Consider the following 46,605-nt stretch of genomic DNA (forward strand, 5'->3'; position numbering starts at 1 on the left):
TGTTATTTGGGCCTCCCTTGTAGCAGCAGTTTTACCATTGATTCTAAGAAAATTAAAACTAGATCCTGCAGTTGTTTCGGGTCCATTTATTACAACATTTGTTGACGGAACAGGATTAGTAATTTACTTCATGGTTGCAAAAACGTTATTAAATTTGTAAATATACAGTGAAGTAAAAGCGAAATGCGTAATAAATATTTTGCCTTGATTGCTAAAATCTAGTGGAGAATTCAAGAATGAGGAAATCAAATACTTATGTCTTGAGATAAATAATATTTTAATGGATTTATTGAATGTAATGAATGCTGGAGGATAAAACTATGAAACATCTAAGAAAAATCTTCAAACGAATTTTGCTACTGTTGTCTATTTTCATGCTTATTGGCATAGGAATATTATTTGGTACTAGCTATGGCCGAGAGCTTCGTATAACAATGGCTGGGAGTATACTGACTTCTCAGCATCCACAATATGCGAAATATACATTCCTATCCCAAAAGGAACTAGATAAATTGCAAGATAGAATTAATCATCCGAAATGGTCAAACAGTGATGAGCATATTTATAAAAAAATAGCAGGCAAAAGATTAGAAGAATTTAAAAATCAGCCATTAGAAATTGATGTAGAAACGATTAAAAGTAACAAAGATAGTCGCTTTCTTTTTGAAGGGAAATTAGTTACTATTAGCAATCCCTTCAATGTTAAACTTGTTAGCCATCAAGGAACACAGGGCGCTAACAGAGGAGAAAAAATTAGCGTAATGGCAAAACGTAATCATGCACTTGTTGCTGTGAATGCAAGTGGATTTGCTGATGAAACAGGAAGGGGTGGAGGAAATGTTGCAACTGGAATAGTAATAGAAAATGGAAAAGCTATTGATACGAATATGGATAGAAGTACCCCCACAATTATTACGGGTTTAACAAAGTTCGGGCAAATGATAACAGGAAATTATTCTACCCAACAACTTTTGGATAAACAAGTCGTTTCAGCAGCAGGATTTATGCCACAGTTAATTGTAAATGGAGAAAAAATGATTACAGAAGGAGACGGTGGTTGGGGCTCTGCTCCGCGAAGTATTATGGCCCAAAAAGAAGATGGTACAATTATGTTTCTAGTCATTGACGGTAGACAGACGCATAGTATAGGGGCTACGTTAAAAGAGTGTCAAGATATTCTATATGAAAAAGGTGCTATAAATGCAATGGCTATGGATGGGGGTTCTTCTGCTACCCTATATTTAGGGGGGAAAGTTATAAATTCGCCTTCCACATTATCTCATGAAGATCGTTATTTACCAAATGCTTGGGTGGTAACAGCAAATTCGAAGCAAAAACTACAGATGACAATAGATGGGGAAAAGATAAATCCCAAAACATTAGATAAAATTGGTACAAATATATAAAATAATTTATGGATTTCCTATATAAAGGAATATTTTCACTTTAAAATAAACAACTAATAATTGCACCTAAAGTAAAATCAACGTGAAACTATATTAAATGCGATTATATTGACGAAAATTAAGCTTCAAAACCGTAGAACGTATGGATTTATAAAATTTACGAAATGATGTCAGTACACAAAACAGAGAAAGCGAAATGGAAATAACACTAATCTATTTGATAAAATTCATAAATAGATTAGTGTTATTTTTAATACAGTTACATTTTCAGGTTCTATTAACCTATAAGGCCATCTAATTTTAACCATTGAGATTTTAAAGATCTTTTATTAACTTGCTTCCATCAGGCCTGCCTAATCCTGTACATGCATCTCACCTGGAAGATGTTTTTTTCTTTATAAATAGAAAAACTCTTGATGTGATTTAAGTTACATGAAAAGTTATATATTCAAAATTGGAGGGGTAATACCGTTAAGGAGATCCCAAGAACTTAATCCAAAAGAATATTCGAAATGCGGATAATCAACTATGGTAGTAAAGCGTCCACCCCAAGTTAAACCAAGTTTCTCTCCTATATACCCCATTTGCTTGAATTTTTTGATGTCACCCCAGGGTATAGAGTTATTTTCGTAAGGTGCAGCATCAAAGGCTAATCCCCAATTGTGATATGATTCTCCGCCTCGAGCGTTTGTAACTTTTTTACCTGGTTTCCATCTTCCTAAAGAAAATAATTGGTCTTGTTCACTCCAGCTCCTAAACACTGCATATATTCGAACATCTAAGCCATTAGCTTTTGTTAATTGAAGAAACTCTTTAGCCAACATTTCCACATATGGGTGTAAGGAGTGTAAATGATTAGAGCTAGTATAAAATTCAGATTGAGAAATAGGATTAAATAATTTGTGGCGTGTTCTAGGTGTAATATTTCCAGAAGGGTATAAATTTTGCCGTATTTGGTATTCTTGTGTGGCTTCGATAGTTGATACACCGAATATTCCATCAAGTTGTCCAAAATAAATTCCTATAGATTGTAACTTCTTTTGTATTAATATTACGTTCTCAAACAATGATTTCCAAGTGTTAACTTCTACTATTCCATTAGGTTTTAATTTAGTTTTTTCTTGGAAAATTTTCGTATATTTATTTGTTTTTTCATCAAAAAAACCGGTAATAGTAAGTTTCTCGTAGTTCACTCCCAAACCAATCAAATTTAATTGGAGGACTGTTACGTAATAACCTGTAGAGCCTAATTTAAGAGTGGGTAAATTCTCCATATTTCACCCCTTGATTTTAGAATACTGTTACTTATTATAGTTAGATTGAACTTTAATATGACAGGTACTAATCCTAAAAGAATAAAATTAATTTTATTAAATTTACTATATTCGAATGTTTGTAAGAAGTTTTTTCTCCTCATAAAATATAGATTTTAAAAGAGTAATTCAAAAAATTCCGTTATGGATCAACTGAAATCTTCAATTCATAACTTTTTTGTAATAGACAAATATAATTTTGAATTACATAAAATTACCTTTATAAATAAGGTTATTTGACTTTTATAGTATGTAACAAAAGTGTAACTAGATTAACCTTTTGGATTGAAGGAGTTTTTCGGGTAGATTAGCAGGAAGTGGTCAAGTATTAATAGAGTAGTCCATACTCATTTTTAAAAAAATTTATAGAATCTTTAAAGAAAATAGGCAATTATATGATTTCAAAAAAATAGAGTTGAGCATAATATCATGGATAAAGGGCCTTTTTATTTTGTTTATATACGAGAGTTTTAATATAAATAGGATTTGATGAGAGGAGAGATGAATTTGTATAATTATCCACCACATTCTATAGCAGGAGTGAGTGATGAAGGTCAGGAAGCTTTTTATCGGCAACCAAGTGGAAAGATATTTGCAAAAATATTTGAAAAAGACACAGAAAGACCGATTAAGGGTGTCAAAGTATCAATTTATAAAATGACAAATGAAGGGCGTATTTTAGCTTCCCGACAAAGTGAGGTTATTACTTTATATACGAATGAATTCGGTGAAACAAATACAGTTGCCTTGCCTACGCCCCCTAAAGAGAATGCGAGCGATCCTTTAGGATCTAAACCTTATTCAGAATATGCAATTTCCATTGAAGCTGCAGGTTATGCACCTGTAGTACTGCGCGGTACACAAATTTTTGAAGACGTTACTGCTGTTCAGAAAATGGAACTTATACCCATTAGTGGAACGGATGGACGGGATTCTGTTGAAATAATTGATATTCCGGAACATACATTAATCGGACAATATCCCCAGCAGGAATCCCAACAGGAACTACAAAAAGAACTCGAGACACAACAAGAGATAAGAGTAGATAGCGATAAGGATAGGGATAGGGATATTGTAATACCTGAATTTATTATCGTTCACGATGGTCATCCAAATACACCTGCACGAAATTACAAAATGAGATTTAAAGATTATATAAAAAATGTGATCGCTTCTGAGGTTTATCCGGGTTGGAAAAAAGATGCATTGTTAGCTAATGCTCTTTGCATAATGACTTTTACATTAAATCGTCTTTATGTAAACCCTTTTAAAGGAAAAGGATTCGACATCACAAGTACTACACAGTTTGATCAAAAGTATACTCATGGGAGAAACACCTATGAATCTACTGATGATGCAGTGGATGAGGTATTTAAGCAATATCTTGCAAAGCATGGAGAAAACACACCGTTTTTTACACAATATCGTGATGGGAAAAAGCAAACATGCCTATATGCTAAAAGACCAGGAATGCTATATCAATGGGGAACATTCTGTCTAGCAGAAAAAGGAATGAACTATTTGGATATTTTAAAATATTACTATAAAGATATTGAAATCCGTTTAGCGGAATTTATACAAGTCGTCAAATCTTTCCCAGGGAAAATTTTAAAGGAAGGAGATCAAAATCTTGCTGTTGAAACCATTCAAAAGTATTTATTCCATATAAGAAAAAGATATACAGATATTCCTGAAGTGAGAGTAAACGGTACGTTCAATTCAAGTACTGCAAATGCAGTTAGGGCTTTTCAAAGACAGTTTCAACTTTCTGAAAATGGGGCTGTAGATGAAATAACTTGGAATAAAATGAATGATATTTATGTGTATGTTACAAATCTCCCTGGCATGTATCCTATTATGCAGAATGGTAGCCAAGGAGAACTTGTAAGGAGATTACAAAATTTATTGAAGGATTATGGTTTTTACGAAGGGCAATTAGATGGTTTTTTTGGACTTGGAACTGAAGTATCAGTGAAAGAGTTTCAGAAGATAAAAAGTTTTACTGTTACAGGAGTAGTGCGTAAGGAACTATGGATGGTCCTTGAAGAGATAGAATATACTATGGGAACTTCCCGAAGGTCTTTAACAAGTAATTCAATTCCACAGCAAACAAATAGAGGATTAAATCTTAAAACACAAGCGCCTTCTCAAAATCAAAACCCAGTTTCTATTTATCCCCCTTCTATGACAAATGTGTCCAATTATCAGCAGACACAATCATTCTACAATAATAATAATAGATATTATCCCTTTTCTTAATTAGTGATGTATGTGAAAGAAACAAGTAGTAATTAAATGAACTGACATAGAAGGAGGACGAATAGATTTGAATGAAAATTATTCTTATCCATTGGATTTAGGACAGCAATTTTATTATCAACCGCATCCATTTTCAAATGAAAATCAAATTTATTATGATACACGGCATTCTTATCGGGCATCAACTGGTAAATTAATTGTATCTGTTTATGAAATGAATACAGATAAACCTATTAAGGGTGCAAAGGTTTTCATTCGTAAGCAAGATGATAGCAGTCAAGTTATTGCTACACTCCAAACAAATGACATTGGTTTCACAAGTCCCATTTCTCTATCAGCGCCTCCTAAAGAGTATTCTTATAATCCTTCAGGACCTAAACCTTATACAGAATATGTCCTTACAATCGAAGCACCTAACTATGGTGTTAAAATAATTAGAGGTGTACAAATCTTTGCGGAAACTACAGCGAAACAAAGAGTGGAAATGCTTCCTGTTAATCGAACAGGAGAACGCCAATTAATTGAAACAATTAATATTCCTCAACATGCATTAACTGAATATTATTTAGAGAGACAACTTCGATCAAACTATCCCCGGTTTTCTCACTTTCCTCAATATGCAAATATCTTAAACATCCCTCAATACATTATCGTTCATGATGGAAATCCTAATGAATTAGCTCCAAGATATAAAGTGGAATTTAAGGAATATGTAAAAAACGTAGCTGCTTCAGAACTTTATCCAACATGGCCTAAAGAAGCAATTAAGGCTAATATAATTTGTATAACATCTTTTGTATTAAATCGTATATATAATGAGCATTATTTGGAAAGAGGGTTTACTATTAGTAGCACTCCTTTGTTTGATCAATCTTATAATTATGGTAGAAGTACTTTTTCTGAAATTGATGAGATAGTTGACGAGATATTTAATCAATATATTACAAGAACATATAGTATTGAACCACTACTAATTTATTACTGTAGCGGCATAAGAGATGATACAAATGAATATTTCTGTAGATGGGGAAGTATATACCTTGCTGATCAGGGGAGAGATTATGTTAGTATAATTCGTGCCTTTTATCCACTATCAGAGATTAACTTTTTATAATTAACAAGTTAACAATGGAAATATAGAAAGAAAACCGAACATTGTTATTGTTAGAAATATTATAAGATATGAAATACTTCCTGAAAACGTTAAGGTTTTTATGGGATACTCAAAAAATAAATATAAATATAAAACCATAGAAATAATTAGGTTCTATGGTTTTTTTGTATATAGTTATTAAAAAGTATATATTAGGTTTATTTTGTTAAAATAAAGAAAACTCCCACCTTAAAAAGGTAAGGGAGTAAGTATTAAGCTTTTTAACTTATATTTATTAAATTTGTGAAAAAAACTCAAGAAGAACTCAATGAAAAATTAATGTTACGACCATATTCGGGAAAATCGATAAGGGGATTTCTATTCCCTTGAGTGTCTTGAATACTTTGATTTCGATGCTTTTCATAAATGCTTACTGGATATTGTTCGTGCCATTTAAGTAATAATTCAATGTCTATGTTTTTTTCTTTTTCATTTGTAATTTTATCTGGATATCTTAGTAAAAAGTATAAAGTGGCTCGTGCTACTATACCTTTAGCGTATTCAGGTTCGAATAAACTTTCTTCTAATTTCCCACACTTCGGTCTAATTGATTCCAGCTCAATCCCCCCTTCATAATCTGGGAAATCATGATAAGGATAGTTACTTCTCATCGAGTTACATACTGGATCACATGCAAATAAATGATGTAAATCACCTCTCATTGGCTCCTGTTTATGAAACCACGATTGTGGTACTACATGTTCACAGTTCAATTTATGATTTTCTTCAATTCGCTTTTTGTGAGTTTCTAACTCATTTTCAGTTAATGAGTGATTAGTAAGAAGTGAATCTAATTCATTTTTTCGTTTTGTGATCATTTCAATGTCTTCAGCAATAACTTCTTCTGGGTTTCTTATGTTTCCAGAGTAAATACTTTTTAAATTTCCGTCTTCTTGTAAATCTACCCAATTATATAAATATTGTATGGGATTATATTTGACGGGTTTATGTGTACTTTCTATTAAGGAATGCAAAGCCTTAAATGATTCATTTGGTTTTAATTGATTGAAATTAATTGTTTTATAATAAGATGCTATAATGTTTTTCGCCGCATCTTCATCAAAGTATTTTTTCGAATCATTTTCAATAATACCTTTATTTTTATTAAGTTTATTAAGAATTTCAATTTGTTCATTTTCACTCATTACTAAGGTTGAAAATTCATTTTCTGGAATACTTGAATTATTTTTTGTCATAAGAAATAGCCCTTTCTTCATAAATGCATTCTTATATTTATATAATTTATTGATTAATTTTATATAGTTATTTAAGAATACCCTTGATTTTAGTGGAGGGACGGAAATATTAATATTTTTTTGTTCATTAATACTAAAGTGAATTTTACTTTTAATAGTAAGAACCTTGGTAACTAAAAGTTTTGGTACTTATAATCGAGAAAATATAATATTAATTGTATATTCTTTTATTATATTATTAATAATTTAATAATATAATTTAAACATTTAAACTATAGATAAAATAGATTCCTGCCAAATCATCTTGATGCAAGGTAATCGATATGTTTTCAATACTCATGAACCCGAATGTCATGTTTCATCTGAATAGCAGATACATAACGAAAATCCAATTTATTTGGATTTTAGAAAAGAGACAGTATAAGTTTACACCCCCTTTAATCTAAAATATTTATATAATACTTTTTCATTATTCTCGAGATAAACATTTTTACTTATAAAACTCCATTACTAACAATCACTTTTGTAATTACATTCTTCAACAGGTTTAATTGCATGTCCTGAGTCATCCGTACACCATGATTGTGACTGGAATGCTAAAAAGACAGCTTCCCATTTATCAGTGTCTTTATAATGGAAAAGTACTCCACCATCTTGCCAAATACCATCATCTTTTCTGAAATTCCCCACATTTCCTTGGTTCATGTGGACATCATGAATTCCAGGAGGGATTTTTTCACCATATGCATAAATATCGACTTTTGGATTATTTTCAGATGTTTTCATGTAATTCAAAAATTTATCTTGTAAATCGTTATCCTCTCCAGGTGCAGTTACTGGAAGTGGGACTAATTTACAGCGGTCAAGTAAGTTACCTCGAATATAATCTAGTGCAATTTTTTTATTATTACTAGTAATGTTTGTGAAGCCGTAATTTAAGTTAGGTAGGTTTGTAATTTGCTCAGAATGAAAATCTTTACCCGCATAATACAATAATTCAGATGGACTTTTTTTTGATTTGACATTAATAATAATTTCGTATTCACGGTTATTATTATCTGAGATATTTACTGTAAAATGAGGTGTGCTATCCTTATCGTCAGGAGGGGTATATCCTACTACTTGACCTTTTAAAACCCCATAATTTTTTACCGGCATTACTATCAGCTCCTAAAAATTTATTTAAACAGAATATAGTATTATCTGTATTTTATTTTTTATTCTAAAGTTATGTTAGTAAAAATGTGAGAAAAAATATTTTTTCTATTAAAAATTTATAATCAAAAAGTTTATGAATAATAGTTGATAAATACAATATATTATTTTATGTATATATTAATAAAAATGTATGGAAGCTATGAAGAGCGTTTATAACAGTGAAATTAGCTTTTATTTAACAATATTAAATAAATTACGGAGAGTTATTCGGTTTATCCTTTAAATATCTCTCTTCGAGAAAATATTTAAAGGATCTAGAATTACTGATTTCACAGTGGTTTATCGGTGGTTTTTATATATAGTTGCATATAGATTTTTTATCAAATAAAGGGACACAAAGTTAAACTATAAACTAAGAGAATGTCTTTTAAATACTATCGCTTTGAAGATTTGTAGAGCAATCTGTATATGAGTTGCATATTTAGTGAGATATATGTAGAGAATAGATTTTGATTGTTTAAAAGCAATCAAAATCTATTATATGAGGTGAAGATATGAGTCAAAATAATTCAAATGATGTAAAGAGTAACGAAGTAGGGTTAATACCTTTTGAAGTGTTGGAAGTTGTTAGTGAAGTCAGTGAAATACCTGAAGGCGTCAAATTTATAAATGCTCCGGCAGTATGGGAAAAAAGTGAAAAAGGAAAAGACATTGTGGTTGCAGTCCTAGATACTGGATGTCAAACTGATCATGTGGATTTAAAGGATCGTATTATTGGAGGGAAAAACTTTACTACTGATAATAATAGTGATCCTAATAATTATTCTGATTTAAATGGTCATGGAACGCATGTGGCGGGAACGATTGCTGCTACAGAAAATAATCAAGGTGTTTTAGGAGTAGCCCCACAAGCTAAGCTACTTATTCTAAAAATTTTAGCGGGAAATGGTAAAGGATCCTATGAGTGGATAATAAATGGGATTAATTACGCAGTAAACTGGAGAGGCCCTAATGGAGAAAAAGTAAGAGTTATTTCTATGTCTTTAGGCGGACCTCAAGATGTACCAGAACTACATCAAGCTGTAAAAAATGCAGTGAATAACGATATATTAGTTGTTTGTGCAGCTGGTAATAGGGGGCATCAAACTGATATGCTTAGCTACCCTGGTTCATATCAGGAGGTTGTAGAAGTTGGTGCTGTTGATTTAAATAAAAAAATAGCTATTTTCAGTGAATCAAACAAAAATGTAGATTTAGTTGGGCCTGGAGTAGGGATTTTATCAACTTACAAAGGTGGAGGCTATGCAAGATTAAGTGGGACGTCAATGGCAACTCCACATATTTCAGGTGGTTCAGCATTAATTATTAAACTTTGTGAAAGTAAACAGGAATTCGATAGAACGTTATCTGAGGATGAAATTTATGCACAATTGATTAAAAGAACAACACCCCTTGCTGAGTCTAAGCGTTTAGTAGGTAATGGTTTGTTAGATTTGGCAAAAGAATAAAATAGAAGTTATAGGGTTACTAGTATTAACATCAGTATACAGTATTATTCCAGTAAAATTCCTAAAAGATAATTTGAAATTTCATTTAGTATTTGGTGTCATACGCATTTAAGGATAGAGTGTGTTTCAAATAAGATAAATTTATAAAGTTTATTATCGGGACTAACAAACGTTACATCATAATGTTAAATTTAAATAATGTAAAATAGAATGACTATAGCTGTTAATTTAAATAAATTCTAGAATTAGTTTCTTTAAATAAGAAAGAAGGATTAGGAAAATGGATAATACAGAACTGTGAAACACAGAGACATTAGATTTTTCATTATTAAAAGCCATTAAAGCTGGCGGATATAATCTATATCTAAGGCATGGGGAAAAGGAAAGAGAACCAGGAGGAGTACTAAATCTGAAAGATTGCAAAACACAAAGCAATTTAACCGATAATGGAAAAAAACAATCTGAAAAATTAGGAGAAATCTTTAGAAAACAAAAAGTACCCGTTCAATACCCCGTATTTACAAGCCCTTATTGTCGAACTAAAGACACAGGCAAATTGGCTTTTGGGGAACAAAATATAGAAGTGATGGATGAATTAGCTGAGATTAACAACTTAAATATTGATAGTCCAAATAAACAACAGAGACTAGTAAAAGAAAAGCTAATTAGAATATTTGAAACAGAACCTAACTCGCAGGTAAATAGGGTATTCATCGCTCATGATTATTCTTTTGATAACTCTATTCAATCGTTTGTTTTTTTAGATACAGTTATTTTAAAACCAAAAGGATTAGGATTTGGGTATGAATTTGTTGGTTTAATAAGTTTAGACCAATTTATAAAGTAGACAAATGAAAATCCATCTGATTAAAAGTGAAAATTAGTTGGTTAAAATCCACAAAAAGATTAGTGTCATTAAAAAAACGTTATACTTTCAAATTATTAACAGATGTAAGTAGAATTAAGAAATGGAGATGACAACTATGAGTGAACATTTACAACAACATCCACATTTTGGTAATACGTTAGCGGATCATTTTATGGAGCATCATCGAAATCCACTTTCATTTCATGCTCCAATTGTGCATGTAAAAGCAACAATAAAATTAGTTGAAGAAGATGATTCTAATTCAGAAGGCGGAACACATCAGCATTTTTTAATTAATAATATAAAAGTTATTGATATAAAAGGTGCAAAAAAATCTTTAGTAGAAAACGAAGCCTTCTGTGCAATTCGTTTTGGAGATAAATTAGGGTTGAAAAATCCAATTCCAGGCTTAAAAGAAGGTGCAGAAATCGAATTACAAGGGGAATATGTTGATAAAACACATGTAAAAGTAGGAATTGGGAATCCAGGTGATCCAGTCATACATTTCACGCATCACCCAGTGGGTTTTGTAAATTATAATGGTGCACATTACGAATAAAAATTTGCAGAAAAATATAGGAAGTAATATTTATTATTAGAGTAGTCATTTTTCTATTAACCAACCCATAGAGATGCTTTTTTATTCCCACTGGATGAGAATTAGGGAAGGAAATTAACAAATATTGAGTTCTTTTGGATATAAAATACCTATTGTTATAGAAAAGAGATGATTATTATGAGAAAAATTGAAAGTATTGTTCCAGAATACTTATTGGAAAAGTTTGCAGAAAAAGGGAGCGAAAAAGCCCAAAAAAGCTTAGAACATACTAGGAAAATTCATGAGGAAAGAAAGAGTATAATTAAAAATCAACAAATAATGGAATCTACATTGGATAACAATAGAGAGCATAAACCTACTAGACATGTTTATGATTGTCAACACACGGAAGAACGTCAGCATAAATTAGTTCGAGATGAGGGAGATTCACCTACAGATGATGAGGATGTGAATCATGCATATGATGCTGGACAAGTCATTTTAGAGTATTATAAAAATGTATTATATCGTAATTCAATTGATAATTTAGGGCTGGATCTTATTTTTAACGTTCATTTTAGTGAGCATTTTATGAATGCATTTTGGGATGGAGAGCAGATGGTTTTTGGTGATGGTGATGGTAAAATTTTTATAGATTTTACAGCAGGAATTGATGTTATAGGCCATGAAATGAGTCATGGTGTAACGCAGTATACATCTAAACTCGAATATCATGATCAACCTGGTTCCCTTAACGAAAGCTTTTCTGATTGTATGGGTAGTGCAATAAAACAATATCATTTGGGTCAAAATGCTCAAAATGCCGATTGGCTAATAGGTGACAAAATTATTGGTCCTAAATTTCCTGGAAAAGCTCTTCGTTCAATGAAAGAACCAGGAACTGCAAATGATCATGATTCTCAACCGAATCACATGGATAAATATGATGATGGTAGCAATCTTAATTTTGAAACAGAAGAAAAAAGGCAAAGTTATATCGTGCATACTAACAGTGGTATTCCAAACAAAGCATTTTTTCTCGTGTCTATGGGAATAGGAACAGATAATGCTGCAATCTTATGGTACAAGGCATGGCCTCATCTTCATCCAAATTCTGATTTCCATGATGCTTTTGAAGAAATTCTAAAAGCAGCGAAAGTACTTATAACCGAAGGGAAAATGCCCCAAAACACAGAACAAGTTGTTAAGAAAGCATTTAGTGATGTAGGTATCGCAAAATCTTAAATTATTTAAACAAAGATTAGGAAATGATTTTTGCAAAAAGACACCTGATTTAGGTGCCTTTTTACTTTGCAATCTTTGAAATGAACAAGCATTCATTTTCGAATTAAAGTTTGATTTAGAAAAATTTTATATGAAGCAAGGTAATGAAGATAACCCATAATATTTCTCAAGAGAGAAGGGCATAAGTCATGGTATACAGATAATAATGTTGGTTATCTAATTGAAATTTATGGATTTATATACGTACATTCAAATTAAAGGTAGTTTTTCAAATATTTTATCAATATTTTTCATCATTCATATCCCAAACAAAGCGACAGATAAACTATGTATTTTTTACATAATAAAATTGAAAATTACACTAAATAATAAAAGGTTCAGCAATCATAGAGAGGAGAGCTGAACCTTTTATTATTTTTCTTTCCCTATTCTGCCTAAACTATCTTTGATAGTTGTTTCCCCAAGTTGAGTGTATAACAACGCTGTATCTTGACTCGTATGCCCAAGTTGCTGCATCACTTGTAACGAATCTTTTTCTTCCATATATAACTTATTTGCCAATGTATGTCTTAATTTATGAGGAGACATTTTTTTGCCAAAGGCTTTAGTATATTTTTCTACTATATCTTGGATAGCCCTAACAGAAAGAGGCTGTGCAGTATGTTTATACTTCGATAAAAACACATTTTGTAATTCTTTCCCTGGAGCATATTTGTTATCTCTAATCTCCATATATTTTTCAAGATCCTTTAATGCAATTGGGGTAATCCAAACGGAATCTTCTTTGTTTCCTTTTCGAATTACATCAATTAGTCTTTCTTTTAAGTTTATATCTTCCATACGAAGATCGGCCAATTCACTTACACGAATACCACTACCAAGAAAGAGGGAAAGGATAGCTACATCACGCTCCTTATCTCTTAGGAAATAGAATAACTGATGTTTTGTTAAAGCTTTTTCATGTTCGTACTTAACATAATTCAGAAATTCTTGATCATCATCATTATGGAATATTTTAGATCTCATACGTTTTGCACGAGCATTTAATGTTTCTTTATCTTTATGTATTTCAATTTTAGCCATTACATTTCTATAAAAATAGCATTCTCCATCTTCATTCTCAGATAGGGAGGTGAGGTACTTAAATAAAGACTTTAAGGCCGAAATTTTTCTGTTAACAGAGGAATTCTGCATGTTTTGTTGTAGTTTTAAAAACCTCATAAAGTTCTCAACATCTTTTTTCTTTAAATTCTCCAAATCAGAGAAGGATATGTCTTTAATAGGCTTAAATTCAATAATTTGTTCAGATAATAGCCAATTAAAGAAGACTCTAAAATCATATACATAATTCAGTAGGGTGGAGGGAGAGGCATCATGCAATTCTTTGTACTCCACAAATTCTTCTATGTAAAAGGGCATTTCATTTAAATTCTCGTATAATTTCTTACGATGTACGGATTTTTGACGTTGTTTGCTATAATCCATAAAAATCACCTCATATATACTATAACAGAAAAGGCAAGCGAACACAAGTTCGCATTAAATTCAATTTTTACACAAACTTATTTACATAATTAAATTATGAAATACTAAAATATACTCAATAGTGAATAGAATAATGTATTTACTCAAATAAAATTATAGATAATTAAGTGAGAAATTTGTATTTGACCATAAAAATTAGTACAAAAACAACATAAAATGTATGTAACTTAAAACAATTTTGATATATAAATTCATACAAAAGATCAATACATGAATATAGTTTAAAAGTCTTTATAAAAATATAAATTAGCTTATTTAATCATGATTATAGGGAGTTAATTAAATCAACGTGAGAAAAAATCTTATAAAGTAATATGTAATTTGCTATAGAAATTATTAATGAGTAACTCAAATTTTAATAATTTCTATATAAAATATAAACTATATAGGCACATGCAAACATACGAAGATTCATGAAACTAAGCCCGAAATCCCTAGATACTGTTATTAGATCTTTATATGAATACCCTATTGTTCGTAAAATTGGTATTTCGTGCGAACTTGTTGTTTGTTTTTTAGAATAATAATTACACCCCTCTATCTTCACTTATTCCAACTATTCTCTCTTTATATTAAAAATACCCTATAGATTATTCTCATTTTCTATAAGGTATTATTTCATATGAATTCTCTTATCTTATATTGATTTTGCCTTATACGAAAGAAAAAACGCATTTATGCAGTATAACTTCTTTTTATTAAGATATTTTATTAAAGATCGCCATTTGTTCTAACTAGTTTGTCTTCAACAATTCTAACCATTGAACCATTTGCAACTTCATTTCTTATGTGACTACTATATTGATTAATACTCCAGGAATAATTGTTGTAAGCAATCGTTCTACCAACTTCATTATTATACAAGTCCATTTCCTTATCAACGCCATTAGAATATTGCTCATGGGCATCTGTCCAAACTTTTGCTCTTGCAACACCCACATCACGACCTTTAATAGCACCTAATTCTTTAGCAAGGGCTGCATTCCAAAAAGAGTGCCTAAAAGCATCACCATTTCCTTAATAAAGAGTTGAGTTGGTGAGAATCTGTATATATCTACTAAACCTTTCTCTCGATACTCTATTAAAATAGAGTTAAGATTAACTTCCCCTGATGTTTCTGTAGATGCAACGGATGCACTGATTGTTGATAAACCTAGGCATGTGCATGCTGCAAACGTTGCAAATATCATCTTCATATTTAAAAACTCTTTTTTATATCTTTTTATTCTTGTAACGATAACAATTTATATACTAGCAGCCCTCCATTTTAATATTATTAAGAAACAATATTAAAATGGAAAATATTCACTATACCTTTATTCCATTTTTTATCACCTTATTTATCTAAATAATGCTACAATACTATACTTCTTTCCTCCTACTTTTACTTTATTATCTCAACTTTCATACTGTGGAACCATATATGTCCCTCACCTTTCAGGGTTAATCCTACAGATAAACGTTTTACATCAATAGGGATATCTACAATTATCGAATATTCTTTCCAACTTTCTTTTTCTTTAATTGGCTCACATTCTAATGATTTCATTTCCCATAAATCATTAGGCTTTTCACCCCTTATCCATAAGTCTGCGTACTCCTGAATAGATTTAGTTCTAATCATTCCTGACAATTTAATTCTTTTCCCTAAATATAAATTTTTATTTAGAAAGCAAAATACTACACCATATCCTTCTATCTTTTGTATCGAATGCAAATAATGTACAAATTTATTTATTCCATTGATATCAAACGTATTATATAAAAAGTAATTACTAGGTGTCTTACCTCCAAGCATCCATTCGGTCAAAAAATCATCATTCATAATCTCTATCCTCCACATCTATTATACTTACTACTACAATATCATTGACTTCACATATTTTTTTGATTTTTTTTGCTAAAAGGGGTACCACCACATTGCTATCAAGCTAAAATTTTATATTTCCCCCCAGAACTAAATTTTTTGCTAACTTGTAACAAAAAAGCTCATTTTTTCGTTTTGGAGTAATTCTGAATTCTTAGGTTGATGGGCACGGGGTGTAACCTCTATTTAAGAAAATTTTTCATTTCATTAAAAGCCAAGTCTCGATGGCCAGCCTGACAGTGTTGTTCACCACCGGTTTCTTTGGTAAAGACTTTCGTAGTAATTGAAGCTGCATTACACAGTTCATGCTGGATTTGCGGTAGACGACTGATTGGAACATACTGATCATCTTCTCCAGCCAGAAGCAATACATCCTGATTAATAAACTGACTTATTCCAGCCATCGTATGTTTCTCAAAATTTTTAATCAATGTAAATGGTGTTTTCTCACCTGTGTTTTCCATACCTTTTATAATTTTCCACTTTAAGTCGATATTTGTGGCCATCATATTTTCAATCATTGCATTGACATCAGCTGCTTTATTAGCAGTCAAAAGGGTAGTCAGCCTATTCCAGACGTCATCCGGCATCCGAATTTTTAATGCATCAAGACCGCTATAGAAAATATTAAATGCAATCACTTTGTCAATCCTTTTTTCAAATGCAGCAGCACGCATTGCTAAATAGCCTCCCCAGGAAGCTCCCATAATGCTGACACGATTTAATTTAAAGTAGTCAATTATTGCAGCAACTGGTTTTTCCCAGTTATGAATGAATTTCAAACCATTTTTTAATGCTGACCCTTGCCCAGGACCATCAAAGACGATAATATTATAGTCAATTCCTCTAATGAAATTCATCATCTTAACCATTTCTTCCATATAGGAATCATAGCCACCAAATACCAGTAACGTTTTATTGGCACCAGGTTCAATTAATTTAACTGCTGGAAGTAAGGAATTCTCATATGGGACTTGATAGGGTTCATAGTCAAAATCACTAAAACCTTTATAGAAGGTCTCGCGATATTTTTGATACATTCTATTTTTGTTAGGATCTGATGGAGTTAGATAAAATTCAGCAGCTTGATAGTAGACAGATGCAAGATCATAATGGTACTGTTCTTCTCGCTTTATCGCATATTCTAGCCAAGTTTCATACCAGCTTTCTATATCGGTTAGTCTTGGAATAATACCTTTTAAATCACTGCTTGCCCTTTCATCCTCCTGATAGTAGTCATTTAAGAAACGATTGATTTGCAAATTAAATTGCTCATTGGTAACATAGTTTTTAAACATTTTATTCCTCCTCTTATTAATTACAAAACAATGGTAATGGAATCTATCTTGTCTAACAATAAACAAAAGAGTTTAATAAGTAGGAAATCGAACAATATGTATTCTAATGGTTCGAAAAGCTTCTTTTTAAGGGGGATTGATTTTATGGAAGAGGACGTTCGAATATACAAGACTAAAAAAAATATTTCAGAAGCACTAATTATCCTCTTGAATGAAAAAGATTTCAATCAAATTACAATAAAAGACATTTGTAGCCGTTCGTTAATTAGCAAATCCACTTTTTATAGTCACTATGTAGATAAGTATGATTTGATGGAGAAAATAGTAAATAAATATGCCGTTTTTTTAAAAAATGAAATAAAATTACGCTTTAAGTCTGGGAATCAAGGCAATGTTGCTCAAGTACTTGAAATGATTATGGACCAAATTGCTGCAAATAAGACAGAGATTGCTACTCTGTTAAATGTACATGTCCCTTTTGCAGATTTACGTGTTGAATTGGAGACAATTTTATACCAAACTTGTCTTTCTTACTTGAACGAAAAACTAAGCGATTCTAGTGCCTCTATTGACTATCTGGCTCAATTGTACACCGCTAATGCTATGGTACACATAAACTGGACTTTAAAAGGTGATAAGGATAGAAGTGCAATTGAGCTTGCCCATAAAATGCAACAGTATATTTTTGAACAGGTTCAAAAATAGGATTGTGGCGTAACACTTTCTGTATGTCGAACAATTAAGATGGCTTTCTTCCATCCTTTGTTCGAAGCCAATTCATCTCCCACCTACTCACTGGGCTGTGACCCTTCACGCTCCTTGAGGAAGGAGTCTTCTTGGCTAAAATGATAAAAAAGACCATCGAAATGATGGTCTTGCAGACTGTAGACAAATGCATAAAATAACGAATGAACCTTTCTCTCAACACTTACTTTACTTCTTTCATAAATAGTCTAACGTTTTCAGCGATTTCTTTGAATTTGGTATGGTGTAAATAATGTGATCCATCCATGGTTACTACTTTTCCATGTACCGAGTCTTTTATCTGCCCTTCATGCAGAGGTATCCACCCTGCTACATCTTCATTATTCGCTTGTAAAAAGAGAAGAAGTGGAAGATATTTAGGGAAGATTAAACCTTGAGCCCCTTTAAAATTAGACGAAATATGGTCCATCTCATTCAAGGTTGTGTCATTATACATGTTTTTATTCGAAATCATTTTCATTTGCTCTACGGTTTTTTCATCAAATGCCAGTCCAGCATAGGGGTCAGCACTAATTTTCATAGCCAATCTTAAGAGACCTGATTTTTTGAGATATGCAAACGTTTTTAATGGGAAATTGATATCCATACCCGGTTGTGTTGCAACACTGCTATCGATTCCGACAAATGCAGTCACCTCGTTTGGATATTTGTTCACATAATCAATTCCATAAATACCTGTAATGGAGTGGCCCATGAGCATGTATCTGTTAATATTAAGCTGCTGTAGAGCTTCATGAACTTCACTTACCATATTCTCCGTGGTTCGCTCTTTTACAGTTTCATCACTTAATCCATAACCGAAAGGCTCTACCGCAACAACTTTGTAAAATGGAGATAATTCATCGATAAGAAGCTTAAAATCAAGCCCTGGAGTAGCTGTTCCATAACCAGGCAGGAGCACGATTGTTTCCTCGCCCTCGCCTTGTATTAACACATTCATGTTTTTCCCGTCTACAGATACGTGCTGCCCGTAGGGCACTATTCGTTTTTGCTCCGAATGACTACTCATCACATTTACGATATAAACAATACCTAAAAAAAGTACAATGGCTAGAACGATTGCTCCTATGGTTTTAAGTAAGATGCTTCGCACTTTCTTTATTTTCATTCCACTCAGCGTTTTCTTTTCCTCTTGTTGTGTCACTGTCATCTTCTCCTGTCCTGATCTGTTTGCCTTGCTTTATGTGCCTGTAATGAAAACTTAATCAATGAAGATGTACTCACCATGACGACAATATGAACTGAATATGAACTGCAAAAAAAATGCTACGGCTCTATATGCTAGTAAGCTTGCATATGAGTCGTAGCATAGAGAATGAATCTAACTAATCTGTTGGTGTAGTGATTGGCAAGGTGACAATGAAGGTCGTTCCTTGACCAAGTTCACTTTTCACTCGGATGTCACCTTGATGAAGCGACACGATCTGTTTAACGATAGCGAGTCCCATACCACTTCCGTCATACTTACGACTGTGGGAACGATCGGCCTTAAAAAAACGCTCGAATATACGCTTCTGGTCGTCAAGGTGAATACCAATACCAGTGTCGGATATTAGGATTGTCACGTTTTTGGTATCTTGTTTGATACTTACGTTAATCACGCCGGCATCCTCGGAAAATTTGATGCTATTTCTGAGGATATTCGTCCATACCTGATTTAACAGGTCATGATCAGCCGTTACTTTAACCGTCTGTAAATCAAGCTCGAAATGTATATCGCGAGCAGACCATTGTGGCTGTAGCGCCACAATTATCCGTCGGATTTGTTCATCGAGGCTGAGCGTGACGAGCCGTAGTTGCTTTGACTGCGATTCAAGAAAACTCAGCTTTAGCAGGTTATCGCTCATTTTGGACATCCTTTTCGCTTCAGCGATGATAATATCAAGATAACGGCTTCGTTCGTGTTCTGAGAGGTCAACTTGCTTAAGTACTAGAGCATAACCGGATATCGAAGTGAGCGGAGACTGAACCTCGTGCGACACGTTCGTTACGAATTCCCTGCGCATCTGCTCAAGTTGCTGCAGATCGTGCATCATTTCTTCGAAGCTGCGAGCCAAAGTACCCAGCTCACTCATTTGCTTAATATTCAACTTGACGTTGAAATCTCCAGATGCTATCCGCCTGGTCGCTTTTGTCAGCTTTTTTATCGGTCTTACCAGGAATACAGAGGCAACTAGAATCAATAAGCTTCCTGCAATCAACGAACATGTTGCAAAGACCACTGCCCACTTTGTGACAAAAGAGGCTGAAGGAGGGGCGAGCGCTTCCAAAAATATCGCTTTCGTTCCCATTTCCGTTTTCAACGGCAGCCCTAAGAGGACCGTGGCAATACCATTAGGAGTGTCCTGAACAACACCTCCATCTAATACTTTCTTTAGTTGCTCCATCGTCACAGGCGCAGGTTTGTGTCCGTGAAGTTTACCGTAAGACTTGAACTGACCCGTTGCTTCGTAAATTCGAATATAATAAGAATCGAGCTGCTTCATTTCACTTACGAACAAGTCCGCTTCACGTAACGGAAAGGTCTTGTAAATCCGGACGATGTCTTGGCCAAAGTTACGTGAGTTGATTTGAGCGTTTTCGTTCAATTTATCCTCGAATATCCAAGTTGACACCAAAAAAGAAATGATCGTGCCCCCGATGATGGAGACTAAAAATGTCAGGACAACACGTATATATAAGGATCTGATCATTCATAAACCTCAAGCCGATACCCAAGTCCGCGCACCGTTTCGATCCGAAAATCGGGTGTTGTCGCGAACCGTTCACGCAGCCGTTTAATATGTACGTCTACCGTTCGATCATCTCCGGCGTAATCGATACCCCAAATCTGATCGATCAACTGCACGCGCGTATAGACTTGTCCGGGTGTTCCAGCGAGCTTATACAGCAATTCGAACTCCTTTAGCGGCAACGTAAGCGACTCCGTCCCTTTCATCACCTTATAGGTCTGTCGATCAAGGATGACGTTCCCTAAATGGATCGTCTGCGTGGAGCCAATCTTGTATCGTTTGAGTAGTGCCCTAACACGAACCGTCAACTCTAACGGATCGAATGGTTTGGTTAAATAATCGTCCGTTCCAAGTTCGAAACCTTTCACTTTCTCCCATGTTTCTCCTCTCGCAGTCAGCATAAGTAAAGGTAGATCAGGATTGGCTCTTCGGAGCTCCTTGCTTAACGTCCAACCATCCATAATTGGCATCATAATGTCAAGTACGACAAGATCGACATTCTTTGAGATGTAGACAGCCAACGCTTCCTTGCCATCCGCTGCTTCAGCTGTTGCGAATCCGTCGTTGCGTAGAAATAAACAGACGAGTTCGCGAATGTTCGCATCGTCGTCAGCAACTAGTATAGTAGGCATAGTTTCCCTCTTTTCCCTGTTTTTCACCGCATTATTTCAAGCAATCATTATACTTTGAACTACCCCCACTTTCACTTCGTTTAGAAGTGAGGGATTCCTAAGTAAAGAGTTCTATCGAACTCTAGTTGATTAGGCTAACCCCGCAGTCCTTGCGGTTAGAAGCCTTATCGCTTCATTCTTTATATTGATACTTGCGTTAATATCCCTATCATGGTGTGTACAACAAGAAGGACAGTCCCATTCACGTAGGTTTAAATTTTTAACGTCTTTATTTTGATATCCACAACAAGAACATAATTGGCTGGAAGGAAATGTTTTCGATACGACAATGACTTGTTTGCCATACCATTTTGCTTTGTATTCCAACATAGTTCGAAATTGTGACCATGATACCTCACTAATTGCTTTTGCTAACTTATGATTCTTTAACATATTCAATACTTGCAAATCCTCTATACCAATCACATCGTGGTTTTTGATGATGTCAGTTGAGATTTTATCCAAGTAATCTTTTCTAGCATTTGATATGTATTCATGAATTCTAGCTACCTTTACTCGTTGTTTATTCCAGCGAAAAGATCCTTTCATTCTTCTAGAAAGCACACGCTGTGCTTTCGCCAACTTATCCTCCAATGATCGGAAAAACTTCGGATTTTTATAGGGGTTTCCATCTGACAAAATAGCGAAATCTTTTAGTCCTACATCTATTCCAATATAAGAATGTGTTTTCGGAAGCTCTTGTACTTCTGTTTCAACTAATAGTGACACAAAATATCTACCAGAAGGGTTTCGTCTAACAGTCGCATTTACAATACGTCCCTCTACTTCACGACTTTTGGCAAATCGAACAAGGCCTAGTTTCGGCAACTTTATTTTGTTCCCTACAACGGCGATATTTTCATTTGTTTGTTTTGTGGTATAAGATTGTATGTTATTCTTCTTGGATTTGAAACGCGGGGCACTATTTTGTTTTTTGAAAAATCGTGTATATGCATCCGCAAGGTTGCGAACAGACGACTGAATCGCAATACTATCCACTTCTTTGAGCCAAACAAACTCTTTCTTTATGGCAGGAAGTTTGGCAGAGCATGTACCATATGTTAAACCTTTTCCAGTCTCTTTGTATGCGTAATCCCATAGGGATAGGAAATGATTGAATACAAAGCGAGAACAACCTATTGTTTTGTTAATTAGAATTGTTTGTGCTTGATTTGGATAGATACGAAACTTATAGGCTTTATTAATTATTATTTGATTCACCTCCATTTCGGTATATGACTATTATATACCAAACGTATATTCGGTGGATAGTGAAGTAACACTTTATGTATGTCGAACAATTAAGATGGCTTTCTGCCATCCCTTGTTCGAAGCCAATTCATCTCCCACCTACTCACTTCGCGTTCCTTGAGGGAGGAGTTTTCTTGGCTAAAATGATAAATTAACACGTATGTTGATTAACCAAAGTAATACAGTTTCTTGATTTATCGACCTGTAGAATTCAAGTGTTCCTTTCAAACTAATTTTCCACTCAATTGACAAGATGTGTTCCCATTCTAATGGAGAAATATATTTCAATAATTCTTCATTAAGATGGGAATTAAATAACTCAACTTTCGCACCTATAAAATAAGCTGGGAGATTTACCTATATTGAATTTAGAGTCTATCAATTGTGTACTGTACAACTTGAGTAAAATGAAAAACACCTCGATCCTTGGTATAGTGAGATTACCTAGAAATCACTACCACAGAAGAGGTGCCTTAACTACAATAGCTCAAAATAACCAATATCATTAACTACCAAAAGAACTTAATTCTATTTTTTTCGAGCTTGAAATGAAGATCCAGCTAAGGATGCAGTCTATCGCTTCTTATAAACGGTACCAATGTTCAATTGGCGCCCTTTCCTGCTGCTGTTTAGTATGAATGCGATTAAAAAAGCAACTCGAATTACGAAAAAAACGCTCCAAAGTGTTGATTGTGCTTATCATCGTAACTGCAGTAAAAAAGTTGAATTGCTAGCACACTATTTTGAAACCTTGGTTAACTATTCCACCTTTGAAGTATTTCCTGTTTTTAATCAATGAGTAAGGGGCAAAATTTAAAGTATATGGTGGCACTATTTGTACTTCTTTCTGTAATCTCTACTCATTGAATAAATTTAGAGCTATCACTCATGCCTTCAGTTGAACACCCCGATGACTGAAGTAAGATAAATTATGGATGAAGCGCCCGTGCCATCGCATCAAAATAATTCTGACTGGCACGCAGACTCACTTCGGCTTCAGGCACAAATACTTCAAAACAATGGAAGCAGCCGGGGTAGAGATGAAATTCAACATCTACTCCTGCTTGTGCAAGTCGTGTTACATATTCAATAATTTCATCTCGGAATAAATCGAGTTGACCTACACATGTATAAGTTGGCGGTAGTCCTGCTAAGTTGTCTGCTCTCGAAGGTACCGCATAGGGAGATGGTTCGTTAGTATCGTTCTTCTTTCCCAAGTACATATTCCAAGCCGTTAAATTGTTTGATCTATTCCATGTTGCATTGTCTTCTATAATCTCATAGCTTGATGGTGTTATGTTGTGGCTATCAAGCATCGGATAAAGCGGCATCTGAAAAATAATAGATGGACCTCCTTTATCACGAGCCATTAATGCAAGCGCTGCTGTTAGTCCACCGCCTCCACTTGCACCGGCAATCGCAACTCGATTCACATCAATTCCAAGCGAGTCTGCCTCATTTGTCATCCAAACCAAGCCTGCATAACAATCTTCAATAGCCGCTGGATAAGGATGTTCGGGCGCAAGTCGATAATCGACAGACACAACAACGCATTCAGCAGTCTGAACAAAGCGTTCACACAAAACATCGTCCATATCAGGGTGGCCCATTACGTATCCACCACCGTGAATCCACAGCATAGCTGGAAGTTTATCAAGATTCTTATTCTTCTCAACGGGTTCGTAAATTTTAACTAACATCTCGCCGGCTGCGCCAGGAATCATTCGCTTGGTCATGTTTACAAGCTCTGATTTTTCCAAATGTGGATTCGACAAGAGACTTCGACTCGCCTCTAAATCCCCCTCTAATTGAAAGCCTGGAAATTGTGAGAAAGCCTGTTTTAATTCTGGTAATACTCGACTGTCAATTTTCATATAGATTCCTCCAGTTAAATAATGAAACTTGATGTAATCCTTATGGAATAATTAACGGAATAGATGTGTCCCCTGTTCTCCTTCAGCTTCCCATTTGGCAATCTCCTCTCTTACACGAGGGGCAACTTCTGTTCCAAGCAATTCTATGGTACGCATGACCTGATCATGCGGCATGGTACTTAATGGTACATACATCATAAAGCGTGTAATCCCTACATGCTTACGAAGATGAATGATTTTTTCGGCGACTGTATCTGGATCACCAACATACAACGCCCCTTCAAAACTTCGTGCAGCATCAAAGCTGGAACGATCATAATAAGGCCACCCCCGCTCTTTACCAAGTTTATTCATGCCTGCCTGAGTGGAAGGGAAAAATGTATCTGCTGCCAATTCCGTATTCTCTCCAACAAATCCAATTGAATGAGATCCCACCTGAAGCTTTGATACATCATGACCAGCGTGAGCCGCTGCTTTCTTATATAGCTGTACAATTCGTGCAAAGTGCATTGGGCTACCACCAATAATCGCCAGCATAAGTGGTAATCCCAGAAAACCGGCACGGATAGCAGATTCCTGATTCCCACCGCTACCAACCCATATAGGTAAAGGATTTTGAACAGGTCTTGGATACACACCTAAATTATTGATTGCTGGTCTATGTCCGCCTTCCCAAGTCACTTTTTCGGACTGACGTATTTTGAGCAGTAGGTCCAAATGTTCTTCAAACAGTTCTTCATAGTCTTTCAAGTTATAGCCAAACAATGGAAAAGATTCGATAAAGGAGCCACGACCCGCCATAATCTCTGCGCGTCCATTTGAAATGCCATCCAGTGTAGAAAAATCCTGAAAAACGCGCACAGGATCAGCTGAAGAAAGCACGGTTACTGCACTCGCGAGCCGTATTTTTTTCGTTTGTGGTGCCGCCGCTGATAGAACCATCGCTGGAGAGGATGCTGCATAATCCTTCCTATGGTGCTCACCAACACCAAACACATCAAGTCCTACTTGATCAGCAAGAATGATTTCTTCAACAACTTCACGTAATCGCTGTGCGTGACTTATCACTTCACCACTATGAACATCTGGTTTCGTTTCTACAAAAGACGTAATACCTATTTCCATTTGTTATCTCTCCTAGTCCAATTAGATTTTAAGTAAAAAAAATTAATCATTTCCTTTATGGTAGTAACGTGTTTCTCATATTGGCTAACACACGTTTATTTCATAAAATCTTAACTCGTCTGGTCATAGCCCAAAAAAGAAGAGCTAAAGCACTCACAGAGGCTCCGAGTAAGGAAACCCCTCCCCAGCCAAAGTGTACGTATATTTGAGTCGACGCAATTGAACCACCAGCACTGCCGATAGAATAAAACATCATATATCCAGCAGTAAGTCGACTCCGTGCTTCTGTATGCAATGGAAGGATCATGGTTTGATTCGTGACATGTATTGCTTGTACGGCCAAATCAAGTAGAACTATCCCTATCACTAATGCGATTAATGACTGCTCTATATAGCTGATGAACAACCATGAAATCAATAATAGAGCTAAAGCAATACCTGTCGTTCGTTGTCCGTAACCTTGATCGGCCAATTTCCCTGCCCGTGCCGCAGCCAAGGCTCCAGCGACACCTACAAGACCGAATGCGCCAATTGCACTATGAGATAGAGCAATTGGCGGTGTACTAAGTGGCAGTACTAGTGAAGTCCACAAAATGCTGAAATCAGCAAAAATCAGCATGGCTAGAACGGAGCGAACGCGTAACGTTCGTTCTTGAATAAACAAAGCAAGCACCGATCTAATCAACTGAGGATAGGATAGCGATTTTACCTCGCGCTCAACATTGGGCGACATCTTTATAAACATAAAAACCATCAAAAGCATGAGCGCTGCAGAAAATAGATATACAGAACGCCATCCCGCAACATCTGTTAATATACCAGCAAAAGTACGTGCGAGAAGTATGCCAATAACTATCCCACTTGTTACAATGCCAACGACACGTCCTCTTTCTGTAGGGGAAGCGATGGTCGCTGCAAATGCCACGAGAGTCTGTGTCACAACTGCAAGCAGACCCACCAAAGCCATACCTGCGAAAAGTACCATGCTGGAGGAAGCAGTACCAACTATAACCATAGCTGTTGTAGATAATAGCATCTGACCGACAATTAGACGTCGCTGGTTTAGCAAATCTCCAAGCGGTACGAGTAGTAGTAAGCCCAATCCATAAAAAATTTGTGTAATGGTAATAACAACACCAATAATGGAATGGTTAATACCAAACTCATTAGATAGTTGATCAAGCAACGGCTGTGCAAAGTAAATATTAGCAACAGACATTCCACAGGCAGTCGCAAACAATAATACCAAAGCGTGCGACATAGATGGCTGTTGATTCAAATTAGGTTTTGTTATGGAAGATTTATGACTTATCTTAGTGTAGAGTGGATCATCTTCTATATTTGTCTCTGTTTTGCACATACCTTAACCTCCGATCACATTAGATTTTCAACCATAACATACCGTTCAGTACAATATGATTACTGGTAAATATAACTTAGCCTTATTCATGCTGTCAACGTTTTTCGCACTAAAGTTAATGTTGCATTAAATGAATGGATCTTGATTTGACATAAAGAATAGCTAATTATATAATAATTACATACTGTTTGGTAATAAAAAACAATTGTAATTACCTACACACCTATCCTAAAACAATTAATAAAATCAAAGTTTGAGGAGGAGAATTCTTAATGGCAAGAACCCGTGAATTTGATGAGGATCAAGTTTTAGATGCAGCAATGCAGTTATTTTGGGAGAAAGGATATGAGGCTACCTCCTTAAGTGATCTTACTTCTAGAATGGGCATTCAACGCCCTAGTATTTATTCGACTTTTGGAGATAAGAAAGAATTATTTGAAGCCGCACTTCGCAGGTATACAATGTCTCGGGCCTCTGATATACGAAATAGGCTTCAAAGTCACTCCTCTGTAAAAGAGGCATTTTCTATTTTCTTTGCCGATGTCGTCAATGAAGAATACGCAGGGGATCTTAGTAAAGGTTGTTTTTGTATCAATACAATGGTTGAACTAGCACCTCATGATGAGAGATTTGAAATTTTGACAAGAGAACATCAAATGTACCTCGCCGTCATTTTTCAGGAGACAATCGAACGAGGAATCCAATCAGGTGAGCTGGAATTCAACACAGATGCAAAGTCTTTGGCACAGGCACTAATTGTAGCGTTAATCGGTCTAACGGTTATGATGAAATCTCGCCCCCAACGTTCATTTGTGGACAATGTAATAGCAGCGACGCTCACATTACTTAAGTGACATAATTGTATTTAAAAGTACGAAAACCATACCTTTATAGGGGTAACATCAAATCTCCATCAAGCTACAATTTTATAGTACCCCCAGAACGAAATTTTGTGCTAACTTGTAACAAAATTGCTCATTTTTTCATTTCGGGGTAATTCTGAATTCTTAAGTTGATGGGTATGTGGCGCTACCCCTAAAAATTTCCCTTTAAATAAAAGCACATTTTCTGTAAGGGTATAATGTTAATTATGGTAATAACGTCGTAAATCCTTATCTCCCTAAGGTCACCCACCACTCTCTGTACTAGTAGGAAGTAATTTGTATAATTCTTCCTTATGTTAACTAAAATACTTATTTTTTATATTTTCTTATTGTTTATATTTTTATATTGTTATATAATGTTACATATCTTTACTTATATGCGATTAAGATATATCGGAATTAGAAAAAGGGATCTTTCGAGATTCCTTTTTCTATTTAAAATAAAAAAGCAGTGGATTCGCTACCTATCCATAATCCTTGCCTCACAATGATTCCTTTATATTATTTTACTGCATCCTGCCCTATTTAAATCTATTTATTTAAATGTTAAATTATAAATTGACCACTAACATTCTGAATCGAGGTGACAATCATGAGGAGTTTTGGTTCATTATTGATCTCTACTATCTGTTCAACAATCCTTTTAGTTTGGAATTCCTTTTCTTTCTATACTGGATTCTCAACAGGATATACATACTACTTGGTTTACGGAATCATAGCTTTGGTTTTCCTTCTATTCTTTATCCTAAACATGCGAGATATCATCAAGAAAAACTACAGAACATCAGTGAAATAGGAGTTGATACATATTATAAAAAGACAATAAAGTGAGTAAAATTTGAAACCTCAAACATTTTAACCCCATTCAAAATTTAGGACGGCGTTAAAATGTTGTTGTATAATTTTTAATCTAAGATTTTTGTAATATTAACAACAAACAAGACGCCTTCCAGATCAAGGAAGCGCCTCCGATAATTTCTATAAACTTAATCAAACTTATTTATCCTCACATTATTTATTTCTTTGCTTCCATACCCCATTATCTTTACGATAAGTATTCTTACCATCCATGAAGTCAGCCGTATTACCCGGAATGCTATATTTCTTATTCTTTTTCTTAGCCTTCTTCTTCAGCCTTTTCTCTTCTTGAATAGCTTGCAAATCCGCCTTCCATTGTTTCAACAAATCCTTTTCATGTCGCATCGAATTTGTACCCCTTGGATTAAAATGTGAACCAAATAATTAGATTCTACCTATTTATATAGATATCCTCTAATCCAATGTACCCAATTATGTTTTTCCTTTTAAATAGACCAACAATATATTAAAATATCCTATATATCCAAGGAGGTTTGTCATACTCAACTTCCATAAAGAATTACCCCTATTAGGATTCTTTTTATTTTTATACAGTTTCATCAATACCGTTTTTTTATTACTATTTCTTAGCGTGTAGTAACAATGCAATGCGTATAAATATATGTTTAATGTGTTAATTCTATAAAATAAGTAAAAAAGCACTTCTGTTGGATGATTAATATATATTAATGTTGAATAGCTTTATTGATAGACTTTTTAAATCAATAAATATACTAGCTGAAGCCAATCTATACCCGATATTCTTTCCTCTTGCACTAATAGTAATCTCCACTAAATGAAGTTGCACATCATCTTTTTCAAAAATTCTAACCTTTATAATCCCCGTTTTTAACCATAAATTATATTAACATTAATATAATTTATGTACTTTATTCTTTCCACCCACTTTATGAAACATTTTTTAAAACTCTCCTACCTTTCCGTAAGCGAGCTTTTTTTAATAACTATTTTGTTTAAATTCACCTTAATTCACATCTGGTTTTCTTAACATTCGAATTAATAACTGTATAATATAATTAAACTATTTATATGAGAGGTGATTATTATGAAATGGAAACAAAAATACAATCCGAAATATTTCTTTTACCGCATGTATAGTTATGTTTATAAGGCCCTTGATGATATATCATGGTCTTTAAAATAATTTACACATTTGTAGTATGCTCTTTTCCAATCGCTATAAAATTAGGAAGAATAAAGGTGCTTTATTATATGTATTTTCTCCAAACCGTCTTAAGGATAATGCAGTTTTTTATTTTTTCAATAGTACTTACTAAGTATTTCTGTTAATATTTAATTACCGATATGTGTATCAACCGGCCTGTGCTTCTGTACGGGCTTTTTTGATGCTTTCATACTTCGTAATACCCAGGAACCCGTCTTAGTATTCGGGAATTCTACTAGATTCCCGAATACTAAGACAAACAAAAGCCTGCCCTATTAACTCTATAAAGACACCATTGCAAATATAATCCCTTATAGCTTCTATAGACTATCAACTTTTTCATAATATTTATCAGAGTTTTTTATATTCACACTTCTGTAACATCTTTATATAACGTTTTAATATATTACGTGTTAAACTTAAAATATTCCAAGAAGTCCTTTACTTTTAGAATCGACAATTCTTCAATACCCTTAGTCTTGCCCTGCATCCCCTGCAGGGCTTTTACCATTTAGCTAGAGTTGATATAACCTTTTCTGTACTGTTATTTATACCTCTAGCTCTTAAAATCTTTATGATCCACAAGATTTTCTTTCGTTCGTATTCATCTCTCTGATATTTACCCATTATATCCTATCCCTAATAATCCGTTTATTGATGCGTTCCATAACTTTATCCTTAGTTAGATTTTCAATAACAACCTCTATTTTCCTAAAATTCAATTAAATATTTATAAATTTCTAACAAATATTAATTGATAGGAATCCCACAGCATGAAATGGAATTTATTCTCAAAAGTTATTTAATTATTGTATCTGTCAAACTATTAATTAATTTATCTCTTCTTCATATTTTTATTGTTTTTTGACCACGGTCAAACAAGTAAATAAAATACACAAATAGGTAAGGAGCATTAGTATGATTATACAAGAAAAATTATCTTTTTCAGATCTAGATTCATTAGATTCAACTACAGATTCCATAATGGATGCGTTTAAAGATCTTTATGGAATACTTCCTGATGAAATTGCAGTAAATAATGAGACGTTTCCAATTCATAATAAACCCGCTATTACTGAATGTTATGATCACGCTTGTTATAAAATGCTGGGACCTTTTATATTTCGAGATCTTGAAAAACCTTCAATAGATGAAATAACCCTACAGGAACAATTTGTATGTAATCCCAATAATGAAGAAAAAGAGATTGTAGTGACAATAAAAGAACAATGGGCCAATATACAATCTTGGACTTCGAAATCTATTACAGGTTTAACTTTAAAATCAGATCTTATCATCGCAGGTAAATTTCAATCGGGTAATGAATTTAATATTTCAACTTTTGTAGGAGAAAGCAATTCAAAATCAATTCATACCTCTCCTTCAATTGAACATTCTATTAAAGTACCTCCAAATAGTAAAATGAAAATAGCAATGATAGGAACATTAATTACTGAGGTTCTACATTTCCGATCAATTATAACAGTACAAGGCATGTTTGGTGCATGTTTTCCACGTATGGTTCGTGGACATTATGTTGGGTTTAAAAGTGCTGGTCACATCCTAAATAAAACATTTGGAATAATTGAAGGATCCATTAACAATACAGCACTTCAGGATATTGAAATAAATATTAAAGGGATAGAACCTTATTCCGATAAACAAAAAGTGATCAAGTAGTAAAATTGCAAAGTAAAAAAATATACTGTTTTTTGATTCTATATCATATATAGATCATTAGAATAAGGAAAAGGAAAAATCTATGGCTAACAGTACTTCAAAATCATTGAATGGAGGAAAATCAATTGTCAAACAAAAATGAGTTAAGTTTTTTCATTATTAGATTAGTATTAGGGTTAACTTTTTTTGCACATGGACTCATAAAATTTCAAGATGGCATTCATAATACGGAAAATTTCTTCAACAGCCTAGGAATATTTGATTGGCTTGCATATCCAGTAGCAATTCTTGAACTAGTGGGTGGAATTTTAGTTATTCTGGGGCTTTGTACACGAATTATTTCAACCTTATTTTCTTTACTTATGGTCGGAGCCATTATTACTGTGAAATTTGATCAAGGATTTATAGGAGGGTATGAATTTGATTTATTATTATTGGCTGTTTCTTTATTTTTTGTAGTAAATAAAAGTCAATCTATTTCATTAGATAGCTTACTATCGAATCGTAATAATAAACAACAACAAACTCTATAAATATAAAGTTTCTCCTCAACACGTAAATTCTTATTTTGCGAAGAAGCTTATTTATATGAATTACTCAATTTAGATCCGAAAAAAAAAAACAAAAAGAACCCCTTATATTTCGAAAATTTTTTTTCAAAATATAAGGGGTTTATAATTTACTTTTAAATTATTGTATAAAAAGGACTTCAACTTTCGGTTACATAAATACCTTCTTATCTTTTTTAAAACGCTCTGTATGCATTTTCTCAGTTGTTAATACCACTTTCTGTGGAATCTTATATAATGGTAGTTTATCTTTACAGAACTCTCTTAATCGCTTTCTAAATTCACTTACACTTTCATTTGTATTTAATTTAACCACAGCCTTAACCATTTGTCCTGTGATTGCATTTTTTTCACCAACAACAGCAACCTCTTCTACTCCATCCATTAGTTGTACTACATTTTCAACTTCAGCTGGAAATACTTTTTCTCCGCCAATATTTATAATCTCTGATTTTCTTCCTAAAATTTTAATATAATCTCCATCTACTTCCACCATATCTCCTGTCATAAGCCAGCCATCCTTGGTAAATGGACTTGGAGCATTAATATAACCAATCATTGTAGACATTGATTTGATCTGCAACATGCCATCCACAATTCTTGACTCAATATTCTCATCACTTAGTTTGATCCACAAAGAGTCATTAGATTTAGATTTCGAATATAAAACCCCATATTCTGATAACCCATACATTTGTGTAATTTTAACATGAGGGAATATTTCGTTTATTTTACTTAGTGTAGCCTCAGGCATAACTTCTGATCCATAAGAAATAGTCTGTAAACTATTTAAATTATACTTTTTATAAACCTCGCTCAGTATAAGTAAATTTATAAAAGTTGGTGATGCAGGTAAAGCTTGTACCTGATGTTTCTCAATCATGTTACATACTCGATTAGGGGTACGATCATCAATTATTACCAAACATCCTAAGCTAGAAATAATTTGGAAGAGAGTATTAACCCCTCCAATATGATCAAATAACATAAATGGTATAACACGTTTTGCACTCCTTGCGACACTGTACTTCTTTTGAAGTAATGTAAAATCATGTACAATTGCTTTACTACGTCCAGTTGTACCAGATGAAAACAATACTAATCCTGGATGTTTTAACTTTTTCAGTTGTAATAATAATTCATTTTGAATGTAATCCCTTTGGATATTGATTATTTCAAAGCTTCCGCTTTCAACTTTAATTACATTTTCTAATTCAACTATTTCATAGTATTCTTCCTTCTTACTGTCAACCAAAGAATTTAAGATTGGTACTACAGTACATCCTAATTCAATAAGTGCTAAAAACATTGCTATAGAGTATGGAGAATAATCAGCTTCCAAAGAGACTGTTGTATAATCTATCTTTCGATGTTCATTTAACTCCCTTGTATAAATCTTTATTTGATTTAGAAACCACTCATATGTGTAAGTTTTCTCCTTCCAAACAATGGCTTCGCATTCTTTATTCATTTCAAACCTTTCAAATAAAAAATCAATATACATACCTAACCTCCTTTTAAATTTTCTTCTTTAATATTTTGTTATGTTAGTGATTTTAACTGTTCCTGGCATTCTAAAATATACGCAACTAATGCTTCTATTGTTTTAAATGGGCTATTATGTTGTGACATTGTATCTAAATTCACCAAATCAACTGATAAACCCAATTCATCTTCTAAGCCTTGTTCAATACTTACCAGTAAAGATACCAGCCCTAACGAATCTAAATACCCCTCCCAATCATAAAGATGTGCTTTCAAGCCTTTTTCAAGATCAATTTTATTTTCAAGATTTTCATTCACTTCTTCAACACAGCACAATACAATCTGAATAATTTTTTCTTTATTTGTATCTTTCAAGTAAATACACTCCTTTTATAAATCATCTTTTTACTATGAAGATTCCCTTCCAGCAACTCTAGTACTGTATAACATGAACACTAAATACACTTCTTCTACTGATAAAGTTTGTCAGTATACGTAGTAGCCTTACTCTACTTCTCTCAATTATCTTTTCCCTATTAAGATTGAAGACTATAATTATGTTGCAGAAGAAATAAAATATTCTCATGTAAGATACACTCTCTATTAATAATATCCATCATTATCAAATTAAAAGATTCGAGATCACTTAAATTACTATCTTTTTTTAATAATTTAATATGTGCAATCTTATACAGTCTTTCCCATGATTGTTTTATATCCATTAACTCACTAGTAATATGAATAAATTTATCTTTAAATAACTCGTTCATGTCTATAAGTAAGTCATATAAAAAATATCTACTCCATCTCATATCAAATAAACATTTCAAATACAAAGGGAACATATTTCTTTGTTTATGAAAATCTTCATTTATATTTTCTTTAAGTTCCAGGGCTGCAATCTTACCAAAATAATATATCTTATTGTTTTTTTGCATAATTAAACCTCGAACATACTCACTTGATATTTTTTTTAGTGTTCTCAAAAAAATATCTTTAAGATTTTCCATGCTTATTTTTTCCTGTATAATCACATCAATTGATGAGTAAGATGAAATTCTTTCTATACCTTTTGCTTGAGCCAATTCAGGTATAGCTTTTCCTCCTTTCCAAAAAGAATGAAACTCCTCCATTGATATCTCGCCCATAAATTTATTAGGAACTGGATCTTGAACAAATACTCTATCCTCTGTAAGTTTGTTAATTGCGAGGTAATGGTCTGTAACATATTTATCCGTATGGACATCTATATGACTTTTTATAAATTTGGGGTTCAAATAATCATTACTATATGGTAGAAAAAAGGTGCTTCCTAAGGCAATAAATACTTCTTGACGATTCAAACATTCTTTTATATATTGAAGCCCCTTTTCAAAATTAGAATATACATGTTTCTCCATACGAAATGTTTGATTATATTCTAACAACTGTGTATATCTTGCTACAGAAGGTATCGATGTGATAGTATCCATACGATATGATGGTATACTATATAACTCTTCATTCGCTATTAAACTCATGTAACTAACGCTACCCATACTTTTTAATTTATCGTGAAGAATTGGTATATAGCATGAATAATAATAAGGGACATCAAAAGTTGGAATTAATTCTTTCATTTTCACTACAGCACTCACCCCATATTTATTTTTTTACAGCCCTATCCATTTCTCAACAGTATAATTCAACTGTAAGTCCTTAGTAGCTTTAAATTTTCTATTTGGAATAGGTTGTCCTAATTTATCCACTTCAAAGAGCCTAAAGCCTCTTGAAAACTTAAACCTGCATGCAAGGTCCCTTGGCACTTTAAAATTCCCTGCAAAACGATTTTTTTCTATTCTATCTAGTATCATGCCTACACTCATATAAATTCGTTCACCAACTGGTGTATTTCCAGGTACTTCGACTGTTACAGAAACATCTACAAATTCTGATAATGTTTCTATTACCTTATATTTTTTAGGTATTCCTTTTACACCTTGTGTCACAAAGGTAACTTCGGCTTCTCCTATTTTCTTAGGTATAATTGTTCCATCCCCCATAACCTCTAGCACGTCTGGGTTATCAACTAAAAATACACCATCTAAAACACTCATTTCAAAACCACTATCGTACGTAACAATTGGATTAATTTTCACTTTCATTCCAGTTAATCCAACTACATCTCGACCATCTAATGTAACATTAACTATATTGCCAACATCTCCAAAGAAATATATTAATGGTAGATGCATACGTTCTCCCCAGTCTTTCTCAAAATGTGCACCATTTGGATCCTGATAAAAAATTAAATCATCTCTATATTTGTAACCATTTTCCAATAAAGTTTCTGCAATATCTCTCACATGTTTTACCAAGAAAAAACCTTCCGCACTACCTATATCCATCCATATTTTTAAGTCTTTTTTCCCTTCATACATTTCATATAATTTTAATTCCGAATGATCATCTTCAACTTTCACAAAGAATGGAGATAACATCCCAATTTTCCCAAACACTTCAGGATTGCGGAAACCAATATTATAAGTTGATAAACCACCTGCTGATGAGCCTATTAGAGCTGTATTTTCAGCATTAGTAAATGTTCTAAAATTTTCATCAATGTAAGGTTTCACCTCATTGATTATAAACTTTTCATATAATAACCCTGAGCATTCTATATGTTTATCTGGTGAAATAAAATGACAAAACTCATTATTTTCTATGATTCTTTTATGTGCTATACCTACTATTATTATCTCTTGAATTTTACCTTCATAAATTAGCATATCAGTCGTCTTGTGGACATTCCATGATTCATCATTTTTTATTACTGGCTCAAACAAGCGCTGCCCAGCATGCATATATAATACAGGATACTTTTGGTACGAGTTGCTTTCATAACCAGGTGGTAAATATATAAATAGTTTCCTACTATTCTCAAGTATTTCAGAATGAAAATTTTCAATCGTAATCACTTTAGAAGCTCGTTCCATAGTAACCTCCAATTTTATATTTTTCACTTTCATTAATACAGTTCTTTTCTAGTTTTTCTTTAAAATCGTACCCTTTATTAACTTTTAAGAGAATTTTTCAGTATAAGCTTTTGTTTTAGCTACCAGAATGAAATCCCCCCGATTTTAATTACAATTGTAAAAAAAGTAAATCCATATAATTAAGACTCCACCAAGATAGTTTTTTCTGCAGTTTGCCACTTTACAACCACTTCTCCAGTTCCAAAACTCGGGGTCCGATACTTATGATTCTCTCCGCCTTCAATCAATAGTGTGTTATTGATCTTTCTAATAAATTTAAATTCAAGCAAGGTATCAGCCGGAACACTTATATCAAAATAACCCGTAGGAAATTGATACATTATTTGATTAAAAAATGGCCCTACTGCCTTGCAAGGATTCATATTTCCTAATGAATATGTGTTCCCCATTATAAAAACTTCACTCTCTGGTATTTCATATCCATTTTCAATAACAAATCGAATACAAACCTGCTTTGTATTGAAGACCTCTACATGTTTATAGATATTACTCCTAGTTCCTGTATCTGTTACAACAGTAATTTCATATTTACCATCGTTCACTGCTGGAACTTTTATTTTTATACTAGTATGTGACCATGAAACAACTTCCGCCTCTTTTTCCTCAAATAATACTGATCCTTTTTTAGAAGTAAAACCACATCCTTCAATACAAATCATTTGACCAACTGTTGTCATTTTATGTCCCACAGTTCCTATTAAAGGTATACTATTTACTCCTTTATGGTGCCAAACATGTACTGACCCAGGTCCAAGCCATAATGAGTCTATATTATTATTTTCAACTCTAATTGCTTCACCATCTAAAAGGCCATCTAATATGTCCTTATACTTTCTAGAAGGAAGAATTGTTTTAACATCTTTTATTTCATATCCTTCTGTTAAATTTCGATTCAACGCTATTAATACCACATCACTTCCAAAGTACCTTTCATATACATAAATATCATCCGTTATATATCTTTCTTTGGTATTTCCATATGAAAGTGCATAATTTAAACTACGAAGCGAAGATAACGATTGTATTATCTTAAAGTTATCTGTATTCACATCAAAAGATTCCATTTGGCCACGATTGTCCGGATCTCCATTTCCAACCATATACTGCTCTGTACCGTAGTATACAGAAGGTATTCCCCTTGAAGTTAACAAGAATGCTAATGATTGTTCTATTCTACGTTTACTTTGTCCATTAATGTGAAAACGGTCCATATCATGATTATCAATAAAAGTAACAAGATTATTTACATCATTATAAATTTGGTAAGTTTCTTCAATCATTTTGTGTAACCCATGCATGGAATCCATTCCATCTCGAAAAACTTCACGTACTTTATGAGCAAAACTAAAGTCTAATAAACTCATACCACTATTATTTGCAAAATGAACATTTCTATGGTCATACTCATTCGGATTGATATACCATTCACCAAAAATAAATACTGGTCTATAATTATAGATTGAATTTAGCCAACTTTTTTGCCAGCCATATGACATGTGCTTTACTGCGTCAACTCGTATACCATCTATTCCTTGGTCTAGCCATAGTTTAATAGCTTCTTTAAAATACAAATCAATAGCTATATTTTGGTGATTTAGATCTGCAAGATCAAATAAATTACGATAAACTCCGTCTTCATATTCTTCAAAATCCGTCCCACCATTATGATGAAAATAATGATTGTAATCATTATCGTATCCACCAAGTAATAATCCATTATCATATAATCTACCATTTTCAGCATAGGTCGCATCATCATGTAATGCAGGCGAAGTGTGATTAGGTGCAAAATCCATAATAATTTTTATATCTTTTGCATGAGCGGTTGTTATTAAGGTTTGAAAGTCTTCAAATGTCCCAAAAAAAGGATTTGTTCTTTTAAAATCACGAGCCCAATATCCATGATATGAAGTACTTCCTACCAAATCATTTATTGGAGTAAAGATATTTTCTACTGGTTGAGATATCCATAATGACGTCACACCTAGTTCAGTAAAATAATTTGTATTTAATTTTTCAATAATCCCTATCCAATCTCCACCAAAGTATTTCTTTTTATTTTTCCTAGATTCATCGTATAATCCCCCTTTGGGATTATATGATGGGTATCCATTATGGAATCTGTCCGTTACAATTTGATATATTATATCTTTAGAAAAATTAACGTTGTTCCTATTCACCTTAAGCTTATCTTTTTCTTTCAAATGACAACCTCCATCCCATAGAAGCATTTACCAGCTATTTTCAAACGTTTAGCACTATACCCTTAAGTACTATTTGAAAAATAGTTAAAATATATTTCGCCCCCTAACTAGTAACTCATGTTTCGACTCAATTTTTCATACAAAATAATGTCTACAAGTGGGTTCTATATTTGTCCTATAAACTGTACCATTTGATTTATGTCGAAGTAAGGGAAAAAATGTCATTATATAGGGAGGATGAATATAGAAAATTCTTACATAGAATTATGCTTACAAAATATAGCCCCAATAAAATACATAGACAAAACATTTTTTATTTGGTAATATTCACCTGAAAATATTTGGTAAAACTTTATGCGGAGAGGAGTATTAAAAATAAATACTAGATTATTAATAAAAATACTATTTATACAACTAATACCAATCTTATATTCCAAAATAAATTATAAAATATAAATATAGCTTCCGATCTTACAAATATTAAAAACCTAGGGAAAAGCTGTAAAGAAATTTCAAAATAATCTGGAGAAATATTTTATTTGTAAAAATCTTATATAAAATTTAAAACAATATTGTACAGTTAAAATGTCCCTTCCTAAATGCTATTTAAAATTTTCTTAATTAAAGATGTACTTCTACAAATTTAATAATGCCATTAGTAGATATTTTCTCGTAATTTAATTTCATAACAATTTAAATCCACTTACATTCTAAGATTTCTATGGTCAATTTATATTGCGTTTTATTTTTCCAACATGTATGTACTTAAATCCATTTCATACCTACCGTTTTTACCTCAAAATAACAATATCTTATATTAATATAGCTCTTTTACAATTAGATTCCATTTTATTAATCATCTAATTAACTTGATTACTAATGTTCACCACTATTAGTTTGCAAACAAATTTTTATAAATTAGATACTTAAATTTGTGAGGTGACAATACTATGCAACAACAGGTCGAATTAGATTCCGCTCTCGCTGTTTCTTCGAAAAAGACATTATGGAAAAATCGTACATTTACTTTTGTATTTACAGGTTATACCTTATCAATGTTTGGAAATTCATTTCACAGTATTGCTTTAAACCTTTGGGTACTACAAGCAACAGGAAGTGCCAAATTAATGTCTACAATTGCCATAACTCATATGGTCATGAGCATGTTGTTTTCTTCCATTGCAGGTACTGTTGCAGATAGGGTAGATCGTAGAAAACTAATGTGGATAACAGATATAATAAGAAGTCTTTTAATACTAAGCATCGCATTTTGTATTGCAATACCCGGTACCCCCTTTATTCTTATTATTATCTTAACAGCTCTTACTTCCTGTGCAGGATTATTTCAGTCTCCTGCATTCCATGCTTCCTTAGTTGATATTGTAGGAAAAGACAAAGTTCAACAAGCTACTGGAGTATTAAATGTAGCAGATAATGTATCTCGTATTTCGGGGCTAGCAATAGGAGGAGTTGTAGTTGCAGCATTTGGAGGTAGCATTGCTATCTCAGTTGACGCAGTTACTTTTATGTTATCCGCTATTTTAGTGTTGTTAAGTGGAAAGTTTCCTAATTCTACAAAAAAAACAGGAATCAAAAATTCATTTCAAGAGGACCTTGTTGCAGGATTCAAGTATATATGGCAGAACCCTTTTGCTAAATCTGTTATTATACTCTCGCCTACTTTAATCACATTTTTCACTGCTTCATTAATGCTTATTCAAGTAATGTCTGTAAAAGTGTGGAAGGCAAATCCGATTGAATTTGGGATAATTGAATCTAGCATTCCAATAGGTTATATGTTAGGCGCAGGCATTATTATCTTTTTTGATAATAAGTTACATCGACGGGGTTGGTGGATAATCCTTAGTATGGTTTTACTAGCTCCAATCTTTGTAGGGCTATCTTTTGCTCCATCTGTTCTTTATGCAGTACCATTAATTCTCCTCTTAGGAATACTTTTTTCATTTTGTACATTGCTTGTCAATGTGATTATTAAAGTTGAGGTAGATCCTGAGTTACAGGGAAGGACTTTTGGAACACTTGGTTCTCTTACGAGTATTGCATCACCAGTTGCTTTAGCAATCTCCTCATTTTTCGCTGACATATATGGTCCACCATTAATCTTATTAATAAATGGGGTCTTATTATTTATTTCAGGACTAATTGTACTGTTCTTTCTTAAATCAATTAGATCATATAAATGATTCTTTTTCGTTATAAAAAAACATTAAGTATTCGAACTTGAAAAATGCCGAAATTGTTAAGGATATCAACTCTTTCGGCGTTTTTCCTATATCACTTAAGGAGAGATTTTTATGCCAAAGAAAATACTTATACTCGGAACCTTCCTGATAGCGGCTAGCCTTTTAGGTTGCACAGATATAGAACACAAAGATACTCTCAACAAAATTGAAGCACCCGAAAAAGAACCAGTGGATGTAAAAGAAAAAGTTGCACTTAAACATATGACAGCAGAAGAATATTTAAAAAACTATAATAAAATTAAGAGTACTGTATCTACACAAGGTATTGAAATTCTTCCATTTAATCTTGAACTAGAAAAGCAATCCAATACATATAGGTTTTATTACCCTAAAGAAGTAGATAAATCAAATCAAGATATGAAATGGGTAAGTGTCATGTTAGGAGAAAACGGAAAAGTAGTTGATGGAATTATGTATACTGGCTACGCAGATATACCTACGATTAAGGCAATGATTCAAGCTACTAACATTACATGGACTAATGAATTAGATCAGTTAATTGGTTCAATAGGAAATGAAGATTTTTCAAAAACATTGGAAATTGAAAAAGTGAAACTATCTGTTAAAGGTAATTCGAAAAATATTAAAGTTATGATAGATTCAATGAAATTAGATCCACCTCAATCTCTTTAAAACAAATATAGTCTCAAATTCCTATTTAATTTCTTTAATTTTACACTCTATAGAAATTTATATACAAAAAATCGTCAGCGCTTTAACATGTCCCCAAGTAAAAAAGTTCTTTACTAATAATTATTGAAATTCTATATTTCCTGACTAAGTAAAGAACTTTTTTCTTTCAAATTTTTATGCTTTATAGTTCTTTTAATTAAAATGCCTGACATAAAAAATACCCTCACCTATATAGGTAGAATTGGTTTTAAATCCATTAGAGAATTAAGAAAGAATTCTCTATTTTCTTCTCTTAACTTGTTCAATGACTTGTTTAATTGGGTTAATTCAGATTTACATTCATCCAAATGTACTGGACACTCTTAAAAAATATATAACCCTCAAGGCTATATATACTACCTGTTACATCTTCAATTATAAAAGTCAATTCTTCTTATCTTTCTTTCAAAACTTTAAATATCCCTAAAAAATGGTATATAAATAACGTGCACTATCCATAATAAAATCACAAATGTTAAAAAGGTGAAAATCATGAAATTCTCTAAGCAAAATACTAAAAAGGTGAAAAACGATTTAGGTAAAATTAATTCCATGGAATTAGGCATTAATAAAAAAATAGTCAATAAAATATTTGATCAAAGCGCGGATCTAATTGAACACCAATTAAAAAGCAATGATGAATTTATACTGTATTACTTTGAAGGACTAACAGATGGTATCGCTTTAAAAGATAATGTAATTAGACCGATATTAGAGAACACTAGTGGTAATCAAAAAATTTTTGAATCTAATATTATTGCTGCCTATACAAAAGAAATCTGGAATTGGAATGAAGTTATAGATTGTTTATTAGAAGGACAAAGTGTTTTATTTATGAAAGGTCATTTAGGGGCAATGGCTATTAATACGAAAGGCTGGGCTGAAAGAGCCATTCAAGAACCTATTAGTGAGTCTACAATTAAGGGATCACATGATGGATTTGTAGAAAATGCATCAAAAAATATAGGATTAATTCGGCGTTATATTCCTTCTGTGGAATTAAAAATTAAAAAAATAAATATAGGGGAAAGAGCAGCCACTTCTGTTTTTATTATATATTTAGGAGATGTTGCAAACGCTACTGTCATATATGAAGCAGAAAGTAGAATACAAAATATCGATACCGATACAATAATTGGTATTGGAGAGCTTTCTCACTATATAAGTGACAATACTTATACACCATTTCCACAAACTTTATTAAGTGAAAGACCAGACGTTATCGCCAGTCAAATTCTCGACGGTAAGGTTGCAATTTTAATTGATCGATCTCCGAGTGCTATGGTTGTCCCTATAAACTTAGCTGGTTTTTTTAATCTACCTGATGATTATTCTCTTCATTGGTTTGTAGCATCCTTTTTACGTTTACTACGTTTTTTGGGTTTCTTAATTGCAACTTTACTGCCAGCTATGTATATAGCTATTGTATCTTTTCATTTTGAAGTCATTCCTTTAGATTTATATACATCAATTGCTCAGTCAAGGGTGAAAGTTCCATTTTCACCTATAATGGAAGCAATTATTATGGAGATAACATTAGAAATGCTACGAGAAGCTGGTGTACGCTTACCACAGCCTATTGGACAAACAATCGGCATCGTGGGTGGAATTGTTATCGGTCAAGCAGCTGTTCAAGCGGGAATTGTAAGTAATATCATGGTGATTATTGTATCCATTACCGCTATTGCTTCCTTTATCATTCCTAATTATGATTTATCTAGCTCCATTCGTTTAATACGCTTTCCAATGATGTTCTTTGCTTTTTTATACGGTATAGTGGGGATTGTTTGTGTCGTTATGGTACTTGTCGCACATTCTGTAACAATTAAATCTTTTGGTACACCCTATACTGTACCTTTATCTCCCTTTAATCTAAAAGATTTAAAAGACACTATTGTTCGCTTCCCCACTTCCATGCTTACTAATCGTTCTTCTACCGGACGACCTAAACAAAGCACAAAAAAAAGAACGATATATAATAAAGGTGATTCAAATGACGAATTCTAAAATGGAGTATATTACACCTCTTCAATACGTCTTGGGGATTCATACTATACAAACTGCGGCTGGTATATTAGTTTTGCCAAGTATTATTGCAGGAACTGCTGGAACAGATGGTTGGATTTCCATTATTTTAGGATGGCTATGCACAAATTTCATCGGTATTCTCATTATTTTAACGATGCAAAAAAATCCAAATATGAATTTCCCAAGTATACTCATTCAATATTTCGGAAAATGGCTAGGGACTTGTTTACTCTTTTCTTATTGCATATATTTCATTCTGGCAGGTTTCATCGCTCTATTAAGGTGTATTGATATCGTAATTGTATGGATTTTACCTAATACACCACCTTATCAAATTGCATTATTACTTCTCATACCTTTTTATATATTAGCAAAGGATAGTATATTCGCTGTATATAGATATAATGAGGTAATATTTTTCCTTACTTTGTTTTTACCTGTGTTGCTTATTTTTGCGTTAAAAGAAGGCTTTTATCCAGTACACCTATTACCAATTATTAAAGAAGGATGGCTACCTGTTTTTAGAGGATTAAAAGAGACAATCTATCCTTATAGTGGCTTAGAAATTGCGTATATTCTTTACCCATATCTAAAGAAAAAAGAACAAGCCATTTCAGGTATCCTAATTGCAAATACCCTATCAATGCTTCTATTGATTTATGTTACCATCTTATGCTTTATACATATGAGTCCAAAAGGTATGAAAACCGTTATTTGGCCCGTATTTAGTTTATTAAAAGTTGTTCATTTTTCTTTTTTAGAAAGACTTGAAATATTATTTGTAGCTTATTATTTATTAATGTTTTCCACTACCATTATTCCCTACTTATTCTCTGCCACATATATCGTTTCACATGTTTTACCAAAAATAAAAACTAACTATATTATTGGGTGTTTAATTTTCATGTTAATTATAGTTTTTGTCATCATAAAATTTAACGTGAAGGATTTATTAAATATTTATTCTTTCATCAATCACATTGATTTGATTTTCTTTATAACAATACCAATTTTTTTATTTGGTTACACATATATCTTCAAGTTTGCCACTAGGAGGAAAGCAAAATGACTAAAAAATGGCTATTTGGTTTCATTGTAGTGGCGATTTTTTTCACTGGTTATAGTACGAAAGTACCTTTGGAGAATGGTGCCTTAATTTTATTAATTGGTGTTGACAAAGGTGCTAATAAAAATTTAATTGTAGGAACTAGCACAACCGTTTTTAAAGGAAAAAGCAAAAAAAATACGTATGAAGAAGTCGTAGAAGCACCGTCTGTTTATAGTGCTTTTTCAAAAATCAACACAAAAACAATAGGATATTTGACTTCATCAAAAGCACAAATCTTATTAGTTGGTAAAGAATTTACTAAGCAATCTAATTGGCCAAATAAACTAGATGCTATTGTTCGAGATCCTTCGAGCACTTCTAATATAAAATTAATACAAGTTGACGGTCAGATAAACGATTTTTTTACTATTAAGGCACCTAATAATCTTTCTATTTCCATGTACCTACAAGATATAATTCAAGCGTCATTATACGATAACATGATAGTTCCCTCTGATATTCAAGAAGTTCTTAGACAAAAAAACGAAGAAGGAATGACACAAACTATCCCAATTGTAAAGAAAGTAAATAATACCGTTCAAACAAAGGGTATTGCTTTTTTTGATCAATTAAGCAGGTATGTTACAAGTTTGCCTACAAAAGATGTCCCCATATACTCCCTCTTAAAAAAAGAAAAACTACAAGGGCGTATGATATTGAATATTATTCTTAACGATTCTGCAAGTGATAAATCTAGAATTGTAAGTGTTTTAATTGAAAAGGCACACAGACAAATTGATGTTGGTTTTAAAAATGATAAATTTCAATTCGATATAAAATTAGACATAGCATTGTCTATTATTGAAGGAGTTAATGGTACAACAATTACTAGCAATGATGACCAAGGAAAAATTATTAGCCTTTTAGAAAGACAAATAACAAAATCTATTGATAAAGAATTGAATAAAATTATAAAAAAAATTCAAAGCAATAAAATTGACCCTATCGGACTTAGCATGTATGCAAGGGCACACCAATATCAGCAATGGAAAATGCACCAAAAAAACTGGGGGAACGAAATATCTAATTCTAATATAAAAATTAAAACCCTAATAAAAATTGGGAACACTGGTATTATTAGAGGATAATATTAAAGCTTCGAAAATAAAATGAAAGCCCAGAAAACACTTATTTCCCTACCAGAATTGTATTTTTTACTACAAGTTCAGACAATTAATGGATAAATTCTTTCTGATTTTGGATGAAATAATCTTGTATATCAATTTATTATTTTGAATTATATGTATAGCTCCTACTTTAAAGAGAATGGATGTAGCTCTATCACATCATTTGGGTCCTAACATAGGAACCATTCGTTTCTTAATAAAGCAATGTGGCGCTATCCCTCTATTAGCTAATTAAGGAAAGTAAAAACGCAGGACTTAAAATATGAAGTGAACCCGAATAGTGGTACATGAAAAAAACACCTCCTGAATTCGCATACTAAGTATGCAAATTCAATGGAGGTGTTTTTGGTTTGAAGACAAGAGTTCATTACCC

37 protein-coding genes and 1 pseudogene (1 of these 38 cut by a window edge) are annotated in these 46,605 nt (G+C 32.9%); 18 read left to right on the top strand and 20 right to left on the bottom strand.

Annotated elements, in window-relative coordinates:
- Window positions 1-160, top strand: partial view of a magnesium transporter gene (mgtE, locus tag MR170_RS03355; RefSeq protein WP_242307196.1) — the end only. The gene continues 1,169 nt to the left of window position 1, outside the view; only the last 160 of its 1,329 coding nucleotides appear in the window; its start codon lies beyond the left edge, outside the window; it ends in the stop codon at window positions 158-160.
- 160 nt (window positions 161-320) lie between these two features.
- Window positions 321-1,406, top strand: coding sequence for a phosphodiester glycosidase family protein (locus tag MR170_RS03360; protein WP_242307198.1), 1,086 nt, complete (start codon window positions 321-323; stop codon window positions 1,404-1,406).
- Window positions 1,407-1,846: 440 nt separating this feature from the next.
- Here MR170_RS03360 and MR170_RS03365 read toward each other — a convergent pair whose 3' ends face one another.
- On the bottom strand, window positions 1,847-2,680 hold the full coding sequence (locus tag MR170_RS03365) for a peptidoglycan-binding protein (protein ID WP_242307200.1): 834 nt from the start codon (window positions 2,678-2,680) through the stop codon (window positions 1,847-1,849).
- A 528-nt stretch (window positions 2,681-3,208) separates the two neighbouring features.
- On the opposite strand from MR170_RS03365, the gene MR170_RS03370 reads away from it, so the two are divergent.
- Together MR170_RS03370 and MR170_RS03375 are read left to right on the top strand one after the other, a co-directional pair.
- Window positions 3,209-4,978, top strand: a complete 1,770-nt coding sequence (locus tag MR170_RS03370; RefSeq protein ID WP_481746778.1) for a peptidoglycan-binding protein — start codon at window positions 3,209-3,211, stop codon at window positions 4,976-4,978.
- A gap of 67 nt (window positions 4,979-5,045) precedes the next feature.
- Complete coding sequence (locus MR170_RS03375) at window positions 5,046-6,092, top strand: SpoIID/LytB domain-containing protein (RefSeq protein ID WP_242307203.1); 1,047 nt, start codon at window positions 5,046-5,048, stop codon at window positions 6,090-6,092.
- Window positions 6,093-6,385: 293 nt separating this feature from the next.
- Here MR170_RS03375 and MR170_RS03380 read toward each other — a convergent pair whose 3' ends face one another.
- Together MR170_RS03380 and MR170_RS03385 are read right to left on the bottom strand one after the other, a co-directional pair.
- Window positions 6,386-7,327, bottom strand: coding sequence for an endonuclease I family protein (locus MR170_RS03380; protein WP_242307205.1), 942 nt, complete (start codon window positions 7,325-7,327; stop codon window positions 6,386-6,388).
- Window positions 7,328-7,837: 510 nt separating this feature from the next.
- Entirely contained in the window at window positions 7,838-8,485 is a 648-nt protein-coding gene (locus MR170_RS03385; RefSeq protein ID WP_001144501.1) for a YukJ family protein, read from the bottom strand.
- 554 nt (window positions 8,486-9,039) lie between these two features.
- Between MR170_RS03385 and MR170_RS03390 the strand changes: the two genes are divergently transcribed.
- From MR170_RS03390 to MR170_RS03405, 4 genes are all read left to right on the top strand, one after another.
- Complete coding sequence (locus tag MR170_RS03390; protein WP_000081358.1) at window positions 9,040-9,993, top strand: S8 family peptidase; 954 nt, start codon at window positions 9,040-9,042, stop codon at window positions 9,991-9,993.
- Between the two features lie 337 nt (window positions 9,994-10,330).
- Window positions 10,331-10,840, top strand: coding sequence for a histidine phosphatase family protein (locus tag MR170_RS03395; RefSeq protein ID WP_346749462.1), 510 nt, complete (start codon window positions 10,331-10,333; stop codon window positions 10,838-10,840).
- A gap of 136 nt (window positions 10,841-10,976) precedes the next feature.
- On the top strand, window positions 10,977-11,420 hold the full coding sequence (locus tag MR170_RS03400) for a hypothetical protein (RefSeq protein WP_097913793.1): 444 nt from the start codon (window positions 10,977-10,979) through the stop codon (window positions 11,418-11,420).
- 177 nt (window positions 11,421-11,597) lie between these two features.
- Window positions 11,598-12,644, top strand: coding sequence for a M4 family metallopeptidase (locus MR170_RS03405; RefSeq protein WP_242307207.1), 1,047 nt, complete (start codon window positions 11,598-11,600; stop codon window positions 12,642-12,644).
- 411 nt (window positions 12,645-13,055) lie between these two features.
- Here the strand turns inward: MR170_RS03405 and xerS are convergent, their stop codons facing one another.
- From xerS to MR170_RS03425, 4 genes and pseudogenes are all read right to left on the bottom strand, one after another.
- Window positions 13,056-14,129, bottom strand: coding sequence for a tyrosine recombinase XerS (gene xerS / locus MR170_RS03410; RefSeq protein WP_000386598.1), 1,074 nt, complete (start codon window positions 14,127-14,129; stop codon window positions 13,056-13,058).
- 771 nt (window positions 14,130-14,900) lie between these two features.
- Window positions 14,901-15,146: pseudogene (locus MR170_RS03415) on the bottom strand (DUF6973 domain-containing protein); the annotation flags it as partial.
- Between the two features lie 427 nt (window positions 15,147-15,573).
- Window positions 15,574-16,014 (bottom strand): hypothetical protein, encoded by a 441-nt coding sequence (locus MR170_RS03420; protein WP_000997155.1) that lies wholly within the window; start codon window positions 16,012-16,014, stop codon window positions 15,574-15,576.
- 224 nt (window positions 16,015-16,238) lie between these two features.
- The gene (locus MR170_RS03425; protein ID WP_242307208.1) at window positions 16,239-17,354 is read right to left on the bottom strand and encodes an alpha/beta fold hydrolase; all 1,116 of its coding nucleotides are present in this window, start codon (window positions 17,352-17,354) and stop codon (window positions 16,239-16,241) included.
- A 144-nt stretch (window positions 17,355-17,498) separates the two neighbouring features.
- Between MR170_RS03425 and MR170_RS03430 the strand changes: the two genes are divergently transcribed.
- Complete coding sequence (locus MR170_RS03430; RefSeq protein ID WP_242307209.1) at window positions 17,499-18,059, top strand: TetR/AcrR family transcriptional regulator; 561 nt, start codon at window positions 17,499-17,501, stop codon at window positions 18,057-18,059.
- 223 nt (window positions 18,060-18,282) lie between these two features.
- Here the strand turns inward: MR170_RS03430 and MR170_RS03435 are convergent, their stop codons facing one another.
- The 7 genes from MR170_RS03435 to MR170_RS03465 form a co-directional block, all read right to left on the bottom strand.
- Window positions 18,283-19,263, bottom strand: a complete 981-nt coding sequence (locus tag MR170_RS03435) for an alpha/beta hydrolase (protein ID WP_000193668.1) — start codon at window positions 19,261-19,263, stop codon at window positions 18,283-18,285.
- Between the two features lie 181 nt (window positions 19,264-19,444).
- Window positions 19,445-20,812, bottom strand: coding sequence for a sensor histidine kinase (locus MR170_RS03440; protein WP_242307210.1), 1,368 nt, complete (start codon window positions 20,810-20,812; stop codon window positions 19,445-19,447).
- On the bottom strand, window positions 20,809-21,483 hold the full coding sequence (locus MR170_RS03445) for a response regulator transcription factor (protein WP_016082882.1): 675 nt from the start codon (window positions 21,481-21,483) through the stop codon (window positions 20,809-20,811). The genes MR170_RS03440 and MR170_RS03445 overlap by 4 nt, the downstream gene beginning before the upstream one ends.
- A 129-nt stretch (window positions 21,484-21,612) precedes the next feature.
- Window positions 21,613-22,749 (bottom strand): IS200/IS605 family element RNA-guided endonuclease TnpB, encoded by a 1,137-nt coding sequence (gene tnpB / locus MR170_RS03450; RefSeq protein WP_242307214.1) that lies wholly within the window; start codon window positions 22,747-22,749, stop codon window positions 21,613-21,615.
- Window positions 22,750-23,702: 953 nt separating this feature from the next.
- Complete coding sequence (locus MR170_RS03455; RefSeq protein ID WP_000687288.1) at window positions 23,703-24,647, bottom strand: alpha/beta hydrolase; 945 nt, start codon at window positions 24,645-24,647, stop codon at window positions 23,703-23,705.
- 51 nt (window positions 24,648-24,698) lie between these two features.
- Window positions 24,699-25,772 carry an LLM class flavin-dependent oxidoreductase gene (locus tag MR170_RS03460; RefSeq protein ID WP_242307215.1) on the bottom strand — a complete coding sequence of 358 codons (1,074 nt, stop codon included), beginning with the start codon at window positions 25,770-25,772 and terminating at the stop codon, window positions 24,699-24,701.
- Window positions 25,773-25,872: 100 nt separating this feature from the next.
- Window positions 25,873-27,132, bottom strand: coding sequence for an MFS transporter (locus tag MR170_RS03465; RefSeq protein WP_242307217.1), 1,260 nt, complete (start codon window positions 27,130-27,132; stop codon window positions 25,873-25,875).
- 272 nt (window positions 27,133-27,404) lie between these two features.
- Here MR170_RS03465 and MR170_RS03470 point away from each other — a divergent pair, with 272 nt between their 5' ends.
- Both MR170_RS03470 and MR170_RS03475 read left to right on the top strand, forming a co-directional pair.
- Window positions 27,405-27,986 (top strand): TetR/AcrR family transcriptional regulator, encoded by a 582-nt coding sequence (locus tag MR170_RS03470; RefSeq protein WP_002066413.1) that lies wholly within the window; start codon window positions 27,405-27,407, stop codon window positions 27,984-27,986.
- A gap of 622 nt (window positions 27,987-28,608) precedes the next feature.
- Window positions 28,609-28,812: a hypothetical protein gene (locus tag MR170_RS03475; protein WP_242307222.1), complete on the top strand. Its 204-nt coding sequence runs from the start codon at window positions 28,609-28,611 to the stop codon at window positions 28,810-28,812.
- Window positions 28,813-29,027: 215 nt separating this feature from the next.
- Here MR170_RS03475 and MR170_RS03480 read toward each other — a convergent pair whose 3' ends face one another.
- On the bottom strand, window positions 29,028-29,219 hold the full coding sequence (locus tag MR170_RS03480; protein WP_001215520.1) for a hypothetical protein: 192 nt from the start codon (window positions 29,217-29,219) through the stop codon (window positions 29,028-29,030).
- Between the two features lie 1,759 nt (window positions 29,220-30,978).
- On the opposite strand from MR170_RS03480, the gene MR170_RS03485 reads away from it, so the two are divergent.
- Both MR170_RS03485 and MR170_RS03490 read left to right on the top strand, forming a co-directional pair.
- On the top strand, window positions 30,979-31,740 hold the full coding sequence (locus MR170_RS03485) for a hydralysin-2 (RefSeq protein ID WP_098451821.1): 762 nt from the start codon (window positions 30,979-30,981) through the stop codon (window positions 31,738-31,740).
- 125 nt (window positions 31,741-31,865) lie between these two features.
- Entirely contained in the window at window positions 31,866-32,273 is a 408-nt protein-coding gene (locus tag MR170_RS03490) for a DoxX family protein (protein WP_016082894.1), read from the top strand.
- 187 nt (window positions 32,274-32,460) lie between these two features.
- On the opposite strand, the gene MR170_RS03495 is transcribed toward MR170_RS03490, so the two are convergent.
- The 5 genes from MR170_RS03495 to MR170_RS03515 all read right to left on the bottom strand — a co-directional run bounded on the left by MR170_RS03495 (window position 32,461) and on the right by MR170_RS03515 (window position 39,033).
- A complete protein-coding gene (locus MR170_RS03495; RefSeq protein ID WP_043938565.1) occupies window positions 32,461-33,813 on the bottom strand; it encodes an ANL family adenylate-forming protein in 1,353 nt (450 codons plus the stop codon).
- 38 nt (window positions 33,814-33,851) lie between these two features.
- A complete protein-coding gene (locus MR170_RS03500; RefSeq protein WP_016082896.1) occupies window positions 33,852-34,169 on the bottom strand; it encodes a hypothetical protein in 318 nt (105 codons plus the stop codon).
- 161 nt (window positions 34,170-34,330) lie between these two features.
- Entirely contained in the window at window positions 34,331-35,419 is a 1,089-nt protein-coding gene (locus tag MR170_RS03505; protein ID WP_016082897.1) for a cysteine peptidase family C39 domain-containing protein, read from the bottom strand.
- Window positions 35,420-35,446: 27 nt separating this feature from the next.
- Entirely contained in the window at window positions 35,447-36,769 is a 1,323-nt protein-coding gene (locus MR170_RS03510) for an alpha/beta hydrolase (RefSeq protein WP_242307224.1), read from the bottom strand.
- 179 nt (window positions 36,770-36,948) lie between these two features.
- A complete protein-coding gene (locus tag MR170_RS03515) occupies window positions 36,949-39,033 on the bottom strand; it encodes an alpha-amylase family glycosyl hydrolase (protein ID WP_242307226.1) in 2,085 nt (694 codons plus the stop codon).
- Window positions 39,034-39,983: 950 nt separating this feature from the next.
- Between MR170_RS03515 and MR170_RS03520 the strand changes: the two genes are divergently transcribed.
- The 5 genes from MR170_RS03520 to MR170_RS03540 all read left to right on the top strand — a co-directional run bounded on the left by MR170_RS03520 (window position 39,984) and on the right by MR170_RS03540 (window position 46,193).
- Window positions 39,984-41,237: an MFS transporter gene (locus MR170_RS03520; RefSeq protein ID WP_001187351.1), complete on the top strand. Its 1,254-nt coding sequence runs from the start codon at window positions 39,984-39,986 to the stop codon at window positions 41,235-41,237.
- Between the two features lie 111 nt (window positions 41,238-41,348).
- Window positions 41,349-41,930: a hypothetical protein gene (locus MR170_RS03525; RefSeq protein ID WP_242307227.1), complete on the top strand. Its 582-nt coding sequence runs from the start codon at window positions 41,349-41,351 to the stop codon at window positions 41,928-41,930.
- Window positions 41,931-42,461: 531 nt separating this feature from the next.
- Window positions 42,462-43,976: a spore germination protein gene (locus MR170_RS03530; RefSeq protein WP_481746779.1), complete on the top strand. Its 1,515-nt coding sequence runs from the start codon at window positions 42,462-42,464 to the stop codon at window positions 43,974-43,976.
- Entirely contained in the window at window positions 43,963-45,066 is a 1,104-nt protein-coding gene (locus MR170_RS03535; protein ID WP_242307230.1) for a GerAB/ArcD/ProY family transporter, read from the top strand. The genes MR170_RS03530 and MR170_RS03535 overlap by 14 nt, the downstream gene beginning before the upstream one ends.
- Complete coding sequence (locus tag MR170_RS03540; protein WP_242307232.1) at window positions 45,063-46,193, top strand: Ger(x)C family spore germination protein; 1,131 nt, start codon at window positions 45,063-45,065, stop codon at window positions 46,191-46,193. Before MR170_RS03535 ends, MR170_RS03540 begins: the two co-directional genes overlap by 4 nt.
- The last annotated feature ends 412 nt before the right edge of the window (window positions 46,194-46,605 follow it).

Source organism: Bacillus cereus group sp. BfR-BA-01524, assembly GCF_022662595.1.
Lineage (GTDB): Bacteria > Bacillota > Bacilli > Bacillales > Bacillaceae_G > Bacillus_A > Bacillus_A thuringiensis_S.

What these genes read in the sequence shown, in the direction of transcription:
- MR170_RS03485 (WP_098451821.1), top strand. Translation starts at nt 30,979, where the DNA reads ATGATTATACAAGAAAAATTATCTTTTTCAGATCTAGATTCATTAGAT.
- MR170_RS03470 (WP_002066413.1), top strand. Translation starts at nt 27,405, where the DNA reads ATGGCAAGAACCCGTGAATTTGATGAGGATCAAGTTTTAGATGCAGCA.
- MR170_RS03425 (WP_242307208.1), bottom strand. Translation starts at nt 17,354, where the DNA reads ATGTTTAAAAACTATGTTACCAATGAGCAATTTAATTTGCAAATCAAT.
- MR170_RS03520 (WP_001187351.1), top strand. Translation starts at nt 39,984, where the DNA reads ATGCAACAACAGGTCGAATTAGATTCCGCTCTCGCTGTTTCTTCGAAA.
- MR170_RS03480 (WP_001215520.1), bottom strand. Translation starts at nt 29,219, where the DNA reads ATGCGACATGAAAAGGATTTGTTGAAACAATGGAAGGCGGATTTGCAA.
- MR170_RS03385 (WP_001144501.1), bottom strand. Translation starts at nt 8,485, where the DNA reads ATGCCGGTAAAAAATTATGGGGTTTTAAAAGGTCAAGTAGTAGGATAT.
- MR170_RS03400 (WP_097913793.1), top strand. Translation starts at nt 10,977, where the DNA reads ATGAGTGAACATTTACAACAACATCCACATTTTGGTAATACGTTAGCG.
- MR170_RS03530 (WP_481746779.1), top strand. Translation starts at nt 42,462, where the DNA reads ATGAAATTCTCTAAGCAAAATACTAAAAAGGTGAAAAACGATTTAGGT.
- MR170_RS03360 (WP_242307198.1), top strand. Translation starts at nt 321, where the DNA reads ATGAAACATCTAAGAAAAATCTTCAAACGAATTTTGCTACTGTTGTCT.
- MR170_RS03420 (WP_000997155.1), bottom strand. Translation starts at nt 16,014, where the DNA reads ATGAATGATGATTTTTTGACCGAATGGATGCTTGGAGGTAAGACACCT.
- xerS (WP_000386598.1), bottom strand. Translation starts at nt 14,129, where the DNA reads ATGGATTATAGCAAACAACGTCAAAAATCCGTACATCGTAAGAAATTA.
- MR170_RS03370 (WP_481746778.1), top strand. Translation starts at nt 3,209, where the DNA reads ATGAGAGGAGAGATGAATTTGTATAATTATCCACCACATTCTATAGCA.
- MR170_RS03510 (WP_242307224.1), bottom strand. Translation starts at nt 36,769, where the DNA reads ATGGAACGAGCTTCTAAAGTGATTACGATTGAAAATTTTCATTCTGAA.
- MR170_RS03365 (WP_242307200.1), bottom strand. Translation starts at nt 2,680, where the DNA reads ATGGAGAATTTACCCACTCTTAAATTAGGCTCTACAGGTTATTACGTA.
- MR170_RS03525 (WP_242307227.1), top strand. Translation starts at nt 41,349, where the DNA reads ATGCCAAAGAAAATACTTATACTCGGAACCTTCCTGATAGCGGCTAGC.
- tnpB (WP_242307214.1), bottom strand. Translation starts at nt 22,749, where the DNA reads ATGGAGGTGAATCAAATAATAATTAATAAAGCCTATAAGTTTCGTATC.
- MR170_RS03445 (WP_016082882.1), bottom strand. Translation starts at nt 21,483, where the DNA reads ATGCCTACTATACTAGTTGCTGACGACGATGCGAACATTCGCGAACTC.
- MR170_RS03405 (WP_242307207.1), top strand. Translation starts at nt 11,598, where the DNA reads ATGAGAAAAATTGAAAGTATTGTTCCAGAATACTTATTGGAAAAGTTT.
- MR170_RS03380 (WP_242307205.1), bottom strand. Translation starts at nt 7,327, where the DNA reads ATGACAAAAAATAATTCAAGTATTCCAGAAAATGAATTTTCAACCTTA.
- MR170_RS03430 (WP_242307209.1), top strand. Translation starts at nt 17,499, where the DNA reads ATGGAAGAGGACGTTCGAATATACAAGACTAAAAAAAATATTTCAGAA.
- MR170_RS03540 (WP_242307232.1), top strand. Translation starts at nt 45,063, where the DNA reads ATGACTAAAAAATGGCTATTTGGTTTCATTGTAGTGGCGATTTTTTTC.
- MR170_RS03475 (WP_242307222.1), top strand. Translation starts at nt 28,609, where the DNA reads ATGAGGAGTTTTGGTTCATTATTGATCTCTACTATCTGTTCAACAATC.
- MR170_RS03535 (WP_242307230.1), top strand. Translation starts at nt 43,963, where the DNA reads ATGACGAATTCTAAAATGGAGTATATTACACCTCTTCAATACGTCTTG.
- MR170_RS03390 (WP_000081358.1), top strand. Translation starts at nt 9,040, where the DNA reads ATGAGTCAAAATAATTCAAATGATGTAAAGAGTAACGAAGTAGGGTTA.
- MR170_RS03495 (WP_043938565.1), bottom strand. Translation starts at nt 33,813, where the DNA reads ATGTATATTGATTTTTTATTTGAAAGGTTTGAAATGAATAAAGAATGC.
- MR170_RS03465 (WP_242307217.1), bottom strand. Translation starts at nt 27,132, where the DNA reads ATGTGCAAAACAGAGACAAATATAGAAGATGATCCACTCTACACTAAG.
- MR170_RS03455 (WP_000687288.1), bottom strand. Translation starts at nt 24,647, where the DNA reads ATGAAAATTGACAGTCGAGTATTACCAGAATTAAAACAGGCTTTCTCA.
- MR170_RS03460 (WP_242307215.1), bottom strand. Translation starts at nt 25,772, where the DNA reads ATGGAAATAGGTATTACGTCTTTTGTAGAAACGAAACCAGATGTTCAT.
- MR170_RS03440 (WP_242307210.1), bottom strand. Translation starts at nt 20,812, where the DNA reads ATGATCAGATCCTTATATATACGTGTTGTCCTGACATTTTTAGTCTCC.